This window comes from Streptomyces sp. NPDC050263 (assembly GCF_040655955.1).
Lineage (GTDB): Bacteria > Actinomycetota > Actinomycetes > Streptomycetales > Streptomycetaceae > Streptomyces.
This window is the reverse complement of sequence record NZ_JBFAKW010000039.1, coordinates 1-56,878: the sequence shown is the minus strand read 5'-3', so window position 1 is coordinate 56,878 and position 56,878 is coordinate 1. Positions and strand designations below refer to the sequence as shown.

Below are 56,878 nucleotides of genomic sequence, written 5' to 3'. Positions count from 1 at the left end.
GCACTCCGGACACGATTGTCCTCGTCCACGGCTTCTGGGTCACACCCCGCAGCTGGGAGCACTGGGTCGACCACTACAAGAAGCGCGGATACCGCGTCCTCGCGCCCGCCTACCCGGGCTTCGAGGTGGAGGTCGAGGCCCTCAACGCCGATCCCGCACCGATCGAGAAGGTCACCGTCGAGGAGATCGTCGCGAGCCTGGAGACCCTGGTCCGCGGCCTGGACGAGCCGCCCGTCCTGATCGGCCACTCCGCCGGCGGGGTGTTCGTGCAGCTCCTCCTCGACCGCGGCCTCGGCGCGGCCGGGGTGGCGATCTGCTCCGCGCCCACGGAAGGGGTCGCGGTGGTGCCGCTGACCCAGATCAAGGCGGCCTTCCCGGTGCTGAAGAACCCGGCCAACCGGCACCGGTCGGTCGGCCTGACCGCCGAGCAGTGGCACTACGCCTTCGCCAACACCTTCTCCGAGGACGAGTCGAGGGCACTGTACGAGCGGTACGCGATCCCCGCCTCGGGCGGCATCTTCTGGGACAGCGCCCTGGCCACCCTGCGCCCGGGCCACCAGAGCACCCACGTCGACTACCACAACGACGCCCGGGCCCCGCTACTGTTCGTCTCCGGGGAGAAGGACCACCTGATGCCGCCCAAGGTCCAGCAGTCCAACGCCCGGCACTACAAGGCGAACACGGTCACCGAGGTCAAGGAGTTCCCGGGCAGGCCACACCTGCTGCCCGCCGCACCGGGCTGGGAGGAGGTCGCCGACCACGCCCTCGACTGGGCCCTCTCGCACGCCCGGTAGCGCACGCGTCCGGGGCGGCCGGTGCACCGCCCGCCCCGGACATCGGAAGGGAACCGTGCATGACCGAGGTCCGCATCACCCACGTCGGCGGCCCGACCACGCTCATCGAGGCGGCCGGCTGGCGGCTGCTGACGGACCCGACGTTCGACCCGCCCGGCCGCCGCTACTCCTTCGGCTGGGGCACCTCGTCCCGCAAGACCTCGGGACCGGCCGTCATACCGGCAGAACTCCCGCCCCTGGACGCCGTGTTGCTCACCCACGACCACCATGCGGACAACCTCGACACGGCCGGGCGCGCCCTGCTGCCCACGGCCGGCGTCGTCCTGACCACGCCGTCCGGGGCACGCCGCCTCGGCGGCAACTCCCGGGGCCTCGCACCATGGACGACATGGCGTCTGGAGTCCCCCGACCGCCCCGCCATCGAGGTCACCGCCACCCCCGCACGCCACGGCCCACCGCTCTCCCGCCCACTCGTCGGCGACGTCGCCGGATTCGCCCTGCGCTGGCCCGGCCAGCGGCACGGCGCACTGTGGATCTCCGGGGACACCGTCGTGTACGAGGGCGTGCGCGAGGTGGCCCGCCGTCTGGACGTGGGCACCGCCCTGCTCCACCTGGGCGGCGTGCGCTTCCCCGTCACCGGGCCGGTCCGCTACACGATGACGGCGCCCCGGGCCGTGGAGCTGTGCCGTCTCCTGCGCCCGCACACCGTGCTGCCCGTCCACTACGAAGGCTGGTCGCACTTCCACGAGGGCCGACGAGCCGTCGAGGCGGAACTGGCGAAGGCCCCGGCGGAGGTCCGCGCCCGCTTCCGCTGGCTGCCGGTCGGCTCCGCCCTGGAGGTCACCGTCTGACCCCGACCCCGAAGCTGGTCCCGGCCCGGATCGAGGTCGGTGCGGTCGAGGTCGGGCAGGCCGAGGGAGCAGATCCGGCTGCAAGGGACTGGGACGCCCATGACATCGCCCGACGCCCGCCGCCCGACCTCGGCGGATCCGGACCCCGCAGGTCAGGCGGACGACGTGTCCGGGCGGAACGTGACCGCCCTGCCGGTGAAGCGGGCGCTGACGCCGGTCTCCGCGGTGGTGACCGACCGCAGGCCCAGTCCCTCGGGAATGTTCCGCACGGGGACCGGCTCTGCCAGGGCCTTGTCGCGCAGCGCCTGCGCGGGAGCGATCGTCGTCGCCGTGTCGCGGGCGGGGGCCAGGACCTCGTCGACGCGCTGCGGCCCCAGGTCCTGGGGCGCCAGTCGCGGCAGGGTGCGACAGCGGTCGCCGACGGGCCGCAGTGCCAGGACGAAGCGCGCCATGGCGGTCACGTCGTCCGGATCGCCTGTGATGCGTGGGCCGGTCATGTCGGACCTTGATCGAGGCGTGCAGGGCAACCCGTTATTTGCACACTGGTGAGCAATAAACTAGTCTGCTCATCGTTGGGCAAATAACTGTTCGCAGTGTCGTGGCCGTGACCGTGCCCGCACTGCTGTCACCACTCCGCGCCCCCTGCCTGCCTGCCGCCCTGTCCTGCCCTGCCCTGAGGAGCTCTGCGATGCCGCTCGTCGTGAACACACCCGCCGAGAAGACGACGGAGCCCTGTCCGCGGCGCTGGTGGGCGCTGCTGGTGCTGTGCCTGAGTCTGCTGATCGTCGTCATGGCGAACACGTCGCTCATCGTGGCCGCCCCCGACATGACCAAGGACCTGGGCCTGAGCAGCAGTGACCTGCAGTGGGTCATCGACGGCTACACGGTCCCGTACGCCGCGCTGATGCTCGTGCTGGGCGCGATCGGCGACAAGCACAGTCGGCGCGGCGCGCTGATCCTGGGGCTGCTGATCTTCGCGGGCGGCTCGGTGACGGGCGGCCTGGTCGACGGGACGAGCCTGGTCATCGCGGCCCGCGCGATCATGGGCGTCGGCGCGGCGGTGGTCATGCCGGCCACGCTGTCCCTGTTGGTCGCGATCTTCCCGAGGGCGGAGCGCGCCAAGGCCATCACCGCGTGGAGCGCCACCTCCGGCCTCGCCATAGCCGCCGGCCCGCTGGCCGCCGGCTGGCTGCTTGAGGACCACGCCTGGGGCTCCACCTTCCTGATGAACGTCCCCATCGCCGTCCTCGGCGTCGTCGGCGCACTGCTGCTGGTACCGCCGTCCAAGGCCGAGGGCATGGGCCGCATCGACTACGTCGGCGGTCTGCTGTCGATCGTCTCCGTCGGCTCGCTGGTCTACGCGACCATCGCGGGCCCGCACTTCGGCTGGGGCACGGGCCCGATCACCGCGGCCGTGGTCGCCGGCGTCGGCATGATCGCCTTCGTGGCCTGGGAGCTGCGCCACCCGCACCCCATGCTGGACGTGCGCAAGTTCAGGGAGCGTCCCTTCAGCGGCTCGATGCTCGCGGTGCTGTTCTTCTTCTTCGGCACCTTCGGCTCGATCTACTACTCCACCCAGTTCCTGCAGTTCGTCCTCGGCTACGACGCTCTCGAGACCGGCGTACGGCTGCTGCCGCTGGCCGGAGCCGTCTTCCTCGGCGCCGCGGTGACCGGGCGACTGGCCCCGAAGCCGGGCGTGAAGGCGGTGGTCGGCGCGGGCATGGTGATCGGCACGGCGGGCGTCTTCCTGCTCACGCAGATCGAGTCCGACTCGACGTACACCGACTTCCTGGCCCCACTGCTGATGCTCGGCTTCGCCATCGGCCTGAGCCTGTCCCCGGCCACCGACACCATCATGGGCTCCTTCCCCGAGTCGGAGCTGGGCGTGGGCGGCGGCGCCAACGACACCGCGCTGGAACTCGGCGCCTCGCTCGGCATCGCGGTCCTCGGCTCGTTCCTCGCCACGTCCTACAAGGACAAGCTGACCGACCTGGTCGGCGGCCACCTCCCGGCCGCCGCGCTGGACACCGCCAAGGACTCTGCGGGCGGCGGACTCGCCGTCGCCGAGCAGGTCGCGAAGAGCCCCGACGGCGGACTCCGGCAGGCCCAGGCGCTGGTCGACGCGGTCCACGAGTCCTTCGCCCACGCCATCGCCCACACCAGCCTGATCGGCGCGATCGTCATGGCCGCCGGGACGGTGATCGTCATCGCCGTCCTGCCGGGCCGCAAGGCCGCCGGCGAGCACCGCGACGAGGCGACGGCGGCAGCGGAAGCCGACCGGGACGAGGAGTACGCCGACTCCGCCCGGTGATCCCGCCCGCGACTCCGGGACGCGACACTGCCCGACCTCGCACTCGCAGAGGTCGGGCAGTGTTCGCCGCGGACGTCCCCGCTGCCGACGCCCGATTCTTTACCGACTCCCAAGTGCCCTGGGGGCCTCGAAGCGGTGGGCGGACCGGTGGGCGACCCGGCCTGGCGCAGCAGGCCGAGCTTCCGCCTGGTCGTCGCCGGCGATCAGACGATCCCGCCGGCGGCCCGGCGCAGGCCGGATGCGGAGCCTACGCCGTGACGAGGTCCGCGTCCGCCTCAGTGGCGGAATCTGCGGCCTCTGTGGGCTCTGCGGGCTCGTCCTCCACCATGCGCAGGAAGCGCCGGATCGCCTCGATGGGCATGTCGAGCTCCTCGGACGCGGCCAGCTCGCCGCCGAACACCTGCACCGCCTCCGAGACGGCGACGGCGAGTTCGGTCTCCGCCTTGTGGACCTTGACCTCGGCCTTGTCCACGGTGTCGACCACGGCCAGCTGGCGGCGCTGCTTCTCCTGGAGTCGCTGTTTGCGGGAAGGCGTCTTGTCGAAACTCTGCACAGTCATGACCAAGATCATAATCGGCGGAGCGGGGGCGCAGCCCCTGCTTCGAGCGGCTCACCCGCTCACCGGCGCTGCCCGTCTCCGGCGAACGCGGCGAGCAGGCCGTGGGGGGCGTCCTCGCCGAGCATGAGCGCTTGGAGCTCGGCGCCTTCGGTGGCGGCCGCGGCGCTGCGGGGGAACATGGCCTCCTCGTACTCGGCGAGGGCGGCCTCGGCGTCGCCTGAGTGCGCGGCGAGGGCGTTGCCCAGTTCGGCGCCGTCCAGCATGGCCAGGTTGGCGCCTTCGCCGTTCGGGGCCGCGAGGTGGGCGGCGTCGCCGACCAGGGTCACCCCCGGCACCCGGTCCCACCGGTGCCCGATCGGCAGGTCGTTGAGGACGCGCAGGACCGGCGCGGTGTCGCTGTCGGTGATCAGCGCGGTGAGTTCGGGGGCCCAGCCGTCGAACTCCTGCACTATCCGCGCGGTGGCCGCAGCGGCGTCGGTGAAATCGATGGCGGTGAACCAGTCCCGCGGCTTGGACAGCATCACGTAGGTGTGGAGGGTCCCGCCGCTCTCCCGGTGACCCACAATGGCCTGTCCCGGCGCGAGCGCGAGCAGCGACCCGCCGCCGACCGTCTTCGCGGCGGCGGGATGCCGGGCGTCACTGTCGAACAGGTAGGTCTCGACGGACGACATGCCGGTGTACTCGGGTGCGGTGGTGGAGAGCAGCGGCCGCACCCGTGACCACGCGCCGTCCGCGCCGACCAGCAGGCTCGTGACGACGGTGCTGCCGTCGGCGAACGTCACCTCGTGGCGGCCCTCGCCGAGGGCGCGGGCAGCGCTGACCTTGCGGCCCCACCGGACGGCGCCGGCCGGGAGCGAGTCGAGCAACAGCCGTCGCAGGTCCCCGCGTTGCACCTCGGGGCGTCCGCCGGTGCCGTCGTCGGGCTGCTCGAACACGACGGACCCGTTCCGGTCGAGGATCCGCATGGCCTGGCGGCCCTCCAGGACGAGGCTGCGGAACTCGTCGAGCAGGTCGGCAGCCGCCAGGGCCGGTTGGCCGTTGTAGTCGTGGATGTCGAGCATCCCGCCCTGCGCGCGTGCCGTCGGCGAGGGCTCCGCCTCGTAGACGGTGGCCGGGATTCCGTGGATGTGCAGCACGCGGGCCAGCGTGAGGCCGCCGAGCCCGGCGCCGATGATCGTGACATCAGGGGTCATGGTGATTCCTTGCGTGTCGTAGGCCCGCCGCGTGGGCACCCGGCGGGATCTCTGGAAAACTCCCAGAGCCCGCCGACAGGCCGCCGACGCCGGTCCGACAGCCCCCGACAGGCCGCCGACGCCGGACCGACAGCCCGACCGACACCGCGTACGCGAGCCCGGGCGCTCATGTCGCCCCCGGGCGGTGAAGCCAGGTTCTTGGCCGGGCTTCCACGGGATACGTGTCGAGCCTCAGGCGTACGCGTCGAAGGGGATCCCGGACGGCTTCGCGTGGTCGAGGGCCCACTGGAAGTCGCCGTCGTCGATCTTGAGGGTGGCCGAGCCGAAGTCGGCGCTCATGAGCTTGTCGCGGTATCCGGCCGGGTAGCCGTTCCAGCCGACGAGGCGCGGGTGGAACCAGCCGCCGGTGGCGTTCTCCGCCGGGTCGTCGTTGCTGCCGGCGAAGCGGAAGCAGTGCGTCGAGACGCCGTCCTTGTGGTAGACGATCTTCGGGTGCGTGCCGTCGAAGCGGATCGCCGGGCGGGCGGCCACCTGGTAGGCGTTGTGCTGGGACGCCGACACGTACTGGACGTCGTTGTTGTTGATCCAGACGATGACGTGCTCCCAGTCGTGGGTGTGCCCGATGGCTGCCGGGCCGACGGTCGCCTGGTCCTTCTCGAAGTGAGTGGCGTACATCACCGCGCACCAGCCGTTGTCGCACTTCGAGCGTGAGTAGGTGTTGGCGTTGGCCAGTTGGGCGGAGTCGTGACACTTGCCGTTGACGTCGCCGCCGAGTTCGAGGCCCGGGTTGAGGGTGCCGTCGGCGCCGATGGCGGCCGTGGCGCAGCAGCCGTCGCCGTCGTAGTCGTAGGCGGGGGAGAAGGTCTGGTCCAGGCCGTCCGCGTTCTGCGGCAGCAGGGTCAGGACGTTCGCGTGGGCACTCGCCGGGAGCGCCACGACGAGCGTCATCGCGCCGAGCGTGCCGAGGATCGGCCGGGGCCGGCCATCGCTCCGGTGTTCGGGCTGTCCGACGTGCCACGGCTCGGCTCCGCTCGCGTTGCCCAAGGACACCGGGCGTCCGAAGACGAGGGACAGTGGTCTTCGTGACTGACGAGCGATACTCCCGGCTCGCCGCCGAACACCTTCCCGGCGATCTGGCTCAGCGCTGGACAGCGCTGCTGCGCCCGTGCATACGCCTGCGCCGGGCCGTCGACGGAGAGCGGACCGTGGCGGCCCTCGGCGGGCACCCGGAGCTTCCGGCGGGGGCGGACTGGCCCGAGTGGCCCGGGCACGGGCCGCTGTCCTTCATCGCCTCGGTGCGCTGTGCGGCACTGCCACGCGAGGGACGTGCCGAGCAGTTCCCTCAGGACGGAACCCTGCTCTTCTTCTACTTCGACGGTCGGACCGCCGCGGACGCCTTCGTTTCGGCTGTCGACCCCGAGACCTGGGCCGGGGCTCAGGTGCTGTACATCCCGGCGGACACCCCCGTCTTCCCGGCGGACACACCCCCGGAGTCGGAAGCGTTCCCGCGGGTGGACCTGACCGCGGACACCGAGCAGAGCGCCCCTGACCGGTGGCTGCCCCAAAGCCGGAAAGCCCTGCTCGGCGACAGCCGGGACTGGCCGCCGCCCCGCGAGATCCCCGCCGAACTCAAGCCGTTCCTCCGGGCCTTCGAGCGTCTGCGCGGACACATGGGCCACCAGATCGGCGGCCACGCCGTACCCGTTCAGGGCCCGGCGGAGTACGAGATCGCGTACGCGGCACTCGGCGGCGTCTCCCCGTGGGGCGACCGGCCCCACGACGAGGAAGCCGAACGGTGGGTCCTGCTCGCCCAGTTCGACAGCGACAGCGACGCGAAAATGACGTGGGGCGACGCAGGCGCCCTCTACTGGCTCATCCGCCCCGAAGACCTCGCCGCCCATCGCTTCGACCAGGCCCGGCTCACCGTGCAGTGCTAGGCGGCTTCCAGTCCTGGACGAGGAGCCCGAGCAGTACCTCGTCCAGGAACTCGCCCATCACCCAGGCCGAGGAGCGCAGCACGCCCTCGCGGACGAAGCCGTTGCGCTCGGCGGAGCGCAGCATCGCGGCGTTGTCCGACAGCGTCTCGATCTGGAGGCGTTGCAGGCCGCGCACGACGAATCCGTAGTGGCACAGCGTCGCGACCACATCGGTGCCGTAGCCCTTGCCGCGGCAGGACGGCAGCAGCCCGACGCCGATGTGCGCGGACCGGTTGTGATGGTCGATGCCCCACAGCGTCGCGGTGCCGACCAGCGTGCCGCCGTCCGACTCCACCACGGAGAACGGGACGTGCGCCTGCTCCTTGTCGTCCACCACGAGCCGCGAGTCCTTCGAGCCCGGCGTGATCGGCCGCCACGGACGGCCTTCGGCCCGCGAGGCGTTGACCACGTCGTCGTAGAGCTCGGCCCGCAGGATCGGGATGTCGTCCTCGTGCCGGGCCCTCAGCCCGACCTTGTTGCCCCTGAGCATGAGAGTTTCTTATCCGACCGGGTCGGCCGACGGCAAACCGACAAGCGTCCGCGCGACCGACCGACGAGGACTTCTGTCAGCCGGTGTGGAGGATCCGAAAGCGATCGGGTTCCGCCGGATCCCGATCGACGACCTGGACCGACGCCCAGGCCCATTGCCAGACGCTGATGCCCGGCGTGCGGGAGAACCGGATCTGCCCGCGGGTGCCTTCGACCGCGATGTGCGGCCAGGACGCGGCCGTGCGCGCCCGGTCCACACCGTGCGAACGCAGCGCGTCGGCGAGGACGGCGACCGTGTCGTAGCCCTCGAAGGCGACGAACGAGGGCGCTTCGCCCAACTGCTCACGCAGGACTGTCCCGACCCGCGCGCCGAGCGGGCTGAGGCGCTCGGGCAGGTAGCGCAGAAACGGGATGGCGGCGCCGTCGTCGCCCAGCGACTTCGCCCATTCGGCGAACTCCGGCTGCCCGGCCGGAGCACCCAGCAGGATGTCGGCGAGACGCCGGTCGCGGCGGACGGCCTCGACGATCGGCACGGCCGGCTCCGGGTGGCCGACCAGGAGCAGGAGGGCTGTCGCGCCGTTGTCGACGAGTTCGTCGCACACCGCCTGGGGGGTGAGCGCGCTCATGTCGAGTTCGACGACGGTGCCGCCCCGTGGAGCCAGGCAGTCCCGCAGAATGCGGGTCCCCGTCGCCCAGTAGACGCTCGGCTGGGTCGCTACGGCGATGCGACTGTGGCCCGCGGCGAGGACGAAGTCCGCGTAGATCCGCCAGCCGTGGGACTGCGGCGGGGAGAGGCGCGCCACCCAATCCGTCGGTTGTTCGGTGAGCGCGTCGAGAACCGCCGACGAGCAGAGGAACGGCAGGCCGAGGGCGTCGGCCCGGGTCGCGGCGGCGCGGGCGACGACGCTGTGGTACTCGCCGGCCAGGGCGGCCACGCCCAGGCCGGCCAACTCCTCCACGGCCGCCGCGGCCCTCTGCGGATCAGCCGCGGTGTCTCGCACCACCAGCTCGAGCGGTCGTCCGACGATCCCGTCGGCGTCGTTGACTTCGCGAACGGCCAGCTCGAGTCCGGCGAGCAGATGCCGGCCCGCCTCGACCCAGCCGGGCCGGGTCAGCGGGACGAGAGCGCCGATCCGGACGGCTGACCCGTCATCTCGCTCCCCTCCGGACGGCGAAGGTGGCGTGTTCATGGGAGCCGAGCGTAGTTGAGCGGCCGTCTTGGTCGGTTCGGGGGTTCGGAGAAGCTCGCCCCTGGTCGCGATGCCGGTCCGCGACCTGCTTCGCCCGGTCCGCGCCGACGGTGGATCCGGGCATCCCGCCCGGACGCTCGACCTGCTCCGCGACGCGCGCGTGTTCCGGCGCCGCGTGCTCACGGCAGGCAAGGCAGGTGACCCGGTCCGGACGCGAGGCCGTCATCGCATACGGCACGCGCACCCCGCACCCGGTGCCGACGAGGCTCGGCAGATCACCGGCCGGGCCGAACGCGGATGCCGGCATGCCGCGGCCGACGGCGCTGCCGCGGACCACCCTCGACTCGACGTGCACGTGAGGATCGCTCCCGCTCATCTGCCCCTGCCCTCCCGCTCGTTCCCGCACGGTGACCTCTCAGGCCGGGTACGCGTGGGTCTGTGTCGCCTTCACCGTCGCCCAGACGCGGGCGCCCGGGTGGAGGTCCAGTTCGGCCGCGGCCACGGCCGTCAGGTCGGCGGCGAGGGGGAGTTCGCCGGTGAGGTCGGCGCGGATCTGGTCGCCGTGGGTCTCCAGACCGGCGACCTCGCAACTCCAGAGGTTGCGGGCGCTGGAGCCGGTGGGCCGGTCGCGGTAGAGCGTCACCGCGCTGGGCGGGAACGCGACGAACACGGGGCCGGTGAGAGGTTCGGTGGTGGTGAGGGCGGGCCCGGCGTCGAGTCGGACCGTGTGGCCGTCCGCCCGGCCCCGGTAGAGGTTCAGGCCGACCAGCTGGGCGATGTAGTCGGTGCGCGGGTGGCGGGCGATGTCGGCCGGGGAGCCCTCCTGGACGACCCGGCCGTCCTCGACGACGACCAGCCGGTCGGCCAGCACCATCGCGTCGAGCGGGTCGTGGGTCACGAGGACGGCGACCGCCTCGAACTCGGCGAGATGGCGGCGGAGTTGGGCGCGGATCTCCAGCCGGGTGCGGGCGTCGAGGGCGGCCAGAGGCTCGTCCAGGAGCAGCAGCCGCGGGTGGGTGGCCAGGGCGCGGGCGAGGGCGACGCGTTGGGCCTGGCCGCCGGAGAGGCGGCGCGGCTTGGCGTCTGCGTGGGCGGCCAGGCCCATGCGCTCCAGCCATTCGGCGGCCTGAACCCGGGCCTCCGCTCTGCTCGCCCCCTGGCAGCGCGGGCCGAAGGCCACGTTGTCGACCGCGGACAGGTGCGGGAAGAGCAGATAGTCCTGGAAGACGACGCCGACCGGCCGGGACTCCGGCGGCATCAGGTCCAACGAGCGGCCGTCCAGGCGTAGATGACCGCCCGTCAGCGGGACGAGACCGGCCAGTGCCCGCAGCGCGGTCGTCTTGCCGGCGCCGTTCGGGCCGAGCACGGCGACGACGTCACCGGGCGCGGCCGTCAACGCGACGTCGAGACGGAAGGCGCCGCGCTCGACCACGAGACGGGCGTCCAGCCCCTCGGCGGCCACTCCCTCGGCGGTCGGCCCCTCGGCGGTCGGCCCCCCGGCGGCCGGCCCGTCGACGGCCCTGTGCACGGCCCCGTGCGCGGGCTTCTCGGTGTGTGTCATCCGGCGGTCATCCAACGGTCGCGCAGCCCGGCCAGCACCGCGATCGACACGGTCAGCAGCACCAGGCTGAGGGCGATCGCCGCCTCCGGGTCGCTCTGCAGCGCCAGATAGACGGCGAGGGGCATGGTCTGGGTACGGCCGGGGAAGTTGCCGGCGAAGGTGATCGTCGCGCCGAACTCGCCGAGCGCCCGCGCCCAGGCCAGCACGGCGCCCGCCGCGACGCCCGGCGCGATCAGCGGCAGCGTGACCCGGCGGAACGCGGTGAAGCGGGAGGCGCCCAGCGTCGCGGCCGCCTCCTCGTAGCGGGGGTCGGCGGCCCGCAGGGTGCCCTCGACGCTGATCACCAGGAAGGGCATCGCCACGAACGCCTCGGCCACGACCACCCCGGCCGTGGTGAAGGGAAGCGTGATCCCGAACCAGTCGTCCAGCCACTGTCCGACGATCCCGTTGCGGCCGAGCGCCATCAGCAGCGCCACACCGCCCACCACCGGCGGCAGGACGAGCGGCAGGGTGACGAGGGCCCGCACGAGGCCGCGGCCGGGGAACTCGACCCGGGCCAGCAGCCAGGCCAGCGGCACGCCGACCACCAGGCTCACGGCGGTGGCGGCCGTGGCGCACACCAGCGACAGCCGGAGCGCCTGCCACACCTCCGGACCGGTCAACTGCGCCGGCAGGCTGCGCCAGGGAGTGCGCACCAGCAGGGCGACCAGCGGCAGCACCAGGAACGTCAGCCCCAGCAGCGCGGGCACGAGCAGCACAAGCGGCGCGCCTCGGCCACGGGCGAGGCCAGGCGCCCGGACACGCCGCCGCCGTGACCCACCCTTGAGGGTGTCGGCCACGGCGGCGGACTCGTCGTGCGGGGAGGTCACGGCTTCAGGAACCCGGCCTCGGTCAGGACCTGCTGGCCCTCGGCGGACCGCACCAGGGCGATGAACGCCTTGGCGGCCTCCGCGTTGGGCGCGTCCTTGAGGAGGGCGATCGGGTAGTCGTTGACGGCGTCGGCCGACTCGGGGAAGTCCACACCCTCCACCTTGTCACCGGCCGCGTGCACATCGGTCTTGTACACGACCGCCGCGTCGGCCTCCTTCAGCTCGACCTTCGTCAGGGCGGCCTTGACGTCCTGCTCGTAGGAGACCGGCGTCAGCTTCAGCTTGCCGGCGTCCAGGGCCTTCTGCGCGGCGGCGCCGCACGGCACGGTCTTGTCGCACAGGACGACCTTCAGACCGGACTTGGTCAGGTCCTTCAGGGAGGCGATCTTGTCGGGGTTGCCCGGCAGGGTCGCGATCTCCAGCTGATTGCGGACGAAGGTGGCCGGCTCGCCGGCGTTGTCCTTCGCGTCCGTCACGATCGCCATGGTCTTGGGGCTGGCGGAGGCGAACACGTCGGCCGGGGCGCCGCCCGTGATGCTCGCGGCGAGGGTGTCGCTGCCGCCGAAGTTGAACGTGACCTTCGTGCCGGGGTTCGCCGTCTCGAACGCCTTGCCGAGCGTCGTGAAGCTCTCCTTCAGCGAGGCCGCCGCGAACACGGTCACCGTTCCGGACAGCTTCGACGAGGCGGACGCGGACGCCGAGGGGTCCGGCTTGGTGGAGGCCGAGTCGTCGGACGACGAGCAGGCGCTCAGGGCGAGCAGCGCGGCGGCTCCCGCGGCGGCCACCTGCAAGGTCCGGCGGGTCCGGCGGGTCCGGCGGGTCCAGCGGGTGGAACGGGTCATCACGGATCTACTCCCTCTACCTGCGGCCGACCGTGCGGATACGTTGATCATAGTGCCGCAAATGCGAGGTGTAAGTCGCCTGTAGCATCGCATGAGCTGGATCACGGATTCATTTGCTTGGCATGTGCGTTTGTACGGTACGCCCGCTCGGGTCCCGTCATCCGGGAGGCGGCACCCCGTGAGTCAGTCCCTCGCAGCCCCCGGCCCGCCGGTATGCGTTTGCCCGGGAAGGATCCGGAACCGTACGTTCGCCACCATGTCTGATGATGAACCCACGCGCGCGGCACGGCTGCTGGACGCCCAGTCGAAGGCCGTCCGGCTCTTCGCGGAGATCGAGGAGCGCGGGTTGGTCGCCCCGGGCGAGGGAGAGCGGGCGGTCAGCGACCGCGTCCGGGACCTCGCGAACGAACTGTTCGGGACCACCCGGCACTGGCACAAGCGCATCGTGCGCTCCGGCCCGAACACGCTCAAGCCCTACCGGGAGAACCCACCGGACCGTCTGATCGGCGCGGACGACATCGTGTTCGCCGACTTCGGGCCGATCTTCGAGGAGTACGAGGCCGACTTCGGGCGCACCTTCGTCCTGGGCGACGACCCGGTGAAGCACCGGCTGCGCGACGACCTGCCCGAGGTGTTCGCGGCCGGACGGCGCTTCTTCGAGGCCGATCCGGGGATCACCGGCGCAGGGCTGTACGCCGAGGTGGAGCGGCTGGCCGAGGAAGCCGGGTGGGAGCTGGGCGGCTGGCACGCCGGGCACCTCGTCGGCGAGTTCCCGCACGAGTGGATCGACGGCGCGGACACGGAGTCGTACATCACCCCCGCCAACGACACCCCGCTGCGCCGCACCGACAAGGCCGGGCGCCGCTGCCACTGGATCCTCGAGATCCACCTCGTCGACGCCGACCGCGGCTTCGGCGGCTTCCACGAGGAGCTGCTCACCCTCGGCTGACCATCACCGGTGCGGCACCGGTGAAAGCGGTCGGCCACAAGGACACCGCGAGATCCGCTGTGACGACCCCGCCGACGGACACCCGACCACGCACGTCCGCGACCTGGAGAAGGCGGGCCACACCCTGGTCGTCACCTCCGACAAGGACGGCGACGGCTCGTTCTTCGACCGTGAGTCGGCGGACGCCGACGTGGCCGTCCCGCAGCCGTTCCGGCCGGCGTACCGCCGACGGCGCCGCTTCCGTCCCGGACCCCGCCCGACGAACTGGGCGTGCCGGTCCGTGCGGCTGACTGAAGTGCGCCGTCCCGGGTAGATTCGCGGCCTCGGGGTCGCAGGGGTCCGAAGGGTCCGATACGGGGGGCGCAATGAGTGACAGGTTCCGTGCTGCCTCCTCGGCCGACCGCGTCGTCCTGGTCAGCGGCGAGGAACAGGGCACCGGGGTGCTGATCGGCCCCCGGCACGTCCTGACCGCGGCCCATGTCCTGACCGGGCCGCCCAGAGCGCGGGTACGGCATCCCGAGAAGCTCAAGGACCTCCGGGCCAGGCCGCCCAAGCTCGTCCTCCTCCCCGCCCGGGTGCCGCGCACCGCCGAGATCATCCACCCGCGCGGTTCCGACTGGGTGACCTGTGACGTGCAGTGGATCGACACCGATCGAGACCTCGCGCTGCTGCGGACGAGCAAAGAGGTGGGAGGGCAGGGCTTCCTCCAGCCGCTGGGCCGGGCGCGGCTCGGGCGGATCGCCACGGCGCAGCCCGTCCCCGACTGCCAGATCATCGGCTTCCCGGCCGTACAGCGCGACCCGGTCAGCGCCGAGATCGAGTGCGACCAGTACGAGGTCACCGTGCTGCCCATGGCGAGCCGACTGCGGCCCGACGTCATGGTCTGCGAGTTCCTGCGTCAGCCGGCGGCCGAGACGGACGGCCGCGCCTCTCCGCTCGCCGGGCTCTCGGGCGCTCCGGTCTTCGCCGGCGGGGTGCTGCTGGGGATCGTGACGAAGGTTCCCCGCGGGCGCGACCACATGCGGATCGAGGCGGCCCCCGTCGAAGCGGAGCAGCTGACCGAGCAACTGCGCACGTCGGCCGGGGCCGAGACCGGGCTGCTCCTGCCGCGACTGGAGGACGTCGCCGGGACGCACCGCCGCGACGAGGAGTTCGAGCGGGAGTACCGGAGGGCCGTCAAGAACCGCTATCGCAAGATCGACATCATCGGCCTCGACGAGCTCACCGCCCATGAGTCCCGCTGGGACCTGGACACCGCCTACCTCCATCTGGAGGCGGAGAGCACTCAGCCGGCCCATCCGTCGTCGGCGTCCCCGGGCGCTCCGTCCCGCCCCGGGCGCGTCGACGACCTGCTGGCGCAGGCGGGACCGTACGTGCTGCTGCGCGGCGAGGCCGGGGCGGGCAAGACCACGCTGGTGTGGTGGCTCGCCTCGCACGCCGCCTCGGGCACGCTCGGCGGCAGTCTCGCACCGCTGAACGGAGTCGTGCCGTTCGTCGTCCCCATGCGCAACCTCCGGGCCAGGGGAGACGGTCTGCCCCGGCCGGGCGAACTCGACCGGGCCGCCCGGCTGATGACGGACGACGCCCCGCCCGGCTGGGCCCGCCGGGTGCTGGCCGCCGGACGCGGGCTCCTGCTGGTCGACGGCCTCGACGAGGTACCCCGCGGCGACCGGACGGACGCCCGCCAGTGGCTCGGCGACCTGCTGTCCGAGCACCCCGGCCTGCACTGCCTCGTCACGGTGCGCCCGCTCGCCGTGGGCATGAACTGGCTCGGCCACGAGGGCTTCCGGGAACTACGCCTGCTGCCGATGCGGGACGCCGACATCCAGACCTTCGTGCACGCCTGGCACGACACCGCGCGCCTGGACCGGTCGGTGACGGCGGAGGAGAACGGCCAGCTCGCCGAACTGGAAGCCGCGCTCAAGGGAAAGTTCACGAGCAATCCGGCACTGCGCAACCTGGCCCGCACCCCCCTGCTGTGCGCGGTCATCTGCGCCCTGCACCGGCGCAACGCCGGTGACCTCCCGGTCAGCCGCCCGGAGTTGTACATGGCGGCGCTGAAGATGCTGCTGGGGAAACGGGACGCGCACCGCAAGATCCCCGACACGGAGGGCGTCACCCTCGCCTGGGACGAGCACCAGCTCCTGCTCCAGCGCATCGCCGTCTGGCTGGTGCGCAACGGTCAGGCGCAGCTGTCCCATGAACAGGCCGAGCGACAGCTGACTCCGGTGCTGCAGGGCATGCACGCGGTGCGGCATCCCGTCGACGCCGTCCTGCGGCACATGCTCAACCGCAGCGGGGTGCTCGAGGAACGCACCCAGGACAGCATCCAGTTCATCCACCGCACCTTCCAGGACTACCTCGCCGCACGGGAGTTCCAGGACAGCGACTGTCTACAGGAACTGCTGGGCCATGCCGGCCAGGAGGAGTGGCAGGACGTCGTCCTGCTCGCCGTCGGCCACTGCCGGACGTCCGAGATCGAGAAGGTCGTCGACCAGCTCGTGGCCGAGGGGGACGCCCAGGACGGGCACCAGCGCTGGAACCTGCACCTCCTCGCCGCGAGCTGCGCGGCCGAGGCGGTCTTCCTCCCGTACGACAAGCGCGAGGCCGTGGCGGAGCGCCTCAGGGCCTTCATGCCGCCCAAGGACGTGCTCCAGGCGACCGAAGTGGCCAAACTGGGCGCCTATGTCCTGCCCGTGCTCCCGGGCCCGGAAGGTCTGCCGGAGGGCGTGCAACTCCTCGTGGCCACGACGTTGACCAAGATCGGCACGACCGGCTGCCTCCCGCTGGTGCGTGAGTACGCGGCGCAGCCGAGCCGGCCGCTGCGCCAGTTCCTGGCCTCGGCGTGGGGGGACTTCCCCGCCGAGCCCTACGCGCGTGAGGTCCTCGCCGCCATGCGGCTGGACGATCTGGAGATCCTGGTCGACCGCGACCACATGCTCCAGCCCCTGCACCACCTCGGGGCGCTCACGCGTCTCGTCGTCGACGGAGCGTTCCCCGCCGCCCAGCTGCACCGGCAGCTGCCCCACACCCCGCTCGACCGGCTGGCCCTGACCGGCAACCCGACCCTGACCGACCTGTCGTTCCTGCGCGGGCGTCCGGGGATCAAGCACCTTTTCGTCGACTCCGCCGCCCGGCTCACGGACGTCTGCGACCTCGCGGGCTCCGGCCTCACCACCCTCGCCCTGGACGCCTCGCTGCTGCTGCCCGAGGACCTCGAGGTCGTCGCCACGATGGACGGACTGCGCGAACTGCACCTGCAGGGGCTGCCGATCGGACTGTACGCGCAGCTTCCACCGCCGAACCCGTCGGTGGCCCGACTCTCGGTGTCGAGCCCGGACCTTCAACTGGACACCCTGCACCGGTGGACGGGCCTGCAAGGCCTCGCCGTCCGGCAGCCGACCCCGCTGAACGAACTCTTCGCCCAACTGGCGGCCCTGCCGAAGCTGCGTGTCCTGCAACTCCCCGTCGCCGACCCCGCGGAAGAACTGCGCGGTCTCCCGGCGCTGCCCCGGATCCACGCCCTGACCCTGCCCTCCCTGGTGAACGAGCCCGACCTCGACGGACTGACGACGACATTCCCCGCGCTGCGCAGACTCGCCCTCGACCTCCGGCTCGTCGCCGCCCCCGCGGTCGACCTGACCCCTCTGCACGCACTCCCCGACCTCTGCGTGACGATCCTCGCCGACACGGAACCGACGGTGCGTGAGCCGGGGCCGCTGGCTCCCCGGCTCCGCGTCACGCCGGGCTGACGTTGCTACCACCCTGCTACCTTGGAGGTATGTCCACTTCGAAGAAGCAGACGCAGGTCCGGCTGGAGCCCGACGTACTCGCCGCCGGCAAGGCTGCCGCCGCCGCCCGCGGCCTGGACTTCAACCGTTATGTGGAGCGCCTCATCGTCGAGGACACCACCGGCGCCCGCGCCGCCGGGATGGCCGCCGCCCAGCGCTTCATCGACCGGCACGGCGACTTCCTCGACGACCTCGAGGACCGGCTCGAGGCACCGCTCGACGCCCCGCACGCCCAGCGGCGGCCGGGCGCCGCCGCGTGATCGTGCACATCGACGAGTCCTGGATCCTTGAGGTCGCCGAACGCGCCGGCCGACGCGGTCCGGCAGTCGACGACCACGGCGTGCCGGTCGCCGCCGTCGCCCGGCACCGCGCCGAACTCCTCGGCCATCCGGTCTACGACGGCCCCTACACCCGGGCCGCCGCCCTCGTGCACAGCCTGGGCCGCTGCCGCTGGCTGGAGCGCTCCCACCTCACCGTCGCCTGCGCGGTCGCGGTCATGTACCTCCAAGCCGGCGACATCCCCGTCGACCCGACCCGCGAGCAGCTCACCGCGCTCGCCCACGCGCTGGACGACCCCCGCTGCACCACCGAACAGATCGCCGCCCTCCTGCGAACCTGGAAACCCTGAACGCCCTGCCCAGGCCCAGGTGCGCCGGCTGCGCGAGATCGGCCGACGGATCCTCGCGGCGACAGAGCGCGCCGACGACTCCGGGACCTCGTCCCGACCTCCGAGAGGGAACCGATGACCGCGAGCACGCCCGACCCGCCCGACGTCTTCTCCATCGGAGGCGAATACCGGGTGACCCGGATCGGGTGGGGAGCGATGCGTCTGCCGACCGGACCGGGCCCCGACCGGGCCGCCGCCGTCGCAGTGGCCCGGCGCGCCGTCGAGCTGGGTGTCACCCTGATCGACACCGCCCACCTCTACGGATGGGGCGCCAACGAGGAACTCCTCGCCGAAGCCCTCCATCCGTACCCGGACGACCTGCTGATCACCACCAAGGTGGGCGTCACCCGGACCACAGGCGCCGACGGCTCCGAGGGCTGGGCTTACGACGCACGGCCCGACAGCCTGCGCGCCCAGGTCGAGCAGGGCCTGCGCCGCCTGAGGACCGAGCGCCTCGGCCTGCTCCAGCTGCACCGGATCGATCCGAAGGTTCCGCCGGCCGAACAGATCGGCGCGCTCGACGAACTCCGGCAGGAAGGGAAGATCGGCCACATCGGGCTGTCGGAGGTCACCACCGCACAACTGGCCGCGGCCCGGCGGACCGCCGAGATCGCCAGCGTCCAGAACCGCTACAACCTCTTCGAGCGGGAGGACGAGCCGGTGGTGGAGGCCTGCGAGGCCGCCGGCATCGCCTTTCTCCCTTGGCGCCCCGTCGCCGCGGCGACACCCGGGTCGGCCTCCGTGCTCGACGCCGTCGCCACCGAACTCGGCGCCACCGCCCCTCAGGTCCTGCTCGCCTGGCTGCTCGCCCGTTCCCCGGTTCTGCTGCCGATCCCCGGCACGGCTTCGCCCGCTCGCCTGGAGGAGAACCTCGCCGCGGCAGACCTCCGGTTGACCGAGTCCCAGCGCCGCCGCCTCGACCGCGGGGCCCTCCCCGCCTGACGCGCGCCGACCGTTCAGAGCTGCTCGGGCCGGTCCGGCTGCCCGGGGTGCGCCGTCAGCCACCGGCGGTACGCCGATACCGCGGTCGGCAGCGTCGGGAAGATGTGGTCTGCGCCCACGGAGTCCGCGAGGCCGTACGTCTTCAGGTCGCCCAGGAGGTCCTGCTTCACGCGGGCGAGTGCGAACACGATGCGGCGTCGGGTCAGTTCGCGGCGCAGTTCGTCGACCGCGTCGAGGGCGGTGATGTCCACCTCGACGTTGGCCTCGGTGTTGAGGACGAACCAGCGGACGGGGTCGGTCTGTTCGTCGACGGCGGCCAGGGCGCGGCGCCGGAAGTCCTCCGCGTTGGCGAAGAACAGCGGCGAGTCGTAGCGGTAGACGAGCAGACCGGGGATCGTGCGGGCCTGCGGGTAGTCGTCGACGTCGTGCATGCCGGCCACACCGGGGACCACGCCCTCGACCGCGTCGTGCGGACGGGCCACCCGGGTCAGCAGCTCGGCCACCGACAGACCGACCGCCACGATCACCCCGTACAGGATGTCGAGGGCGAGCACCCCGGCGAGGCAGCCGAGGGCCAGCAGCAGTTCCCGGCGGCGGAACCCCGCCAGCCGGCGGAAGCCCGCGAGGTCGATCATGCGGACCGCGGCGTAGACGACGAGCGCGCCGAGCACCGCGGAGGGGGTGCGTGCGAGCAGCGGGCTGAGGAAGAGCAGCACGCCCAGCACCACCGTCCCCGCCACCAGCGAGTACCCCTGGCTGCGGGCGCCCGCGGAGGCGGCGAGCGCGGTGCGGCTGGCGCTGCTGCTCACCGGGAAGCCGTGCAGCGCCCCGGCGCCGAGGTTGGCCGCGCCCAGGGCGAGGAACTCCTGGTCGGCGTCGAGGCCGGTGCCGTCGTCGTCGGGGGCGGTGAACGCCCGCGCGGTGAGGATGAAGTCGGTGTAGGCGACCAGCAGCACACCGAGCGCGGGCAGGACGAGCCGCGGCAGCTCGCTCAGATCCGGGACGGCGAGCCCCGGCAGGCCGGAGGGGACGTCGCCGATCACCTTGAGCCCGTACCGGCTGTCGAGGTCGAAGGCCACGACGGCGGCGGTGGCGAGGACGACCGTCACCAGCGGGCCGGGCACCACGCGCACGTGACGGGCGACGAGGAAGAGGAAGACGAGGGCGGTCGCGGAGAACACGACGGTGGCCGGATGCGCGTCCGGCAGGTGAGTGACGAAGGACCACAGTTCGGGGAAGAACTCCGAGCCGGACTTCTCCACGCCGGTGAGTTTGGGCAGTTGGTCCATCACCATGATGAACGCCACGCCCGCGAGATAGCCGATCAGGACGGGTCGGGAGAGCAGGTCCGCGAGGAAGCCCAGCCGTACCGCCCGGGCGACCAGGCACAGCAGCCCGACCGTGACGGCGAGGGCCGCCGCCAGCGACGCGTAACGCCCGGGATCGCCTGCGGCGAGCGGCGCGACCACGGTGGCCGTCATGAGGGCGGTCGTGGACTCGGGGCCGACCGACAGCAGCCGCGAGGAACCGAACAGCGCGTACAGCGCCAGCGCCGGGAGGATCGCCCACAGTCCGGCGACCGGCGGCAGCCCGGCCACCCCGGCGTAGGCCATGACCTGCGGTACGAGATACGCGGCCACGGTCAGGCCGGCCAGCAGGTCGCCCGTGAGCCACGAACGCCGGTAGCCCAGGAGCGCGTCGAGCCCGGGCGCCACCCGGCGCCACCCCGAGACCTGTCTGCCCGAGTGCTGGGACATGTGCGGCCCTCCGTCGTCCGGCCTCATGATCCACAGGAAACCATGACCTGACCACGGCCGAGCACCAGCCCCCTCGTGCTTCGGCTGCTCAGAGGCTCGCCGCGTGGTCGGGGACGTAGGTCTGCAGATCGCGCGGCGGACGTTCGTAGCCGGTCGACGCCGGACGCTTCGGCAGTTCGAGAACGGGCGGGGGAACGTCGAGGTACGGCAGCGAGCCCAGCAGGTGGGCGATCGTGTTCAACCGCGCCCGGCGCTTGTCGTCGCTCTCGACCACGTACCAGGGCGCCTCGGAGACATCGGTGTGGACCAGCATCTCGTCCTTCGCCCGGGAGTAGGCCTCCCAGCGGGTGATCGACTCCAGGTCCATCGGCGACAGCTTCCAGCGCCGCAGCGGGTCCTCCAGCCTGCGGCGGAAGCGTTCCTGCTGCTCGGTGTCGCTCACCGAGAACCAGTACTTGCGCAACAGGATCCCGTCCTCCACCAGCATCCGCTCGAAGATCGGGCACTGCCGCAGGAACAGCTGGTGCTCCTCCTTCGTGCAGAAGCCCATCACATGCTCGACCCCGGCCCGGTTGTACCAGGACCGGTCGAACAGCACGATCTCCCCGGCCGCCGGCAACTGCTCGACGTACCGCTGGAAGTACCACTGCGTACGTTCCCGCTCGGTCGGCTTCGGCAGTGCCGCGATCCGTGCCACGCGCGGGTTGAGATGCTCGGAGACCCGCTTGATGGTGCCGCCCTTGCCCGCCGCGTCCCGCCCCTCGAAGACCACCACCAGCCGGGCGCCCGTCGCCCGGACCCACTCCTGCAGCTTCACCAACTCCGTCTGGAGGCGCAGCAGTTCGCTCTCGTACACCTTGCGCGGCAGCTTCGCCGCGTCCTTGCCGGCCATGCCGCCTCCAACGGTCCAAGGTCGAACACCTGGACGCCACCGTACTTTCCGGCGTCGGCCTGCGCACCCGCGACGCGCCTCGGCCGCTGTACCGAGGAGTACGAGACGGGCCGGCTCGCCACCCGGCTCAGGCCGACCGGTCCGTGTCCGAGAGCTTCCGGAAGGCGGCGACGGCGGCCTCCACGGTGGGGAAGAAATGGCTTGGGTCGATGGTGCGGGTGAGTTCGTACCGTTCGATCTTGCGGCGCACGGGGTCCTTCAGTTCGGCGAACACGAGGTGGACGTGTGCGGCGTTGAGTTCCAGGTCGAGTTCCTCCAGAACGTCCGCCGCGGTCGTGTCGACGTCGGTCATCGGCTCCGCCGCGATCACGATCCAGCGCGGCCTCGGCTCCGTGCGCGCCAGCCGTCTGATCCCGTCGCGGAACGCCTTGGCGTTGGCGAAGAAGAGCGGGCCGTCGAACCGGTGGATCACCAGGCCCGGCAGTTGCTCGGCGTGCGGGTAGGAACGGATGTCGTGGTAGCCCTCCAGGCCCTTCACCCGTCCCAGCACGGTGTTGTACGGCCACCAGGCGCGCCGGAACACGTTGAGGACGGACAGGGCCACGGCGATGGCGATCCCCTCCAGGACGCCGAGCAGGGCCACGCCCAGGAACGCGGCGACCGACAGCAGGAACTCCGCCCGGCGCTGCCGCCACAGCCGAACCGTCCCCGGCAGGTCGGCCAGGGACAGCGAGGCGGTGATGACGACGGCGGCGAGAGCGGGCTGGGGGAGGTTGCGGAACATGCCCGGCGCCAGCACCAGCATGACGATGACGAGCGCGGCCCCGACGACTCCGGTGAGTTGGCTCCTGGCCCCCGCCCGCTCCGCCACCGCCGTGCGGGATCCGCTGGCGCTGACCGGGAAGCCCTGGAACAGGCCGGCCGCGAGGTTCGCCACGCCGACCGCGGTCATCTCCTGGTTGCCGCGCACCTCCCGCCCGCTGCGGGCGGCGAACGCCGACGCGTTGGAGATCGTGTCGGCCAGTGACACCAGCGCGATGCCCAGCGCACCGCCGAACAGCGGCGCGAGATCGGCGAGGCGGACGTCGGGGATCGTGAACGGCGGGAAGCCCTCGGGCAGTTCGCCGACCAGGTCGACGCCGTGCTCGCCCAGATCGAAGACCGCGGTCGCGGCGATCGCCAGGACCACCATGACGAGCACCGCGGGGACCTTGGGCAGCCACCGCTGGAGTACCAGGACCAGGAGGATCCCGCAGCCGCCGACCGTGGCGGCGGCCGGCACCGTGGCCCCGTCGGCGAGCTTCTGCACGAGGCCGACGCACTCCCCGATCAGGTTGTCCGCGTCGACCTTGAATCCGAGGAGTTTGGGCAACTGGCCGATGAGGATGGTGAGGGCCAGGCCGTTCATGTAGCCGATCATCGTCGGTTTGGAGATCAGGTCGGCGATGAAGCCGAGCTTCGCCACCGAGGCCAGGATCATGATCGCCGCCACCATGACCGCGAGCACCGAGGCCAGGGCGATCGCCCGGTCGGGATCCCCGTCCGCCGCCACCAGGGGAAGCACGGTGGCGGCGATCATCGGCCCCAGCGAGGAGTCGGGGCCCAGCACCAGGATGCGCGACGGCCCGCACACGGCGTAGCCGAGCAGACAGAGGATCGTCGTGTACAGGCCGGTGATGGCCGGCAGACCCGCCAACTCGGCGTACGCCATGCCCTGGGGCACCAGCAGCGTGGTCAGGACGACCCCCGCGACCAGGTCCTTGACCAGCCACTCGCGCCGGTACGACGAGAGGGCACGGATCCCGGGGACCGCCCGGAGCAGGGACAGCGCCGCGTGCTCGCCCCCCGACTCATCCGGCACTCATGCTCACCCGGCCTCCCCTGACCACTCCGCCGCCGCCGACCGGCCGGCCGCCCCCGACCGTACGGCCTGCCGCGACCGCCTGGCCAGCGACTTGCCCCGTTCCCCTACGCACAGGAGTACGACGGCGGTCAGCAGCGCCCGGCCGAACCGCCTCGCGTCGATCTCGGTCGTCCCGAGGACGAGGCGGAAGCCGTTCAGCCAGGTCACCGCCACCCCGAGGACGAGTCGGGCCAGGGCACCCCGGTTCAGTCGCCTGCTGTCGAACGTGGCGGTGAACGCGGAATCGCCCTGCCTCCGATCCTGCCCGGTCAGGTCCCTTCAGAGGTGCCTAGTGCCGCGGCAGGCAACGTTTGCCCGTCAAGGAGCGGCGTCCGGTGCGTGCTCTCGGTGTGCCGGCCGGAAGTCCTCGTACTGGACGTACTTGGGCTTTCGGCCGGTGCGGCGAGAGTGCGTGCCGGGCGTCGCGACGGGGCGAACGTTGCCTGCCGCGGCACTAGCGGCGCTTCTTCCCGGCCACCGACGGATGCCGGGCCGCGTACGGGTCGGCCGGGAGACCCTCGGGCGCCTCCCGCGAACCTTCTTCACCTGGCGCCCTCGCCGCCGAGGGAGTCGGGGCGAGCCACGCACAGTGCCCAGATGACGAACCCGGAGAAGGCGATCATCACGACCGACCACAGCGGGTAGTACGGCAGGGAGAGGAAGTTGGCGATGATGATGAGCGCGGCTATCGCCACGCCGGAGACGCGAGCCCACAGCGCGGACTGGAACAGCCCCAGGCTGACGATCACCGCGACCGCGCCCAGGGCCAGATGGAGCCAGCCCCAGCCGGTGAGGTCGAACTGGAAGACGTAACTGGGCGTCGTGACGAAGACGTCGTCCTCGGCGATCCCCATGATCCCGCGGAAGATGTCCAGCACCCCGGCGATCATGAGCGTGACGGCCGCGAAGACCGTCAGGCCCTCGGCCCAGTGCCGCTTGGCGGCGTGCGAGTCGGTGTGTGCGTGAGGGGTGGGCGATACAGTCATGGCCTTGCCTCGATTCGCTGTCCTCGGTGTCGTGGGACGGCCTGCTCAGTGGCGTACCGAGGGGCCGTAGTCGCTCAGGACCAGCTCCTTGGCCCGCTGGAACTCCTCCTCCGTGATGTCGCCGTGGGCCTTGATCTCGGACAGCCTGGCGAGCTCGTCCACACTGCTGGACGGACCGCCGGACCCCTTCGCGGTCTCCCGGACGTAGTCGTCGAACTGCTTCTGCTGCGCCTGTGCCTGCGCGATCTCGCGGTGGCCCATGTTCTTCCCCCGGGCGATCACATAGACGAACACGCCCAGGAACGGCAGGCAGATGCAGAACACCAGCCAGCCGGCCTTGGCCCAGCCGCTGAGGTCGTCGTCGCGGAAGACGTCGACGATGACCCGGAACAGCAGCACGAACCACATGATCCACAGGAAGAACACCAGCATCGTCCAGAAGGCGCCCAGCAGTGGAAAGTCGTACGCGAGATACGTCTGCCCGCTCAGCTCTCCGGTCATCTCAGTCCTCCGTTCCGGGCCTGCGCCCGAAAGTCCGTCCCGGGCGAGCGCCCGTTCCGTGCCGTCTTCAGCGTGCACACGGCAATCGGCGGGTGCCTCACCCGCCGAGGGTGAGGTCGGGCGGTTCGCCGCCCTGCCGCCGGCCGCGACCGTACGGCGCGGTGGCGACCGCTCGGTACCAGCCGGTCGCGGCGATCGCCGGTCCGAGTGCGCGGAACTACGACAGGCTGCGCTCCACGGCTGTGGACGTCACCGTCTGGACGGTCCGGCTCAGCGTGACCGTGCGGTCGCCGTCCGGGATCGCGACGGCCTTCTCGAAGCCCTGGTCCACGCGGCGCTGCCGCACCTGTTCGACGACCGTCCCGAGGCCCGGCTCGACCGAGCCGCCGGAGGCCCGGAGCGCGCCCGCCCGCTCCCCGGTGAGCATGATCACGACGGCCGACTGCCCCCGGCGCTTGACGCCCTCCCAGGCCTGGGGGCCCGAAGCCATGTCGCCTCGCGGGTGTCTCAGGCGTGTGAGCCGGCGTCGCCTCCACCGTGCGGACCGGCGACCCCCGCCCGGCGCAGCGCGGCCCGCCAGGCGAGGGCGACCGCCGCCTCGCCCAGACCGAGCAGCACGAGCCACAGACCGAGCAGCCGCGTCAGCGCCCGCGCCGACTCGGTCGGCAGGGCCAGCACGACGATCCCCGCGACGATGCCCAGCACCGCGACGGCGAGGACGAACCCGCGGTGGGGCAGATCCCTGGCGGCGATGGCCGTGTAGAGCGTGAGGATGCCGGACACCAGCCACAGCACGCCGACGATCAGCGAGAGCGCGGCGATCGTCTGGAGCGGGTTGCGCAGGCACAGCACCCCGGCGAGGACGTACAGCACGGCCAGGAGGAGCCCGGTCACCCGTCCACCGTGGTCCTCGCGGGCGAACAGGGCGAAGAGGGAGACGAACCGGAACAGCCCGGTCACCAGCAGATACAGGCCGATGAGGACCGCCAGGACGTGCAGCGTCTCCTCCGGCCAGACCAGCACCAGGATGCCGGGGACGAGCGTGACGACGGCGGAACCGAGGATCCACGTCCACGAACGCCCCAGGGCGGCCAGGACGTCGGCTGCGTCCCCCGCCGCTCCCGGGGCCGCCCCGCCGGGTTCCCGCTCCGGCCCGGAACGCGGTGCCGGACCATGCGAAACGGTCATGGCTCCTCCTCGCACGGTCCGGCGGGCCGGGTCCGTACCGCCGACGGGGCGGTGTGCGGTGACCTGACCGGACCAGTGTGCCGCCCGCCGCCCACCACCGCGTCACCCGCCGGGGGTGAACGGCCCCGCCGCTCGGACCGCTCACTCCGGCAGCCGACGCATCTCCATGAGCCGCAGGCCCAGGTTCTGGCAGCGGTCCAGAAGTTCGTACAGGTGCGCCTCGTCGACGACGGAACCGAACAGCACGGTCTGACCGGACATCACCACCTGCTCCAGCTCCGGGAACGCGCGTTTCAGCGTCTCCGACAGCTGTCCGTCGACGCGGATCTCGTAGTGCATGGGCTGCTCTCCCCGGCGTGGCCTGGGACGGGCCGACTGCGCCCGCTCCCCGCGATGCTCCGCCCGACCCCGCCCCAGGACCTCACCCGGCACAGGTGATACACCGCCGCCGTCGCGAGGACACGACAAGAAAGCAGCCGGAGGATCAAGGGCCCAGGTGCACGACCGTCGCCAAGGCGAGTCCTTGGTCGGAGGAATCCGCGATCGCCGCCCGCACGGCGCGATGCAGTGCGTGAGCCGAACGCTCCGGGCGAACCAGTCCGTCGGGGGCCAGAAGCAGGGTGTACACGATCTCCGCGAGATCCGCGGCGGCCGCGTCCGCCCCCCATCCCGGCAGCCCGATCACGTGGTTGAAGCCGGCGGCCTGGAAGCTGCCGGCCACGGTCCAGCCATCGCTTTCGAAGTCCCGATCACCGCCGTCCGTCTCGCGGATCGAGAGATAGGCCAATGCTCCGGCGGTGCCGGAACGCAGCGCAAGACGCTGCTCCCCGAGGCCGTCATCGGCACTGAACCGCAGCTGGGGGACGCCGTCTTGGAGACGAGTGCGGCCGACGAAGTGGAAGAAGGGATGGTCGGCGAGACGCGCGGTGACGTTCGCGCCCGTGGCCTGCGCGCCCCGCAGGATGCTGGCCTGCGGGACAAGCCGGTGGATTCCGGCGATCTCCCTCGTTCCGTTCGGCAGGTCGTCTGCGAGGACCATGAGGATGCGCTGGTCGTCCTTTCGGCCCGGGTGTCTCTCGCGATGTCGTGCGGTCGTCAGCGCCTGAAGGCTGGAGGTGTAGGAGTGAACCGCGTAGTCCATGGCGATGTTCCGTGGCTGTCCCGCCAGGTGGAGGGGCAGCCTCGTGAACGGGCCGGTGGGACACCACCACACGCGTGGCAGTACGTCGGACGGGTCTCTGTCGGGCCCCACATTCCCTGTGGCGGGGGTCGGAACGTCCCGGTCGGTGCGGTGGGTCAGCCCGAGATGGGAGAGGACCGGCCCCACCGTGCTTTCGCGCAGCCAGTCGAGTACGGACCAGACCACCTGGCCGTCCAGCGGCACGGGGCCGCTGCCCATCGCGTCCCGGTATCTGCCGGCCTGGTCCGTCAGGTCGGCCAGGCCGACCTCGCGCAGCGGGAGCGCCGACACCCCCTGGCGGGTCACGAGCAGCGCGTCGCAGCGGCGGGCGGCGGCGCTGAGCACGACGACGGGACCTTCGCTCGCAGCGACCGCCAACCGGTCGGCGGGTTCGGGGGCGAGGAAGCTCTCGAACCCGGGAATGGCGCGCATCGCTTCGACGAGCTCGTCCAGCCGGGCTTGAACCGGGTCTTGTCGCCGGTGCATCCGCGATGCGATCGGCTTGGGAGTGAGATGGAGGAACGCCCACAGCCGGCGCAGTTCCGCGTCGAGACCGGGCGCGGCTGCCCTGAGCCTGTCCACCTCCGCGCGGGAGCCCTGATGCCAGGCCGACAGCAGGACACTGCGCTGTTCGATGAATTCGAGCGCGCGTTCCGGTGCCCCCACCTCGATCGCGTAGGCGGCGGCCTCCCTGCTCCGCTCCTCCCATGCCCCCATGATGTCCGCCTGCTCACGGCCGGAGGTCAGCAGCACCAGTGGAACATGGCGGGTGACGGCCGCGTGGCTCTGCACGACGTCCTCCCACCGGCCGAGGCGCATCGCCAGGCTTCCCCAGAGGAGTCCTGCTCGGAGACGCTGGAGCGGCAGGGCAACCCGGCTGAAGACGACGTCTCGGGCTCTGCCGGCCGCTTGATGCAGGGACGTGGCCGAGGAACGCGGCGGGCGAGAGAGGAACGCGGCGCGGGCCAGGACGACGGACACCGCCTCCGAATCGGCGTCTTGACGGTCGAGGTCGTCGTGCGGCAGCAGTGAGTGCAACTCCTCCAGGGCACTGCTGAGATCCGTCTGCGTGGGTGACGAGTCGAGCGCGTGCAGTTCGAGCAGGGCGGAGGCGTAGACGGCGGTCCGGGCGGCCTGGTTCGCCGGGCTGAGGGCGAAGGGATCCGCCTTGGTCGCCCTGAAGTTCTGGATGGCCTGCCGCAGCGACTGGCTGTCCCCGGTCTCCCGGTATCTCAGGACGAGGCATTCGCCTTGCTGGACGAGCGCGGTGTACTGGTAGGGCAGCTCCGGGGCATGCCGCGAGCGGGAGACGACGTCCCGGGTGGCTTCGACGGCGCTGTCGAGTGCGGACACAGCCCCGGTCCGGCGGAAACTGTCGAGCAGGCATCGGCTCAGGCCGGTGAGCGCCGCCATCCTCCAGACGGACCTCACGGGAAGGGACTGGGCCGCCTGTTCGGCGAGGGCGATCGCCTCGTCGAGATCCGCCGCCTCCGACAGTACGGCGGACCGTACCCGCAGGACGTCGCTCAGCGCGTGCCGCAGCCGGGCACGGAGCAGCTTGTCGGAGTCAGGGCTGAGCTTGACGGCCGAACGGGACTGCCTCAGCGCCGCGTGGAGAGCGCCCTCAGAGCCGTCCCACCAGAAGCGGGCCATGTGCACCGAGGCGAGCACGCCGGCCCACTCGGCCTGTACGGATCGAGGCTCCTGGGCCGTCGCGGCGAGCTCCGCCAAGCGCTCGGCCCGGTCGAGATCGGCCGGGTCTCCTGTCGTCTCGTAGCGGGCGAGGAGGAGCCGGGCGCGCGGCAGCGCGAAGCCCTGCTGGTCGACGGAGGTTGCGACCACCGAATCCGTGAGTTCCAGAGCCCGACCCAGATCGTTGGCACGCGGCTGGTTCTCATGGGCGACGACATAGGTGCGCAGAAGTTCCGAGATGAGCCGCCCGCCTGCGGCCGGGCCGCCCAGCGGTCGGTCCGACTTGGACACGAGAATGCCCAGCGCCCTGTGCAGCTGGGAGATGTCCCCTGTGTGGCAGAAGAGTTCGCGCTGGGCGGCGCCGAGAACGGCGCCGGCCCGCGTGCTCAGCTCCGAAAACGGGACATCGGTCATGCGCTCGGCGACGCGGACGGCTCGTTCGAGCGACTCCGTCGAGCCGAGGCGAAGTCCGTGGAGACAGAGCGTTTCCGCGGCCTCGCAGCCGAGGCCGGGGAAGTCCCGCGGGTCGTATCCGGCGTCGAGCACCCGCTCGGTGAGTGCGAGGGCCTTGCGGAGGGCTTCGGGGTCGTCCGCACGGCGGGACTCGTCGAGCAGTTCCCGGATCGCCTGGGCCAGCCGCGCCACGAGCTCCGGCTCCACCCCGGGCCCGACCAGCTCGATCAGCGTCTCGTACGGAGTCACCGCCGACGGTGGCGTGGCCGGGGCCGGTGCGTCGATGACGTACACGTGACCCGCACCGGTGCGCAGCTCGACCGGCCCGGTTCCCACATCGAGGCGGACTACCTCGGCCGCGTCGACCCGTGCGGTGCGCACCGTGGCGCCCGAGGTGACCTCGACCACCCGCGGAGAGGTGTCGGGGACGAGGACGGCCGCTGCGTCCCTGCCCCGGACCTTCCCCAGCAGCAGCGCCCTCCCTTCGCGCAGGACGCCGAGCGGGGCTTGCCCGACGACCGCGGCGATGGACGACACTGTGGTGAGGGTGAGTTCGGGAACAGCACCGGGGCCGAGGGACGGAACGTGCGGGCGGGCCGCGTTGGCGAGGCTCCACGCGGTGGCGGTGGACAGGGCCTCGGAGGGCAGCCGCCGCGCCGCTTCGGCGAACCAGCCCGCCAGACCGGACCGGTTCTCCCGGACCAGGGAGTGCAGGGCACGGTTGAGGTTCCGGGTCGCGCCTTCGACATCACCGCTGAGGCTGTCCCACGTGACCTGCTCCTCCAGAAGCAGTGCGGGCGACAGTCCGCGGTGGAGCTCGGTGACGATGTCCATGACCTCGCCGAGCCGCGGTTCGCTCTCCAGCCGGTCCACGAGACCCGCACGCAGAAAGGGCAGGCAGTCCGGGAGCAGCGCGATCGCCTCCGGTGTGCGGGCGCCCACCCAGTCGCAGAACCAGAGATCGGCTTCGGCGCCGACGTCCAGATGAGGCAGCAGCCGCAGCCTGACCGCGCGGATCAGCTCGGGCTCGATGCGGGTGGCGATGCTCAGCACCGTGGCCAGTTCCATCGCACCGGGCGGTGGCGCCTGCGGCAGCTCTCGCGACGGTTCTCGTGGCAGTCCGGTCACGGCAGCCTCACCGAGGCCCGGCCCGCGGTGGTCGTGCGGTCCCAGCTGAACAGCGGCAGCAAGCCCGTCATCCATCGAGGCCACCGCCCCGGCGGGTAGGGGCACAGCGCGACGACACCGCATCCTGCCCGGGTGACAAGACCGACGAAGTGCTCCCAGTCCTCCCGTGTGCCGCGCGCGGGGTCGTCCGGCGGTCCGCCCAGACCGAGGTCCGACAGCAGCAGGACGGGCCTGCCCGACTCGGGGGGAGTGTAGGCGGTGCGCGTCCACCGGGCGCCGGGCCCGGTACCGCGCTGGGGGACACCCGAGAAGTAGCCCACCTCGACCAGATGCGGGCCGACCACGGCGCATACACGTTCGAGGAGTTGATTCTGGTCGCGCCGGAAGGGCTGCATCCCGGCACCTCGGTCGACCAGAACCTGGACTCCGTACCGCATCGTGGGCACGGGCATGCGGGGTAGCCGCCCGACCGGGCGGCCATGGGCGAGCGTGTCGATGAGCGACGGGATGTCCACGGTGCCCTCGGGCACCCGCCGGGAGATCAGGGACCTGACGATAGCGCTGGTCCAGGCGGGAACGAGCAGCGGCAGATGCGGGAGCGGGGCCCGCTCGGACGCCGGCCTCGCGAGTGGTTCCACCGTCTCACCCGGCGTGGGCACGGCCTCGACCCGGACCGGACGGAGCAACGGCAGTTCGTCGGCCGCGTCGACGCCCGGTTCCCGGTCTTCGGCAGGGAGTCTCGGCGGGAGGTCGTGCTCGGGTTCCGGATCCTGCTGCCGGTGCGGGGCTTCGGCCGAAGCCTGCGGACCGACGGGGCCGGGGAACGGGGCGCCACGATCGGCGGGCAGCACGACGCCGGGGGCGAACCCCAGCATCTCCAGCACCTGTGCCTGCTCGCTCTCGGTCCGCGCGAGCGCCAGGGCGCGGACGGCGTCGCCGACCCATACTTGCGAACGCATCGCCTCACCCCTCCTGCTGGGGGGACTTGGCCAGGGTCAGGCTGCGGACGAGGGGCCACTGCGGGTGTCCTGGACGGACGGTCAGCGCGAGGCAGGCGCGCAGGGCGTCCAGGTACTCGGCGGTACTGGGCAGCCGCTCCCGTCCGAGATTCCCGCTCTCCCTCACCTCGATGAGCTCATCGGCGAGGGCGGCGACGAGATCGAGCGTCTCGTCGTCCAGGGGCACGACCTCGTGTCCCAGATGCAGCCTTGCGATCCGCAGCAGGCTCTCGCGAGTGGGGCCGGGCAGGGTGAACGTGACACAGCGTCGCAGGAACGCCTGCGGCAGCTGCCGCTCCCCGTTGGTGGTGATGACGATCAGTGGGGCGTCGACACCTGACTCGCGCCGGACGGGCGTTCCGGTCTCGGCGATGGTGAACTCCTGCGAGCCCAGCGGTACGAGCAGACTGTTCGGGACGTCCGGGTCGGCCTTGTCGATCTCGTCGATGAGGACGACCGCACGCGTCGTCCAGCGTTCCTGATGGAACCGGTCCAGCGGATCACGCCGGTGCACGTCCGGGAGCAGGCCCCCACGGGTGCGGGCGGACTCGGGGGCGAGTGACCACCACAGGACACCGGGGTTGACGTAGGCGCCGTCGTTCAGCCGGCCGCGGTGCACCTGGGCGTCCCCCAGCCTGCGCACACTGTCGAACGTCCACAGCAGGTCCGTGGCCTGGGTCCGGGAGGTGACGACGTGCTCGTAGTACCGCAGGTGGTTTTCGCGTGCGTAGAACGGTGCCAAGGAGGACTTGCCCGATCCCGGCTCTCCGCTCAGCAGCAGCGGCCGGTCGGTGGCCAGCGCGACGTCGATCGCGAGCTGGAGTTCCCGCGACAGGTCGTAGATCGTGCCGTCGCGCGGATCTGGCCCGGGGGAGACGAATCGGGTCACGAGAGCTCCTAGTACGTGCCGGCGAGGCGGTCGGGCAGTTCTCTGAGGCGTCTGCTGCGGAGCTTCGCCGTCTTCTCGACCTCCGCGGTGAGCGGGGGCTCCAGCAGAACCGCGTTGCTGAAGGCGTTCTGGACCTGCTCGTCGGGTGTCGTGCTGCCGGTGGTCACCAGGACGATCAGCCAGGAGAAGGCGCGGTGGAGCAGGTTGACGGCTTCGGCGAATTCGGCGTCGGGCGGGCGGAATTCGTTGATGACGAGGTAGTGGGTCCGGGTGGAGAGGTCGTTCGGGAACATCCTCTCCTCCATGGTGTCGGCGTCGAAGAACTCCTTCCACACCGCGTCCTCCCAGGTGCGGAACCGCTCTCCGACCCGGTCCTCGCCTGTGGGCAGGCTGCCGATCGACTTCGTCTCGAAGCCATGGGTGGCACTGCACGTGGCGCGGCGTATGTACTGCTCGGCTGTGCCGTGCGCAAAGGCGTTGAGCAGGAGGGTCATCGCCTGCGGCGGCTTCTCGGGGGCCGGGAGCACACCGCAGGCGGCTTCCTCGTCGACCCATGTGGCGGTCAGCGCCCCCGTCAGCCGACGGATGGTCTGGTCCTGAAGGGACGGGGCAAGGATGTGCAGGGCCTTCTCCATCCGTTCGGGAGGGGCCACGAGGAACTGGTGGGCGAGGAAGAGACAGCCGCCCTGTGGGGCGGTGACCTGCGGGAGGGAGCCCTGCTCGACGTTGAGTTCGCGCGCGGCGTCGATGAGCAGACTCGGCTGCTTGCGGGCCTCGGACAGATAGAGGGCCAGCTGCCCGAGCCAGAGACTCATCGGGTCGTTTCCGGTGGCCGCCCCGGGCAGCTCGGCGAAACGTCCCAGGACCTGGTCGGCGAGGTTCTTCGCATCCGGCTCGGCGCCTTGTGCGGTACGCGCGAACTGGATCGGCCGGAGTTCCTCCAGGCCCGCCTTCTTCACGGCTCCGGTCGTGAGGCCGTCCAGCAGGACGGGGACGACGAGCAGGGGCGCGCCGAGCGCTTTGCGCCAGATGAGGATGTTGACCTCGCGCCGCACCCAGTCGGAGCGCAGGGCCGCCGTGTTGATCAGGACGACTGCGGCGTCGCAGCGGGCGAGCCAGTCGATGAGCTCGGGCCGCCACTCGTCGCCCGGTTCGATGCCCGACTGGTCCACGAGCGGGGTGTGGCCCCTTCCCCGGAGACCCTCCTCGATCTTCTCGAGAACGGCCACGGCGAACGCGTCGCCCCGGGCGCTGTGACTGATGAACACGTCCCCCACAGAGCAGATTGTGATCCATCGTCAGCGACAGTGCGGGCAAGTCTCACAAACCCGCCTCGAATTCGGTCTTGGCGACGATGATGCGCCAGCGGCGGAGTTCTTCGGTGAGGGTCGACTCGACCCGGACGACCAGCGAACGGAACGAGGCGGCGGATTCCGCGCCGGCCGGTTCGGCGAGCAGACGGCGCAGCGTGTTCTCGTGCCCGAGCAGCTCCTGGCGGGCCTCCCGGTACGACGCGGCCAGTCGCTGCGAAGCGAACAGGTTCTGTACCGCCAGGGCCATGTTGCACAGGGGCGGGAGACTCGCGGCGAGCAGGGCGATGACGGCCGAGGTCCCCGACGGCCCGTCCTCGCCCCGGCCCGCGTGGAGGAGAACGGCGTAGGCGACGGCGACGGCGACCGCCGCCAGGACCGCGCCCTTGGCCGTCCTGCCGAGCCCGTCCTCGGTACGTTCGCAGGTACCGGCGGCCAGTTCGAAGAACAGACTCTGCCGCCTGACGCGGTGGTCGAGATAGGTGCGCATCCGCTCCGCGGTCTCGGCGTCGGCGGGGGGCACGCCCTCTTCCCGGTACTGCCAGACCGCGTCCTGCCAGTGCCGCTCCGTGCCGTCCGAAGCCCGGTCGCACAGGCGGGCGAACGTGCCCAGTTCGGCGGGGCCCGCGGCGGTGAGCAGGCTCAGCCGGGCATCGCGGACCTGCCCGGCTTCCTCTTCGGTCCGCCCGAGATAGGGGCCGACCGACGCGAGGAGGAGGAACATCTCACGGCGGAAGAGTTCTGCCCTGACCCGGCTGGTGACCCATGGCTGGGACGGCTCCTGACTGGTCCACACCGTCCAGACCATGGAGACCAGAAGCAGGCACTCGGCAAGGACGAAGCCGAGGCCCAGGTCCCCGCCCTGCTCCAGGAACACGGTTTGGACGGTCAGACACATCACCGCGAGCGCGGGCAGAGCGGCGAGACGGATCCCGGTCGCCCGGAACCGCCCCTGCCGGTCCACCGGGGTGTCGCCCGGCGGGCGGGGGAGGACGTTCGGGTAGTCGATCGGACGGCGTGTCTCCGGAGCGGGGGTCCATGCCTCACGCCGTGGCTGTCCGACCCGGCGCCGGCGACGGTGTGCCCACTGCCGACCGATCAGATATCCGCTGTCGAGGAGGAGCAGCAGCCAGAGCGCCGCCACCGACGGCAGGACGACGACCAGAACCGATGCCCTGCTCAGCAAGGCCGCCGCGGTCCAGGCCGCCAGGACGAGGCTCCCGCCCGCGACCACCCATATCCGCACCGCAGTCCGCATGCGCACTCCCCCTTCCACCCCCCTGTGTGGAGCGGAGGGCGACCGTACCGAAGATGCCCGGGGCGGGCCCCCGGAACACCGCAACTACTCGGCCGTGGGCCGTCACGCTCAGCGAACTCATGCGTTGAGCAGTCGTGCACACGATCTACTCGCCCGTCGAACGCCTGCTCGTAGCTGACCCGGCTTTCAGCCTTCGACCCCTGCAAGTCGCCCAGCTCACCCGTGGTTGGGCCGTGGATGTCACCGCGGCCGACCTCGACGCACTCGCTGCCTCCGTCGATGCGCCGCGCCGACTCTCGGCCAAACGCGGCTATCTCGGAGAGACCGAGGCCAACGTGGAACTGGCCCGGATGCTCGAGGAACGGCCCGAGGACTTCGGCGCCGTGGGGCAGATCGTGCTGGGCGCGGCGGCAGTTGAGGTCCGGCCCGGTCCGCGGCCGTTCGCCGACACCCTCTTCGTCGTCGGACTCGAGTGCATCGACGGCCTCCAGCGGCTCAGGGTCATCGCCGATCTGAGGGACCGCCTGCCGCTCGAGCACTTGCGGCGGGCCGTCGTCCGTCTGGAGATCCGTTGCGGCGATGAGCGGGCCCGAGCCCGTCGCACCCAGGACTTCGCGGATCGCTGCGTCAACGCGTCGACGGCTCAGGATCGCTTGATCCGGTGTGCGAACATCGTCCGCCTGATGGATGCCGACTGGGAGAAGGGCGACTTCGATCCCCGCCGGGGCGTGACCGCGGGACCTCACGGAATGCGTTTCTCCATGGCCGATGTGACATCCGCCCTGGCTTGTGTGTCGGACGATCCGCACCCGGTCGCGGCGCACCTGGCCGCCACCCCGGCAGGGCAGGAATCTCTGTGGAGTGACCGTAACTCCGGGGTGTACCGGAGCCTTTTCCACGGGCGGATGAGCCCCGTGGGCGTGATGCGCGCTGTCGAGGCATGGCGAACGGCCCGCTCGGCGCTGGACAAGGTGCCGAAGAAGTCCCGGCAGGGCCACGGCCACCTGATCGAGTACGCGCCGGAACTCATCTGCTGGAAGGCCTGCCGCTCGCTGCCCCTGTCGGCGCTGCACGCAGAGTCGTCCTACCCCTGGGATCGGGCCATCGAGGGCGACCTGCCCCGCCGCACGCTTGAGGCAGCGGGATCGCTGGTGACGCAGTACAGGGCGCTGCATCCCGAGCACGGCCGCTCGGGCAACTCCTACAAGGCGGAGGCGCCCAAACTCGAGCTGTGGAGGGAACTCGTGGAGTGCACGGTGTAGCCCTGCGAGGGAGGCGGCAACTGATGCTCGCGACCTCACGGCGGCGCTCGACCGGCGGGTCGTGCCCTCGACGCAGGCCCCGCGCCTGATCACCTCCCGGGCGCCGAGGACACCGACTGTTGGTGATGTGGGTGGTGCCGATGTTCTTGCCCGCGGGCAGCAGGTTCCGGACCCGCCGCGGCACCAGCGCCCCGAGGGGGATCTCGAAGGGCACCGAGCCGATGTCGACGTAGTTGTCGCCGCCGGTCGAGGGATGCAGATCGATGCGGTAGCTGCCGACGCCCACCGAGTCGCGGTGGCGCGTGCCGCCGTACGGGCCGACCAGGTCGATCGCCACATCGTGCTCGGTGACCGTGGTGACGGCCTTGACGCGGCGGGACTCGCGGACGTACGCCGCCTTGGCCAGACCGTCCGCCGTGCCGGTCACGTCCGGGCGGATTCGCAGGCCGGGGAAGCCGGTGCCGCCGTCCGGGCGCGGCGCCTCGGTCTGCAGCCAGTACAGCAGCGACAGCGACAACTGCCGTGCCTCGCGCAGCGCTTCGGCCTCCTGGCCGACGTACGGCTTGAGCCAGTAGTCGTTGAGCGGCCAGTTGACGAGGGTGATGTCGGAGTCGAAGGCGCCCGGCACGTGCAGCTTGCGGGCGAGGACACGGCGGAAGCCCCACAGCTCCTTGTCGCCGGCATCGGCGCTCTGGTCGGCGCAGACGCCGAGCGGGTCGAGATCGGGATTCGGTACGAAGGTCCGTGCCACCGGCTCCAGCGTGCGCGGGTCGGGCGCCTCGAAGCCGAGCAGCGGGCCGGGCCAGAACGCGGGCTGGTAGGCGCGCCAGAAGTCGAAGTCCTCCGGGCGGTCGATCGTGTGGTCCTCGCCTTGGTGGTGGGAGAGCGCGAAGCAGACCGTGATGCCCTGCTGGTTGTGGGGCTGGGCCTCGTCCGGGGCGTGCGGCTCGTCGAACTCGGCGCGGGCCTCGGCCCCGTTCGCATGCTCGACCCCCGCGAGATGCAGGAGCTCGCCCGTCTCCGTGGCGTCCAGGACGTAACGCGCCGAGAGAGTGCGAAGGGTCCCGTCGCGCAGATCCTTCAGGGTCACCGCCCGTACGACATCGTTGTCGGACTGGGCGGAGATCGGCCGGTGCTCGGTGAGCACCGTCAGCCGGCCGGCCGACCGGTGGGGTGCGAGCATGCTCTCCAGGACGGCGAGAGCGACCCTCGGTTCATGGCAGAGCTTGCTGACGCGGCCCGCTCCCGGGTTGAGATCGGTGAGCGCCAGGGCCTCGGCCCGCAGTGGGTACCAGTGGCGGTAGTGACGCCTGATCTCCTCGCGGAGCCGCCGATAGGAGGCGGTCGTGCCGAACCGCTCCACCCACGGGTGCTCGTCGGGCGGTACGGCCTGGCTGGTGAGCTGGCCGCCGACCCAGTCCGTCTCCTCGGTGAGCACGACGCTGCGTCCCGCCCGGCAGGCGGCGAGCGCGGCTGCCACGCCACCGAGGCCGCCGCCCACGACGAGGATGTCTGCTTCGGCTATCACGCTTCTCCTTGCGGCCGGACATGCGGCCGGACATGCGGCCGGACATGCGGCCGGACATGCGGGCGGATCAGGTGCGAAGGGGGTGCGGGCCGGTCGTCGGGCCCGGGCGGAAGACACAGCCGACGAGCGGCTCCCGTGCCTCCTCGCCCGCGACGAGCGCGGCCAGCAGACGTACCGCCGCTGCGCCCAACTGAGGCCTGGGGATGTCGAATCCGGTCGGTGCGGGCTCGCTCGCCAGATCGGAGGGCGGGCTGCCCAGCAGGGCGAGGGACACCTCTGCGGGGCAGTCGAGGCCTGCCCCGCGCACGGCGGCGAGCAGGCCTCGCCAGGCAGCCCCGGTGTCGGTCTCCTCCGCGACGAAGGCCGTCACCCCTTCGTCGGCCCAGGCGCGCAGCCGTTCGGGAGTGAGGTCCCGCGGCGGATCGGCGGACCGGAAGACAGTCGCGGGTCCTGAGGGCAGACCTGCCGCCTCCAGACCCTCCAGGAAGCCACGCTGACGGTCCGCCGAGGCGGGCGCGTCGTCGTCCTCCCGGACGAGGACGATCCGCCGATGTCCCAACCCGGCCAGATGACCCACGACGTCACGGGTGGCCTCGACATAGTCCGCGCCCACCCATGCGACGCCCTCCAACTCGTCGCGGCGGCCCAGGTGCACGACCGGGAAGCCGTCCTCGACCAGCCGCTTGAGCTCCGCGCGGGGTGTGTGCCGGCCGATGAACAGACAGCCGTCGGCGAGCCGGACCCGGCTCAGGGCGTCGGGACCCGCGGCCCCCGCGCCGCCGGTGCTCGACCCGGTGAACAGCACCAGGTCGTAGCCGAGCGCCGCCGCCTCGCGCTCCACGCCGACCAGGAAGGGGTAGTACGAGTGCTGCACATCGGTGGGGAACGTGGCGGTGAAGCTGAAAACGCCGAGGAGGTTGTTGCGGGCGGCGGCCAGCCGCCGGGCGGCCGGGTCGGGCACGTAGCCCAGGCTGCGGGCCGCCTCCAGGACCCGCTGCCGGGTCTCCTCGGAGATGCTGTGCCCCTTGCCGTCGGGCTTCGGGGAGAGCACCAGGGACACGGTCGCCTGGGACACCCCCGCGAGCCGGGCCACCTCGGCCTGCCGCGGCCGTGCCGTTCGTCCGGCCGGCGCGGGCGTCCGGCCGGGCCGCTTCCTGGGTTCCACAGTGACTTCTCTCCCGCCGACGCGTGTCGTTAATGCGTATTAGTTAATGCGCATTACGGGAGACTGCGCCGCCTCGCCCAGCGGGTCAAGGCTTGGGACGGAAGCAGCGCGGAACAGATCGACACTGATCACCGCGCACACCGACGGGCCCGGCTCGACCGACGTCACATGTGCCGTCGACCGACCTGTCGGTACGGCTGGGGGCGCAGGAAGGCGAGGGTGTTCGCCGTTCCCCGGTCGAGGACATCGTCGGCGAACTCTCGGTCGAGGAGGTTGCGCGACAGTCGCAGCGTGCCGACCGGCACGGTGAAGAGCCCGATGGCCCCGCCGCGAGCGGACTGCGGATCCTCGGGGGGCGGACGGGCGACGATCCCGTCCGGCTTGAAGCGCCGGCCGGCCCGCTCGATGGTCCGCTGCCGAGTCGCCTGCTTGTGCTCCTCGGCATGGCGCACCACGGGATCTTTCCCTTCACCCGTGGGACCGATACCCGAGCCCCCGCCCACCCCGGTCCGTGGCCTGGCGTCCGTGATGTCATGCTCCCGGCCTGCGGCCGGTCCCCGGTCCCGGTCGGGCCGTGACCTCCCGGGGGGTGAGGGCGGAGTGCTCGGCCGAGCACTCCACGACGACGCGGACCGGGGCGTCGCAGTCGGTGTGCCGGATGTCCAGCACGGGGCCCTCGGGGTCGAGGGCGTACGTCTCGCCCCACTGGGTCAGGGCCATCAGGACCGGCCACAGGTCCCAGCCCTTACGGGTCAGGCGGTACTCGTTACGGACGCGGCTGCCGGGTTCCTGGTAGGGCGCGGTCTTGAGGATGCCGGCCGAGGTCAGCTTTCGGAGACGGTCGCTGAGGACGGCCTCCGACAGGCCGATGTGGCGGCGGAAGTCGTCGAAGCGGCGGACTCCGTTGACGGCGTCGCGCAGGATCAGCAACGTCCATTTCTCTCCGACCACGTCGAGTGTGCGCTGGACGGGGCAGTTCTCCGTGCTCGCCTCAAGCCACTCCATCCCGTCATCGTAAGGGCCTGGCTTCGTCATTGACAGTCAGATGCGTCGGAGGCTAGCTTCGCTCGAAAAAGTCAGAGGAAAGGTGCTGGGCCGTGGGCCGGACACGCACGTATCAATGGGAGGATCCCGAGATCCTCGCGGAGGCCGCCGGGAGCATGGCCGGCCTCGACTTCCTGCGCGCGATGCAGCAGGGGAGGCTGCCGGGGCCGCCCATCAGCGCCACCGTCGACATGACCGTGGACGAGGTGGAGCCCGGCAGAGTCGTCTTCTCCCTGACGCCGGGGGAGGAGCACTACAACCCGATCGGCAGTGTGCACGGCGGTATCTTCGCGACCCTGCTCGACTCGGCGGCGGGCTGCGCCGTCCAGTCCACCCTCCCGCAGGGCATGGCGTACACCTCGCTCGACCTGACCGTGAAGTTCCTGCGGCGGATCACCGTGGACACGGGCACGGTGCGGGCCGTCGGCACGGTTGTCAGCGGGAGCCGTCGAACCGCCCTCGCCCAGGCCCAGTTGTTCGATGCGACGGACCGCCTGCTCGCCCACGCCACCAGCAGTTGCATGATCTTCCCGGTGCCCGCCCCGCAAGCGTGACCGGGCCGGACTCTCCCCGCCGGCGGGACGCCCGAGGGAGGTGACTCCCTCGGGCGCGGACGTCATCCGCCTCCGCCGTCCCGAGCGAGGCCGTTGAACGCGGTGGGGCCCAGGGCCGTACCCCGTGCCGGGCGGCCCGGGCGCCCTCGGTGGCACCGTCGACGGGGCCGACAAAGGACAGGAGCATCCGTCATGGCTGAGAAGATCTTCACCGTGTCAGGCATGAGCTGCGGCCACTGTGCCGCGGGTGTCACCGAAGAGATCGTGGAGGTACCCGGCGTCTTTGAGGTCGATGTCGACGTCCGGGCGGGGCTCGTGATCGTCCGCGGGGAATCGGTCGACGACGGCGCCGTACGCGCGGCGATCGTCGAGGCGGGCTACGAGGTCGCGGAGGTCGTACGGCAGGCGGCGGCCTGAGCCCGGTCGGCCCCGGCCGACCCCGTGCGTGGCCGCCTGGCCGAAGTGTCCCGCCGTGCGCTTGAATTCAGCTTGAATCCAGCCCTGATCGGTTCTTGAGCCGCCGGCACGAGGAGTTCGCAGTGCACCGCCCGACCTTGGCACCCACCGTGCGCCGTCTCGGCGTCCTCACCGCCGTCGCGTTGGCGGTCGCCGTCGCCACCGCGGGACCCGCCGCGGCCCATGCCGAGGTCGAGGCGGAGGGCGCGCGGGCCCTCGACCAGAACGTCGAGCTGACCTTCTCCGCCGAGTCGGAGTCCGCTTCCGCCGGCATCACCAAGGTGGAGGTGATCCTGCCCGAGGGCCTCACCCCCGCCGACATCACCTACGCGAAGGGCCCCGACAACTGGAAGTTCGCCCCCACCAGCCGGGGCTACACCGTCTCCGGCGCGAAGCTCCCGGTGGGGGAGGACGTCGAATACGTCGTCACCGTACGGCAGTTGCCGGATGCGAAGTCGCTGGTCTTCAAGACGCTTCAGTCCTACAGCGACGGCAAGGTGGACCGCTGGATCGAGCTCGAGGACGAGGAGAGCGGCGACGGCCACGGCCATGGTCACCCCGCGCCCCGTCTCGACCTGAAGGCCGCCGCTCCCGGCGCGACGCTCGTGAGCGCCACCCCCAGCCCTCCGGCGACGCCCACGACGGCCGCCCCCTCGGCCGAGCCGACTGCCGCGACGCCGTCGGCCGAACCCGTCGCCGACAGCACGGACGGCGACGACGGCCTGCCCCTCGCGGTGCCGCTCGGCATCGGCGCGGGAATGCTCGCGGTCGGCGGCGGAGTGTGGTGGTTCAGGAGCCGCCGAGGCGAGACGACCTGAGGCTGCCGGGGCCGACCGGTGATCGGCCGGTGATCCGGGTCACCCGGTGAGGGAGAGCCATATCTCGCCAGGTGGCCCGGTATTGGCCATGCACGCGACAGACGGTACCGTCGCGCTGATATCGACGACGGCATCACGGAAGCCGGTGGGAACCCGGCACGGTCGCGCCACTGTGGACGGTGCACCCCTGAAAGGGGCGTATCGCGAGTCAGACCCGGGAACGTCGTCCTGTGCACCACCGAGTTGGGACGCGAACTCCCAGAGGAGGCTCCTGCCATGGCGCAGCATGTCGCTCAGCCGACCGCCAGCACCCCCGCCGTACCCGCCAAGCTGCCGCTGAGGGACATCGCCCCGTGGGCGGTCTTCTTCGGCATCCTGATGCTGGTCCTGCTGTACTTCGTCGGCGCCGAGCAGGGCGCCACCTCCGTCGTCTCCGGCGAGGAAGTCCACGAGTGGGTGCACGACGCCCGCCACCTTCTCGGCTTCCCCTGCCACTGACGTCACGAGGGACACAGCACACCCATGAACTCCGCAACGGTGAGAAACCTTCTCGTGCGGGGCATGCTCGCCGGCCTCGGCGCCGGCGTGCTCGCCCTGATCGTCGCCTACTTCCTCGGTGAACCCGACGTCGACAGCGCCATCGCCTTCGAGGAGTCGCACGCCCCCGCCCACGAGCACGAGGTCGAACTCGTCTCCCGCGGCCTGCAGTCCACCGCAGGCCTGGCCACCGGCGTCCTGATCTACGGCGTCGCCTTCGGCGGCATCGCCGCCCTCGTTTTCTGCTTCGCCCTCGGCCGCGTCGGCCGCTTCACCCCGCGCGCCACGGCCCTGCTGCTCTCCGGAGCGGCCCTGCTCGCCGTGTACGTCGTGCCGTTCCTGAAGTACCCGGCGAACCCGCCCGCGGTGGGTGACCACGACACCATCGCCAAGCGGACCACCCTGTACTTCCTCATGATGCTCCTCAGCGTGCTCCTCGCCCTCGCCGCGGTGATCGTGGGCAAGCGGCTCGCACCGGGTCTCGGCAACTGGTATGCCACCGTCGTCGCCGTGCTCGGCTTCGTCGCCGTGATCGGGTCGGCGTACGCGTTCCTGCCCACCGTCAACGAGGTGCCGAGCGACTTCCCGGCCACCCTGCTGTGGCGGTTCAGGCTCTCCTCCCTCGCCATGCAGATCACCCTGTGGACAGGCTTCGGTCTCGCCTTCGGCGAGCTGGCCGAGCGACTGCTGCACCCGAGGCCCGCCACGGTCTCCGCGGGCACGGCGGTGGCTGCCCCGCAGTGACAGCGGTGGCGACAGCGACATGAGCGAAGCGACGAGCGGGCCTGCGGAACCATCCGCAGGCCCGCTCGCGTTCCTCGGACGTCGACGACCCGGACTGCGGACATGACCCGGAGAGCGAGGGAGCCGAGCCGCGCCGGAACACGCGAACGATGCCGAGCAACTTGCCCTCTACATTGGAGCGTTGCCGAATCGACCTCGGGGGAGACAAGTGATGGAGAGTCGCGAGGAACTGCTGGCTTCGCTTGCGGCGCGCGTTCAAGCGGCGGCCTTGGGGGACGCGTCCGTACTCGAGGGCCCCCATGCGCCGGCCGAGGCGCGCAGCCTGGGCGTGCTGCCGTTGAGGCGCAGTGTCCGCAGCCGCGGCAGCCGTGCCAGGTCCGGCAGGCGGGGCAGCACGGCGGAGAGCGAGCCGCGCAGGTCCAGTTCCTCCAGGGCGGTCAGGGCGAGCAGGTCGTCGGGGAGGGTCTCCAGGAACACGTGCGCGAGGTGGAGCCGACGCAGGGCCGACAGCCGGGTCACCGGGAGCGGAAACGGGACGGTGGAGTCGTACTCGCCCGGTTGGTGGTGCGACAGGTCCAGCTCGCGCAGGGTGCTCAGCCGGGCGACTGCGTCGGGCACCGGGCAGGTCAGCCGGGCGGCCCGCAGCACCTCCAGCCGGGGAAGGTCGCCGATCTGCTCGGGCAGCGCCTCGAGTTCGTTGCCGGAGACGTCCAGGACCCGCAGCCCGCTCAGTCGGCCGATGCTCTCCGGCAGGGCGGTGAGCCGCATTCCGGCGAGGTTCAGCTCTTCGAGGGCGGTGAGCTCACCGATGCGTTCGTCGAGGCTGCCGATGGCGTCGTTGCCGGCGAGGGAGAGGACCCGCAGGTTGACGAAGGCGTGGAGCTGCTCCGGGAGTCGGCGGAGCTTGCGGTCGGACAGGTCGAGCTCGGTGATCTCCTCGGCCCGGGGGAGCAGGGCGTCGAGTTCGTCCAGCGCGGCCAGAGGGCTGGGCCGGACGCCGGGCCGCAGGACCTGCCGTCCGTCGCGGAGGGCGGCCCCGATCCGGTGGGCGTCGGCGGAGCCGTCCTCGTCGAGGAGTTCGGGCGGGACCAGCTCGTCCAGTTCCTCGTCGGTGAAGTCGACCGGGCAGTTGGTGTGGTGGGCGCCGGTGATGAGCAGCGCTTCCGGCTGTTCGGCGAAGTGGGTGATGAAGTAGAGGGTGCTGATGACGCTGTGGGCGTGGGTGCGGCCGCCGACGGTCAGGCAGCCGCCGTCGTCGCCGTAACTGCCCTGGACGGTGCCGGACGCGGTCAGGTTCCCCCGGACGACCACGCACGGGCAGCCGGACAGCAGCACATTGCGGGCCCGTAGATCGCCGGTGACGAGCAGGAAGTTGCCGCTCGCCGAGTCCCACCACTCCAGGTCGCCGCCGACGGTCAGATCACCGTCCACGATCGTGTTGTACGGCACCCAGTCGCCGTCGGGCTCCGCGTCGAGGCCGCCCGTGACGTGCAGACCGCCCTCGTAGAGGCGTATCTCCTGCTCGTCGGCGAAGTCCTGGTACGGATGACTGACGTCGACGGAGACGCCGAACCGCTCCTCCGCCTCGGCCGCGGAGATGACGCGGTAGCCCGTCGGCGAAGTCCGTGCACTCATGATCGGGATGCTACCGGCCGCGCTGGGACGGCTCAGCGACGAATGCCGTTCTTCGCGGCCTGGCTCTCCAGAGCCGCTGACAGAGTCGGATTCTGTCCCAGAGCCAGGAAGGCAAGGGGCGGTGCCTGGTCCCGGGTGATCTCGAACCTGCGGAAGGTCATCCAGAGCGACACAGTGGCCGTCTCGTTCACCACGGTCACCTCGCTCCACGCCACCGCGTCCCGCACCCCGCCGAGCAGACCGGTGACGACGAGGCCGCCCGTGTGGAGGTGGCACCTGTTGATCCCGAACCGGGCGGTGGCGCGGGCCCATGCCAGCTTGAGACCGTAGAGGGTGAGCAGCACGGCCCCGGTGACGGCGCCCTTGACGAACGCCGTCGGCGGTCTGTTGACGACCAGCGTGACGAGCAGGACGGCGGCCAGTGTCAGGACCAGTCGCCGGAACATCTGAAGGAGGGCGCCGCCCAATCCCGCTATGGGATGACTCCCGCGCCGCTCCCCGAGACCGAGCACGGACCCGTTCCACCTGTTCGACCTGTTCACCTTGTTCACGTCCTGTCGGTGTTGCGTCGGATGAGTTCAGCGAGCAGCCGTGTGCGGGGGACCATCCGCGCGACCTCGACGTACTCCGTGTCCGCGTGGGCGCCGCCGCCCACGGCGCCCAGGCCGTCCAGCGTCGGGCAGCCCACAGCCGCCGTGTGGTTGCCGTCCGACGCGCCGCCGACGGCGAGTCCCCGCAGCGGCTCCTGACCGAGCTCCGTGGCGATCCGGGAGGCGAGGGCGAACAGTTCGGCGGAGGACTCCGGTTCCATGGGCGGCCGTTGGCCACCGCCCAGCACCTCCAGCCGGGCACCCGGCGTCCGGGCGGTGAGTCCGCGTACGAGTGCGTCGATACGGTCCTGTGCCGCCGGGGTCGGCACCCGCACGTCCAGTGACACCCGGGCCAGCGCGGGCACCGTGTTGCGGGAGCTGCCCGCCGACACAAGAGTGGGCGTGACCGTCGCGGCGCCCAGGAGGGAGTGGGCCTCGCCGACGCCTCCCGTCGAGCCTCCGAGACCGGCGATGGCCAGCACCTGGTGCGCTGCCTCCACGGCGGCGTTGATCCCTTTGTGCGGTTCCTGACCCGCGTGAGCGGCCCTGCCGTGCACGACGATCTCGTACCGTGAGGTGCCCTTGCGGGCGATCTTGAGCGCGCCGGCGTCGTCCGCGGCCGCCTCCAGGACGAAGGCGGCCGTGGCCTCCCGCGCGCTCTCCTCGATCAGCTGCCGGGAGGTGGGCGAGCCGACTTCCTCGTCCCCGTTGACCAGCACGCACACCCCGTCCGGGGAGGGCAGCGAGGCCAACGCGTGGAACATCTGCACCAGGCCCGCCTTCATGTCCAGGACGCCGGGCCCGCGGGCGATCCCGTCGGCCAGTGACCAGGGGTGGTCCTGGAGCGAGCCCACGGGCCACACCGTGTCGTGGTGTCCCACCAACAGCACGCTCGGGGCGCCGAACCGCCATCGCAGATGGGTCACTCCGTCGATCACGATCGTCTCCGGCTCGGCCCCCAGCAGCCGCGTGCCGAGCGCGGCGACCGCCTCGGCACTGCGGGCCACCGCCGCGTGGTCGGCCGAGAACGACTCGCAGAGCACCAGTTCCCGCAGATCGTCCAGCATCGTCGACAACAGCACATTTCCCCCTTGAATCCGTGAGCTTCGACGTTAGAAGTGAGCAAGGCATTCCACCAGCGACTAGATTGCATGGGATCAATGCGTCCGAGGAATGTGTCTCGGCGACCAGGTGTCTCGACAACCAGGCGGGGGAACCGTGTTCGAGGTCGATGCGCTGCGACTGCTGGTGGCCGTGGCCGAGACGGGGTCGTTCACGCAGGCGGCGGTCCGGCTCAGCTACACGCAGTCCGCGGTGTCCCGGCGGATCGCCACGCTGGAACAGCAGGCGGGCGGCCCGCTGTTCGAACGGCTCCCGCGGGGCGTACGGCTCAACCCCGCCGGGCGCGCGCTGCACCGGCACGCCCTGGACGTGCTCGACCGGCTGGCGCGGGCGGAGCGGGAACTGGCCGTGCTGCACGCGGGACACGGCGGGCTGCTGCACGTCGGCGCGTTCGCCACCGCCAACATCTCGCTGGTGCCCGCGGCCCTGCGAGCGCTCCAGGAGGCCAGACCGGACGTCGAGGTCGTCGCCGTCGAGGGCCCGACCGACACCCTGCTGCGAGGCCTGTCGGACGGGTCGCTGGACCTCGCCGTCGTGAGCGACTACCCCTCCGGACTGCCCTCGGCCGACGGCGTCACGACGACCGAACTGTGCGACGACGAACTGCTCGTCGCCCTCCCGCGCGGACACCGCCTGGCCGAAGCCGGGACCGTCGACCTGGCTGAACTGCGCGAGGAGGCCTGGCTCCAGGGCGCGTACGGCGACCGCCCCACGATGCTCGCCGACGCGTGCGCCCGCGCCGGCTTCACGCCCAGGAAGGTCATCCGCATCGCGGAATGGACCGGGAAGTTCGGCTATGTCGCGGCCGGGCTCGGAGTGGCGCTGGTCCCCTCGCTGGCCGCCTGGGCGGTGCCCGACGAACTCGTCCTGCGTCCCCTCACCGACCGGGCCCTGCACCGGACCGTCCATGTCGCCCTGCCCGCCACTGCGCTGCCGGCGGCACTGACACTGCGGGATCTGCTGCGCGCCGCACGCGCGGCCGCATGACGGCCATCGGCAAGGCCGACCGGTGCGCGAGGTGCGGCAGCGGGAGGGGCTTCATGGCTGGGCGGGCGGCTGGTCCGTCTCGCACAGGGTGAACGCCGCCTCCGTCGTGCGGCACAGCGCCTGCACCGCATGACGCAGCGAGCGCCACGAGGCCAGGCCGAGAAGGACGCCGATCGGGGCCGCGGGCCACCACCAGGCGCCGAGAACCGTGAACGCCGTGCTCCAGACGAGGGCTTCGCAGGCCGCGTCGTAGGCGTCGCGGGTCTCCGCCAGCGCCGCGCGGGGCGGGTCGGCCGCGCCCAACAGCAGCGCGGTCCAGCCGCTCACGACGTCGCCGCCCGTCTCCCTGCGGACGTTCGCCTCGGTGCGGCGGAACCGGTCGCCCGACCAGGTCGGTGACTCGGGCCGCCCGACGGCCCTGGCGCGGGCCGCTCGCGCGTCGAGCCGGTCGGCGCGCAGCGGACGGCCGTCGGCCCGCGCCCGTACGGACTGCCTGGCCAGCGTGTCCGGGTCCACCCAGCGCCGGGTCCGCCATGCCCTCACCCTCCGGCCCACCGGCATCAGCCACCACGGCCAGGCCCCGGACGCCAGCGCCCCGATCGCGGCGGCGGCGTAGGGCACCGCGAACGCGGCCCCCACCACCGGCACCGCGAAGAGCACGAGTGAGGCGACGGCGTCCGCGGACAGACCGCCGCCCGTCCGCAGCGCGGCGGCGATCCGTTCGCGGGCCAGGCCGACGTCGTTCCAGTGCGTGTGGCCCAGTTCCCCGCCGCCGACGACCGCGACCACGACGAACAGCGCGGCGGGCAGCAGTCGCCGTAGGAACCAGCCGTCGGGTACGCGCTTCTGCAACTCGATGAGGAGCCCCATCGCCGTCAGCCGTCGACCAGCCGCATCGGGCCTCCGCCCAGCGCACAGGTCGGCGTCGCGGCAGCGGCTCCGTCCCGCAGCTCGACCCGGGCGCAGCGGCTCGTGGGACAGACCCAGCCGACCGACTGGGCTGTGGGGGCGCCCGGCCAGTCGCCCACGCCCATGGTGGCGGGCAGCCCGAGCCCGTTCGGGATCCCCGCCGACTCGACCGCGACGTGCAGCGCGCGCACGGCGGCCCGCCACTCGGCGCCGGTCGGATCCGCGTCCCGGACGACCGGGAAGGCCGACCCCCAGAGGGCGGGGCCGATCAGGGGGCGCAACTCCTCCACATTGCGGCACAGGTATTCCACGGCGTCCTCGTACACCCTGCGCGCCTTCGCCCCGTCCCCCACGGCGGCCTCCCTGAAAGTCCCGAGAGCCACTGCTCCCTGACAGTTGATCAGACTAATATAAGGAACGATGTCCGAGCTTCGGGAACGAGTGGTCGCACGTCTCGTCACGGCTCAGAACGCCCGCGATCCCGGACCTCTGCGCGACGGGGACGCGGTGGCCGACGCGCTGGCCCTGCTGCGGGAGTCCGCGCCCGCGCCCGAGGGCTCGATCGACCTCGAATCGCTGGCCGCCGTCTTCTGGACCTTCTGGTTCCGCCACCAGGGCGCCGAGGACCCCGACGCGGCGCAGAACCTGACCGTCGTGTTCGGCGCCTTCGGCTTTCTGTGCCCGCGTCTCCCCGACGGCGCCGGGCTCCCCGAAGCCCTGAAGGAAGGCTTCGACCCCGCGGATCCGTCCCACGAGGCCGGGTTCGCGCACCTGGTGAGCATGGCGTACTCCGACGCCGTGGTGAACGGGCCGCCGCAGGAGCAGGCCGACGCTCTTGAGCGGGCGCTCGCCTGGTCGGACACGGCGTTCGAATACGTACAGGCCGAAGACCACGCCGGATTCGTGGAGTTGGCCGTCGACGCCCTCGAACTGAACGTGACGCGCTTTCGGCTCGCGGCCGACCCCGACGCGCTGGCCGTCGCCGCCCGGTACGGGCACGCGGTGTGCACGCGGCTCACCGCCGTCGGCCCCGGACTCGACCCCGACCATGCCCGCGCGGCCGCCACGCCCGCCCTGCGCACGCTGGTGGACGCCGCACGGCTGCTCGGCACGCCCCGGCTCGCCCAGGTCGAGCGGCTGGTCGCGGCCGCACCCGAGGGCGCGCTCACCCCGGAGTCCGCCGAGGGCCTGCGCTTCCTGCGCATGCTGGACGCCCAGCCCGTCGCCTGGCCCGGCGAACGGGACCTGATCGTGGGCGCGGCCATCGCCGACGCGGGCCTCGCCGAGCACGACGCGGGCCGCATCGCCTGCGCCGTACGACGACTGCGCACGGCCCTCGCCGACACCCCCGCCGGGCACCCGGCGCGCCCCGAGGTGACCGCCGCGCTCGGCAAGGCGCTCGCCGCCTTCGCGGGGGAGCGTGAGGACGGGACGGCGGCCATGGAGGCCATGGAACTGCTCGACTCCGTCGGGGCCTTGAGCGACGAGTACCGGCAGATGTTCGCCGACTGCCGCGAGTTGGCCGAGCTAGGCCGGAGCGAGGACCCGGGCGACCTGGAGCGTGCCATGCCCCTGCTCGGCCGCTTCACCGAGCGCGCCCGAGAGCACGCCGCACGCTCGGGCGGCCCGGTCGACATCGATCTCGAAATCGTCGACCTGGCCGCCGGATTCGAGCCCGACGACGCCTCCGACGAACGGATCGCCCGCTACCGCACCGCTCTCGCGGCCCTCCCCGCCGACCGGCCGCACCGCCACGCCTACGTCGCCGTGCTGGCCGCGCTCACCGGGCTGCGGGCCGAGGCACTGCGCGCCGGCGCCCCGGACCGGGCCGCACCGCTCGCCGCGGAGTCCCGGGAACTGACCGAGGCGGCGGCGGCCGACGCCCCGGCGGGGTTCCTCGCCTCGGACCTGCTGCGACGGGGCATGTTCGCGGTGGCGCTGCCCTGCGCCCTCATGTCGGTCGCCACGGGCGGCGAGGAGGGCGCGGGCGGGCCGCAGGACGAAATGCGCGCGCTGGTGGAGCAGCTGATCCGCTTCGACGATGTCTGCCTGGACAGCTCCGAGAACCTCGACGCCGACATCGAGATCATCCGGGAGCTCCTCGCGGGCACGGGCGAGGACGACGACACCCTGCGCCCCTACCTCTCCGCCGCGCTCGGCGGCGCCCTGTCCGCCCGGTCCGCCGAGCGCGCCGACCCCGCCGTCCTCGAAGAGGTCGTCCGGCTGCTGCGCGACGCCCGCGCGAACGCCCCCGACCTCCCGGGCGAGTTCGACCGCATGCTCGCGGACGCGCTCACCACCTTGTCGATCGGCCGCTTCGACCCGGAGGGCGCACGCGAGGCGGCGGCCCTGCTCGCCTCCGCGCCCGGCGCATCCGCCATGCCGACGGTCGACGGGGAGCCCGCGCCCGGCGATCCCGTGGTGTCCGAGACCGACAGGGAGCTGATGACGGCCCGCACCGAGCTGCACAACGCCCTCCAGAACTATCTGTTCGGCCATGAACCGGCCCAGCTGGAACGAGCCCGGCAGATCGCCCGACGCATGCAGGACGTCATCCGGGCCGCGGCCGAGGGGGAGGGCCCGCCCTGGTACGACCTGATGGGCGACGCCTACGCCGACCTCGTCGAGACCGTGGGTCCGGGCGGCGGCCCACGCCCGGACCTCAGTGACGCCGTGATCGACCAATGCCGGGCGACCTTCGCCAAGTGCCCCTCCGGACACTCCATGCGGCCGATGATCGCGACGACGCTCGCCCGGGCGCTCGCGCAGCGCGCCGTCGTGCTCCGGGCCGGCGAACCGGGGCGGGCGGAGGCGCTGCTGGCCGAGGCGGACGAGCTGAGCCGCGTCATGTCGGGGGAGACGCCCGAGGGGTCGTCGTTCGACGTGGGCGCCACGATGCGCGTGTTCCTCGACCTCATCGGCCGGGGTCGCCTCCCGGAGGGGGCAGACCTGGCCACCATGCCCCGTCCCCCGGGGGAACCCCACTCCCAGACAGACGTCCTCGCTGCCATTCTGGCACCCCTGAAGGCCCGTCTCGCCGGCACCGCGGACCCCGAGGCATGGCGTGACCCCGTGATCCCGGTGTGGATGCGGGCCCAGGGCGAGATCGCCTCCGCGGCCGGTGCGCTGGGCCGGGCGCAACCCCGGGTCGACCTGGCCCTGGAACATCTCGAAGCGGGCGTCGAGGCCATGGCCGGCATCACCGACCGGGGCAGCGACCAGGCCTCCGCCGAGCACGGTCTGTCGACGTTCGAGGGCGACATCAGGACGATCGTCGAGCTGATCCTCACCCACCTCGTCGGTCGTGAGCTCGCCGCCCGTCTGCCCGGCCGGCTGCATGCCCTGGAGGAGGCCGTGCGCGCGGCCGAGGAGGGGCGGGTCCCGCCCGAACTCGGCGCCTTGGAGTGCACGGCCGAAGGCCCTGAGGTCGACCGCGCCGTGGAACTGCTGGAGCGCGGCCGCGGTCTGCTGCTGGCCCGGCGGATCGAGGCCCGCGCCGACATCGGCGACCTGCGCTCCGCGCACCCCGACCTGGCCGCCGAGTTCGAGCGGCTGACCGAGCAGCTCGACGCGGAGCCGGAGACGGCCGCCGCCGGTGACGCCGAGTGGGCCCGGCTGGCCGGCCTGCGCGCCTCCCGCGAACTCGACGACCTCGTACGTCGCATCCGCACCGAACCGGGCTTCGAGGGCTTTCTACGTCCGCTGACCGCGCAGGCGCTGCGGGCGCTGGCCGCCGACGGCCCCGTCGTCGTCCTCAACCACGGCAGGCGCTTCTGCCACGCCCTCGTCGTCACCGACCGGTCGATCCGCGCCCTGCTCCTGGAACCCAGGGCCGACGAGATCTCCGACACGGCGCGGCGGCTGCGCGACGCCGTGGACGCCATCAACGCGCAGGGCACGTCCCGTCCGTCCCCGCTCCGGCTCGTCGCCGCCGGGCACACGGTCCGCGACACGCTGGCGTGGACCTGGCACAGGATCGTGCGACCGGTGCTGGAACTCGTCGGGTCGGCGCACCCTGTTCCCCGCCACGGCGAGTGGCCGCGCGTCTGGTGGGCCCCGACCGGCCCCTTCAGCGCCCTGCCGCTGCACGCGGCCCAGTGCACAGCGCGCGACTGCGCGCTCGACGGCTGCGGTGCGGCCCTCGACGCCGTGGTGTCGTCGTACGTACCGGGCCTCCAGACCCTGGCCTACGCGCGTGCGCGCGCCCGCCGGCGAGACACGGCCGACCACGGCAGCGCCCTGCTGGTCGCCGCACCCGAGGACGACCTTCCCGGAGTCGCGGCGGCCGCCGGCCACGCCGCCGAACTCCTCGGCGCGCAGCAGCCGTTGATCGGCCCGACGGCCACCCGTGCGGCCGTGCTCGCCGCGCTGCACGACGCCTCGTGGGCCCACTTCGGCTGCCATGCCGCCACCGACCCCGGGGAGCCCTCGGGCGCCCTGCTGCACCTGCCGAGCGGCGAGCCCGTCTCGGTCCTGGAGATCTGCCGGGCCCGTCCGCGCTCGGCGCAGCTCGCGTTCCTGGCGGCCTGCGGCACCGCCCGCGCCGCCGAACGCCTCACGGACGAGGCCATCCACATCACGAGTTCCTTCCTGCTGGCCGGCTTCCCCGCCGCCGTCGGCACCCTGTGGACGATCGACAGCACCCACGCGGACCACATGACCCGCGACTTCTACCGCCGGACGACCGCCGCCGACGCCGCCGGCGCAGCCCACGCCCTGCACGACACGGTCCGCCAACTGCGCCGCCGCATCCCCGACCGCCCGCACATCTGGGCGGCGTACGTCCACGCGGGGACGTAGCGGCACGCGTCCCTGGCGGAGTCCACATCGGGATCAACTGCGTCAACCGTGCGTTCACGTTCAGTACTCATTGCGTTCAGATGCATCCTTCATCGCTCTTTCATTTCTTACCGGTTCCTTACGGGGAGGAGGTTGATCGCCAACTACCCGAAGGGAAGTCATGGCTGGCTGGCTGAAGCGCCGTCGTCCGGGTGACGGTGGCATGGGAGGCGACAAGGCGCCCACGACGGCGGGAGGATCACCGCCGTCGGTCGCGGACGCAGAGGTTCTTCGGGTGGCCGGCAGACTCCACGCCTTCAACCGGTACGAGCTGAAGTACCTGGTGCCGGTGGAGCAGGCGGCGCAGATCCGCGACGAACTGGGCGAGCGGATGGACCGTGACCTGCACAGCCCGGTCGGCGGCTACGGCGTGTGGAGCCTGTACTACGACACACCTCAACTCCGCTTCTACTGGGAGAAGATCGAGGGCCTGAAGTTCCGCCGCAAGCTCCGCATCCGCCACTACGGCGACCTGGACGGCGTCACCGACGACTCCTCGGTCTGCGTGGAGATCAAGCAGCGGGTCAACCGGGTCACCCAGAAACGCCGCATCACCCTGCCGTACGCCACGGCCCGGCAACTGTGCGACGAGCGGCGGCTGATCGAGCACTCCGCGAAGGAGCGGGCCTTCGTCAACGAGGTCCTGGAGCTGGTGGTCAGGCTCAACCTCCAGCCCACCGCCATCACCGGCTACCAGCGTGAGGCGCTGGTCGGCCGTGACCAGGACCTGGGGCTGCGCGTCACCTTCGACCGCCGCATCCGCGGCCGCGACCGGGACTTCCACTTCGGCACGGCGAACCCCGAGAACCGGTTCATCGTCCCGCCGCGCATGACGGTGATGGAGGTGAAGGTGAACGAGCGCACCCCGTACTGGATCACCGACCTGGCGGCCAAGCGCAACCTGAGCCTGATCCGGGTCTCCAAGTACGTCCAGAGCATCGAGGCGTTCGGCCTGGCCCCCCGGTCCGTCTTCCACGTCCGGGACGAAGACCTTCTCCCGGCATCCGTCGGCACGCCCGCCCCCACGCCCCCCACCACCCCCACGTCCCCCACGACGCATCGCACCACGGAGGCACTCCACTCGTGAATCTCGACCTGCAGGACCTGAGCGGCACGTTCAGCGTCACCGACATCGTGCTCGCCATGACCCTGTCCTTCGTGCTGTCCACGATGATCGGCTACGTCTACCGGGCCACGCACAAGAACGTCTCCTACAGCCAGTCGTACGTCCAGACGCTGGTCATCGTCGGCATGATCGTCGCGCTGATCATGCTGGTCGTAGGCTCCAACCTGGCCCGCGCCTTCTCCCTGGTCGGCGCCCTGTCCGTGGTCCGCTTCCGCAACGCGGTCAAGGAGACCCGGGACGTCGGCTTCGTCTTCCTGGCGATGGCCATCGGCATGGCCTGCGGCGCCCGCTTCTACACCCTGGCCGCGGTCGGCGGTGTCGTGATCACCCTGGTCATCCTGGCGATGAGCAAGTTCAACTGGTTCGCCCTCAACGTCCAGCGTCAGGTCGTCAAGGTCCAGGTTCCCGCGGGCGAGGACCACACCCACGCGATCCAGGACGTACTCCTGCGCCACACCGACGAGTTCGAACTCGTCTCCACCGAGTCCATCCGCGGCGGAGCCCTGACCGAGGTCTTCTACACCGTCCGGATCAAGAAGGGGCATGAGCCCGGGGAACTGGTCGCCGCCCTTCAGGAACGCACCATGGGGCAGCGCGTGACCGTGCTGACCGGTTACGACCAGACGGACCTCTGATGGCGGCCCCCCGCAAGCGGCTGGCGCACCGCGTTCCGCTGCGGCTGCGCCACCACTGGAAGCCGGCCGGTCTGCTGGCCGCGGGGATGGCCGTCCTGCTGATCTTCTTCGGGGACGTGCGCGTCACGCCGTTCGTGACCAGTGCCTCCACGGCGGACGCGGACGAGATCACCGAGAACATCGCAGGGGCCGTCGATCTGTTCGATGCGTCGCGGGCGCACTCGATCCGACTCGAGTACGACGAGACCGACTTCGACGACATGATGGAGAAGTACCAGGACGAGGGCGAGAAGGAGTACATCGAGGCGGACCTGACCGTCGACGGCGTGTACTTGAACGACGTCGGCATCCGTCTCAAGGGCAACTCGACGCTCCAGAGCCTGCGCAGCGGCGGCCAGGGCGGCGGCCGTGCAGGCGGTGGCCTCCCGGGACAGGCGGGCCGGCAGCAGGACGGTGCCCAGCAGGACGGCGCCCAGCAGGAGGGTGAGCAGCAGGGGCAGGGCGGCGGCATGATGGGCGGCGGCGGTGGGGGCGGCGGTATGACGCAGTTCGACCTCTCCGCCTCCAAGCCCGAGGAACTGCCCTGGCTCATCAGCATCGACGAGTACGTCGAAGGCCGCGCCTACCAGGGCCACCGCGAGCTGTCGCTGCGCCCCGGCGTCGACGAGGCCCTGCCGCTGAACGAGGCCCTGTCGCTGTCCCTCATGGAGAAGTACGGCCAGACGGCGGAGGAGTTCACCTTCACCGCCATGCAGGTCAACGACCGCCCGGCCGTGACCCGGCTCATGGTCGAGAACCCGAGCAAGGACTTCGTCGACTCGGAGATCGCGACCGAGGGAGTGGCGTACAAGGCCCGCGCCGGCGGGAGCTTCGACTACGTGGGGGACGACCCCACCGAGTACGAGAAGTCCTTCAAGCAGCTCAACATGAAGGGCAGCCAGGACCTCTCGCCGGTGATGAAGCTCCTGAAGTGGGTCGACCAGGCGTCGGACGAGGAGTTCGCCGAGGATCTCGACAGGTACGTCGACGTGGACTCCTTCGCACAGTACGCGGCGACGCAGAACCTGATCCTCAACTTCGACGACATGGCCGGGCCGGGCAGCAACTACGTGCTCTGGTACGACCTCGGCACCAAGAAGTTCTCCGTCCTGGGCTGGGACTTCAACCTGACCTTCAGCGGCACCGTCACCACCGGGCCCGACGACAGCACGAGCATGGGTGGCGGCGGAGGCGGAGGCGGAGGGGCGGTACCCGATGCCACCCTGCCCTCCGGAATGCCCTCCGGAATGCCTTCCGGGATGCCTTCCGGTATGGCGGAGTTTCCCGGCAACGGCAACGGCAACGGCAACGGTGAGGGTGAGGGTGAGGGCGGCGTGGGGCAGGGCGCCGGACCGGGCGGTGCGGGCGGCGGAGGCGGCGGCATGGGCGGCAACATCCTCAAGGAGCGCTTCCTGGCGACGGACGCCTTCGACGCTCCGTACCACGCCGCGTACAAGGAGCTGTACCAGCAGTTCTTCGGCTCGGGATACGCGCTCGAGGCGCTCGACACCCTCGCCGCGCAGGCGAAGAAGGCCGGCGCCGACGAGGCGGGAGTCTCCAGTACGGCGAAATCCTTGAGCGGCACGGTCACCTCACGGACGAAGAGCCTCGCGACCCACAAGGTGATCACGGGCTGACCAGGCGCAGCGTGACGTGGACACGACGGCGGCCGACCCCCTAGGGGGCTTCTGATGGATCTCCGCGGCGTCGCGACGCCCGGCACGCACTCTCGCCGCACCGGGCGAAAGCCCTAGTAGCTCCGCTACGAG

Annotated in this window: 51 protein-coding genes, 2 pseudogenes and 1 riboswitch (1 of these 54 cut by a window edge); of the genes and pseudogenes, 21 read left to right on the top strand and 32 right to left on the bottom strand. The window is 71.7% G+C overall.

Annotation, left to right across the window (positions count from 1 at the left end):
• Both AB0J04_RS19620 and AB0J04_RS19615 read left to right on the top strand, forming a co-directional pair.
• A protein-coding gene (locus tag AB0J04_RS19620) for an alpha/beta hydrolase (RefSeq protein WP_363169751.1) crosses the window boundary here: on the top strand, positions 1-794 show its 3' portion. It extends 4 nt beyond the left edge of the window; 794 of the gene's 798 nt are visible here — the last part of the coding sequence; the start codon falls outside the window, past its left edge; it ends in the stop codon at positions 792-794.
• 59 nt (positions 795-853) lie between these two features.
• The gene (locus tag AB0J04_RS19615; protein ID WP_363169750.1) at positions 854-1,645 is read left to right on the top strand and encodes an MBL fold metallo-hydrolase; all 792 of its coding nucleotides are present in this window, start codon (positions 854-856) and stop codon (positions 1,643-1,645) included.
• Positions 1,646-1,797: 152 nt separating this feature from the next.
• Here AB0J04_RS19615 and AB0J04_RS19610 read toward each other — a convergent pair whose 3' ends face one another.
• A complete protein-coding gene (locus AB0J04_RS19610) occupies positions 1,798-2,142 on the bottom strand; it encodes a hypothetical protein (RefSeq protein ID WP_363169749.1) in 345 nt (114 codons plus the stop codon).
• Between the two features lie 191 nt (positions 2,143-2,333).
• Between AB0J04_RS19610 and AB0J04_RS19605 the strand changes: the two genes are divergently transcribed.
• A complete protein-coding gene (locus AB0J04_RS19605) occupies positions 2,334-3,956 on the top strand; it encodes an MFS transporter (RefSeq protein ID WP_363169747.1) in 1,623 nt (540 codons plus the stop codon).
• Positions 3,957-4,203: 247 nt separating this feature from the next.
• Here AB0J04_RS19605 and AB0J04_RS19600 read toward each other — a convergent pair whose 3' ends face one another.
• The 3 genes from AB0J04_RS19600 to AB0J04_RS19590 form a co-directional block, all read right to left on the bottom strand.
• Positions 4,204-4,515, bottom strand: coding sequence for a hypothetical protein (locus tag AB0J04_RS19600; protein WP_363169746.1), 312 nt, complete (start codon positions 4,513-4,515; stop codon positions 4,204-4,206).
• A 59-nt stretch (positions 4,516-4,574) separates the two neighbouring features.
• Positions 4,575-5,708, bottom strand: coding sequence for an NAD(P)/FAD-dependent oxidoreductase (locus AB0J04_RS19595; protein ID WP_363169745.1), 1,134 nt, complete (start codon positions 5,706-5,708; stop codon positions 4,575-4,577).
• Between the two features lie 231 nt (positions 5,709-5,939).
• Complete coding sequence (locus tag AB0J04_RS19590) at positions 5,940-6,656, bottom strand: NPP1 family protein (protein ID WP_363169743.1); 717 nt, start codon at positions 6,654-6,656, stop codon at positions 5,940-5,942.
• A gap of 134 nt (positions 6,657-6,790) precedes the next feature.
• On the opposite strand from AB0J04_RS19590, the gene AB0J04_RS19585 reads away from it, so the two are divergent.
• Positions 6,791-7,645, top strand: a complete 855-nt coding sequence (locus AB0J04_RS19585) for a YwqG family protein (protein WP_363169741.1) — start codon at positions 6,791-6,793, stop codon at positions 7,643-7,645.
• On the opposite strand, the gene AB0J04_RS19580 is transcribed toward AB0J04_RS19585, so the two are convergent.
• From AB0J04_RS19580 to modA, 5 genes are all read right to left on the bottom strand, one after another.
• Positions 7,629-8,174 (bottom strand): GNAT family protein, encoded by a 546-nt coding sequence (locus tag AB0J04_RS19580; protein WP_363169740.1) that lies wholly within the window; start codon positions 8,172-8,174, stop codon positions 7,629-7,631. The two genes, AB0J04_RS19585 and AB0J04_RS19580, sit on opposite strands and share 17 nt — an antisense overlap.
• Before the next feature lie 76 nt (positions 8,175-8,250).
• Positions 8,251-9,363, bottom strand: coding sequence for an ABC transporter substrate-binding protein (locus tag AB0J04_RS19575; RefSeq protein ID WP_363169739.1), 1,113 nt, complete (start codon positions 9,361-9,363; stop codon positions 8,251-8,253).
• A 415-nt stretch (positions 9,364-9,778) separates the two neighbouring features.
• Positions 9,779-10,924 carry an ABC transporter ATP-binding protein gene (locus AB0J04_RS19570; RefSeq protein WP_363169738.1) on the bottom strand — a complete coding sequence of 382 codons (1,146 nt, stop codon included), beginning with the start codon at positions 10,922-10,924 and terminating at the stop codon, positions 9,779-9,781.
• Complete coding sequence (locus tag AB0J04_RS19565) at positions 10,921-11,793, bottom strand: ABC transporter permease (RefSeq protein ID WP_363169737.1); 873 nt, start codon at positions 11,791-11,793, stop codon at positions 10,921-10,923. The genes AB0J04_RS19570 and AB0J04_RS19565 overlap by 4 nt, the downstream gene beginning before the upstream one ends.
• The gene (gene modA, locus AB0J04_RS19560; RefSeq protein ID WP_363169736.1) at positions 11,790-12,635 is read right to left on the bottom strand and encodes a molybdate ABC transporter substrate-binding protein; all 846 of its coding nucleotides are present in this window, start codon (positions 12,633-12,635) and stop codon (positions 11,790-11,792) included. The genes AB0J04_RS19565 and modA overlap by 4 nt, the downstream gene beginning before the upstream one ends.
• Positions 12,636-12,891: 256 nt before the next feature.
• On the opposite strand from modA, the gene AB0J04_RS19555 reads away from it, so the two are divergent.
• From AB0J04_RS19555 to AB0J04_RS19530, 6 genes and pseudogenes are all read left to right on the top strand, one after another.
• Complete coding sequence (locus AB0J04_RS19555) at positions 12,892-13,584, top strand: M24 family metallopeptidase (protein WP_363169735.1); 693 nt, start codon at positions 12,892-12,894, stop codon at positions 13,582-13,584.
• Between the two features lie 52 nt (positions 13,585-13,636).
• A pseudogene (locus AB0J04_RS19550) lies at positions 13,637-13,807 on the top strand (NAD-dependent formate dehydrogenase); the annotation flags it as partial.
• A 142-nt stretch (positions 13,808-13,949) separates the two neighbouring features.
• Entirely contained in the window at positions 13,950-17,336 is a 3,387-nt protein-coding gene (locus tag AB0J04_RS19545) for an NACHT domain-containing protein (RefSeq protein WP_363169734.1), read from the top strand.
• 29 nt (positions 17,337-17,365) lie between these two features.
• Complete coding sequence (locus tag AB0J04_RS19540) at positions 17,366-17,635, top strand: hypothetical protein (RefSeq protein WP_363169733.1); 270 nt, start codon at positions 17,366-17,368, stop codon at positions 17,633-17,635.
• Positions 17,632-18,003, top strand: a complete 372-nt coding sequence (locus AB0J04_RS19535) for a fic family toxin-antitoxin system, toxin component (RefSeq protein WP_363169732.1) — start codon at positions 17,632-17,634, stop codon at positions 18,001-18,003. The genes AB0J04_RS19540 and AB0J04_RS19535 overlap by 4 nt, the downstream gene beginning before the upstream one ends.
• A 114-nt stretch (positions 18,004-18,117) precedes the next feature.
• On the top strand, positions 18,118-18,984 hold the full coding sequence (locus AB0J04_RS19530; protein ID WP_363169731.1) for an aldo/keto reductase: 867 nt from the start codon (positions 18,118-18,120) through the stop codon (positions 18,982-18,984).
• A 14-nt stretch (positions 18,985-18,998) separates the two neighbouring features.
• Here AB0J04_RS19530 and AB0J04_RS19525 read toward each other — a convergent pair whose 3' ends face one another.
• From AB0J04_RS19525 to AB0J04_RS19460, 14 genes are all read right to left on the bottom strand, one after another.
• Positions 18,999-20,741, bottom strand: coding sequence for a SulP family inorganic anion transporter (locus AB0J04_RS19525; RefSeq protein ID WP_363169730.1), 1,743 nt, complete (start codon positions 20,739-20,741; stop codon positions 18,999-19,001).
• Positions 20,742-20,829: 88 nt separating this feature from the next.
• A complete protein-coding gene (ppk2, locus tag AB0J04_RS19520; RefSeq protein ID WP_363169729.1) occupies positions 20,830-21,633 on the bottom strand; it encodes a polyphosphate kinase 2 in 804 nt (267 codons plus the stop codon).
• Positions 21,634-21,760: 127 nt separating this feature from the next.
• On the bottom strand, positions 21,761-23,494 hold the full coding sequence (gene sulP / locus AB0J04_RS19515) for a sulfate permease (protein WP_363169727.1): 1,734 nt from the start codon (positions 23,492-23,494) through the stop codon (positions 21,761-21,763).
• 6 nt (positions 23,495-23,500) lie between these two features.
• On the bottom strand, positions 23,501-23,704 hold the full coding sequence (locus AB0J04_RS19510) for a hypothetical protein (protein WP_363169726.1): 204 nt from the start codon (positions 23,702-23,704) through the stop codon (positions 23,501-23,503).
• A 374-nt stretch (positions 23,705-24,078) separates the two neighbouring features.
• A complete protein-coding gene (locus tag AB0J04_RS19505) occupies positions 24,079-24,522 on the bottom strand; it encodes a hypothetical protein (protein WP_363169725.1) in 444 nt (147 codons plus the stop codon).
• A 45-nt stretch (positions 24,523-24,567) separates the two neighbouring features.
• Complete coding sequence (locus AB0J04_RS19500; protein WP_363169768.1) at positions 24,568-25,011, bottom strand: SHOCT domain-containing protein; 444 nt, start codon at positions 25,009-25,011, stop codon at positions 24,568-24,570.
• A 229-nt stretch (positions 25,012-25,240) separates the two neighbouring features.
• On the bottom strand, positions 25,241-25,513 hold the full coding sequence (locus AB0J04_RS19495) for a hypothetical protein (protein ID WP_363169724.1): 273 nt from the start codon (positions 25,511-25,513) through the stop codon (positions 25,241-25,243).
• A 17-nt stretch (positions 25,514-25,530) separates the two neighbouring features.
• Positions 25,531-26,211, bottom strand: a complete 681-nt coding sequence (locus tag AB0J04_RS19490; protein ID WP_363169722.1) for a DUF308 domain-containing protein — start codon at positions 26,209-26,211, stop codon at positions 25,531-25,533.
• 141 nt (positions 26,212-26,352) lie between these two features.
• Positions 26,353-26,550: a hypothetical protein gene (locus AB0J04_RS19485; protein WP_363169721.1), complete on the bottom strand. Its 198-nt coding sequence runs from the start codon at positions 26,548-26,550 to the stop codon at positions 26,353-26,355.
• A gap of 145 nt (positions 26,551-26,695) precedes the next feature.
• Positions 26,696-30,604: a hypothetical protein gene (locus AB0J04_RS19480; protein WP_363169720.1), complete on the bottom strand. Its 3,909-nt coding sequence runs from the start codon at positions 30,602-30,604 to the stop codon at positions 26,696-26,698.
• Positions 30,605-30,660: 56 nt separating this feature from the next.
• Positions 30,661-31,623, bottom strand: a complete 963-nt coding sequence (locus tag AB0J04_RS19475) for a hypothetical protein (RefSeq protein ID WP_363169718.1) — start codon at positions 31,621-31,623, stop codon at positions 30,661-30,663.
• Between the two features lie 4 nt (positions 31,624-31,627).
• Positions 31,628-32,551 (bottom strand): MoxR family ATPase, encoded by a 924-nt coding sequence (locus tag AB0J04_RS19470; RefSeq protein WP_363169717.1) that lies wholly within the window; start codon positions 32,549-32,551, stop codon positions 31,628-31,630.
• A gap of 8 nt (positions 32,552-32,559) precedes the next feature.
• A complete protein-coding gene (locus tag AB0J04_RS19465) occupies positions 32,560-33,828 on the bottom strand; it encodes a toll/interleukin-1 receptor domain-containing protein (RefSeq protein ID WP_363169716.1) in 1,269 nt (422 codons plus the stop codon).
• 43 nt (positions 33,829-33,871) lie between these two features.
• Complete coding sequence (locus tag AB0J04_RS19460; RefSeq protein WP_363169715.1) at positions 33,872-35,119, bottom strand: hypothetical protein; 1,248 nt, start codon at positions 35,117-35,119, stop codon at positions 33,872-33,874.
• 134 nt (positions 35,120-35,253) lie between these two features.
• On the opposite strand from AB0J04_RS19460, the gene AB0J04_RS19455 reads away from it, so the two are divergent.
• Positions 35,254-36,381 (top strand): hypothetical protein, encoded by a 1,128-nt coding sequence (locus tag AB0J04_RS19455; RefSeq protein ID WP_363169714.1) that lies wholly within the window; start codon positions 35,254-35,256, stop codon positions 36,379-36,381.
• 118 nt (positions 36,382-36,499) lie between these two features.
• On the opposite strand, the pseudogene AB0J04_RS19450 reads toward AB0J04_RS19455, so the two are convergent.
• The 4 genes and pseudogenes from AB0J04_RS19450 to AB0J04_RS19435 all read right to left on the bottom strand — a co-directional run.
• A pseudogene (locus AB0J04_RS19450) lies at positions 36,500-37,909 on the bottom strand (FAD-dependent oxidoreductase); the annotation flags it as partial.
• Positions 37,910-37,976: 67 nt separating this feature from the next.
• Complete coding sequence (locus tag AB0J04_RS19445; RefSeq protein WP_363169713.1) at positions 37,977-39,074, bottom strand: LacI family DNA-binding transcriptional regulator; 1,098 nt, start codon at positions 39,072-39,074, stop codon at positions 37,977-37,979.
• Positions 39,075-39,238: 164 nt separating this feature from the next.
• Positions 39,239-39,529 (bottom strand): hypothetical protein, encoded by a 291-nt coding sequence (locus AB0J04_RS19440; protein WP_363169712.1) that lies wholly within the window; start codon positions 39,527-39,529, stop codon positions 39,239-39,241.
• Between the two features lie 76 nt (positions 39,530-39,605).
• Positions 39,606-40,079: a helix-turn-helix domain-containing protein gene (locus AB0J04_RS19435; RefSeq protein ID WP_363169711.1), complete on the bottom strand. Its 474-nt coding sequence runs from the start codon at positions 40,077-40,079 to the stop codon at positions 39,606-39,608.
• Between the two features lie 92 nt (positions 40,080-40,171).
• Between AB0J04_RS19435 and AB0J04_RS19430 the strand changes: the two genes are divergently transcribed.
• From AB0J04_RS19430 to AB0J04_RS19410, 5 genes are all read left to right on the top strand, one after another.
• Positions 40,172-40,672 carry a PaaI family thioesterase gene (locus AB0J04_RS19430; protein WP_363169710.1) on the top strand — a complete coding sequence of 167 codons (501 nt, stop codon included), beginning with the start codon at positions 40,172-40,174 and terminating at the stop codon, positions 40,670-40,672.
• A gap of 192 nt (positions 40,673-40,864) precedes the next feature.
• A complete protein-coding gene (locus AB0J04_RS19425; protein ID WP_363169709.1) occupies positions 40,865-41,089 on the top strand; it encodes a heavy-metal-associated domain-containing protein in 225 nt (74 codons plus the stop codon).
• Between the two features lie 122 nt (positions 41,090-41,211).
• Positions 41,212-41,946, top strand: a complete 735-nt coding sequence (locus AB0J04_RS19420; RefSeq protein ID WP_363169708.1) for a DUF1775 domain-containing protein — start codon at positions 41,212-41,214, stop codon at positions 41,944-41,946.
• Positions 41,947-42,083: 137 nt separating this feature from the next.
• A riboswitch (cobalamin riboswitch) is annotated at positions 42,084-42,160 on the top strand.
• A gap of 62 nt (positions 42,161-42,222) precedes the next feature.
• Complete coding sequence (locus AB0J04_RS19415) at positions 42,223-42,444, top strand: CbtB-domain containing protein (RefSeq protein WP_363169706.1); 222 nt, start codon at positions 42,223-42,225, stop codon at positions 42,442-42,444.
• A gap of 24 nt (positions 42,445-42,468) precedes the next feature.
• The gene (locus AB0J04_RS19410) at positions 42,469-43,227 is read left to right on the top strand and encodes a CbtA family protein (protein WP_363169705.1); all 759 of its coding nucleotides are present in this window, start codon (positions 42,469-42,471) and stop codon (positions 43,225-43,227) included.
• A gap of 255 nt (positions 43,228-43,482) precedes the next feature.
• Here the strand turns inward: AB0J04_RS19410 and AB0J04_RS19405 are convergent, their stop codons facing one another.
• From AB0J04_RS19405 to AB0J04_RS19395, 3 genes are all read right to left on the bottom strand, one after another.
• On the bottom strand, positions 43,483-44,862 hold the full coding sequence (locus AB0J04_RS19405; RefSeq protein ID WP_363169704.1) for a hypothetical protein: 1,380 nt from the start codon (positions 44,860-44,862) through the stop codon (positions 43,483-43,485).
• Between the two features lie 32 nt (positions 44,863-44,894).
• Positions 44,895-45,308, bottom strand: coding sequence for a hypothetical protein (locus AB0J04_RS19400; RefSeq protein WP_363169703.1), 414 nt, complete (start codon positions 45,306-45,308; stop codon positions 44,895-44,897).
• A 101-nt stretch (positions 45,309-45,409) separates the two neighbouring features.
• Positions 45,410-46,519, bottom strand: coding sequence for a M20 family metallopeptidase (locus AB0J04_RS19395; protein ID WP_363169767.1), 1,110 nt, complete (start codon positions 46,517-46,519; stop codon positions 45,410-45,412).
• Positions 46,520-46,670: 151 nt separating this feature from the next.
• On the opposite strand from AB0J04_RS19395, the gene AB0J04_RS19390 reads away from it, so the two are divergent.
• A complete protein-coding gene (locus tag AB0J04_RS19390) occupies positions 46,671-47,561 on the top strand; it encodes a LysR family transcriptional regulator (protein WP_363169702.1) in 891 nt (296 codons plus the stop codon).
• A 51-nt stretch (positions 47,562-47,612) separates the two neighbouring features.
• On the opposite strand, the gene AB0J04_RS19385 is transcribed toward AB0J04_RS19390, so the two are convergent.
• Together AB0J04_RS19385 and AB0J04_RS19380 are read right to left on the bottom strand one after the other, a co-directional pair.
• Positions 47,613-48,431 carry a hypothetical protein gene (locus tag AB0J04_RS19385; RefSeq protein ID WP_363169701.1) on the bottom strand — a complete coding sequence of 273 codons (819 nt, stop codon included), beginning with the start codon at positions 48,429-48,431 and terminating at the stop codon, positions 47,613-47,615.
• A 5-nt stretch (positions 48,432-48,436) separates the two neighbouring features.
• Complete coding sequence (locus AB0J04_RS19380) at positions 48,437-48,823, bottom strand: hypothetical protein (RefSeq protein WP_363169700.1); 387 nt, start codon at positions 48,821-48,823, stop codon at positions 48,437-48,439.
• Positions 48,824-48,890: 67 nt separating this feature from the next.
• On the opposite strand from AB0J04_RS19380, the gene AB0J04_RS19375 reads away from it, so the two are divergent.
• The 4 genes from AB0J04_RS19375 (at position 48,891) to AB0J04_RS19360 (ending at position 56,746) form a co-directional block, all read left to right on the top strand.
• Complete coding sequence (locus AB0J04_RS19375; protein ID WP_363169699.1) at positions 48,891-53,270, top strand: CHAT domain-containing protein; 4,380 nt, start codon at positions 48,891-48,893, stop codon at positions 53,268-53,270.
• 274 nt (positions 53,271-53,544) lie between these two features.
• Positions 53,545-54,396 carry a polyphosphate polymerase domain-containing protein gene (locus AB0J04_RS19370; protein WP_363169698.1) on the top strand — a complete coding sequence of 284 codons (852 nt, stop codon included), beginning with the start codon at positions 53,545-53,547 and terminating at the stop codon, positions 54,394-54,396.
• Entirely contained in the window at positions 54,393-55,070 is a 678-nt protein-coding gene (locus AB0J04_RS19365) for a DUF4956 domain-containing protein (protein WP_363169697.1), read from the top strand. Before AB0J04_RS19370 ends, AB0J04_RS19365 begins: the two co-directional genes overlap by 4 nt.
• Positions 55,070-56,746 (top strand): CotH kinase family protein, encoded by a 1,677-nt coding sequence (locus AB0J04_RS19360; RefSeq protein WP_363169696.1) that lies wholly within the window; start codon positions 55,070-55,072, stop codon positions 56,744-56,746. The genes AB0J04_RS19365 and AB0J04_RS19360 overlap by 1 nt, the downstream gene beginning before the upstream one ends.
• The last annotated feature ends 132 nt before the right edge of the window (positions 56,747-56,878 follow it).

Coding starts and splice junctions, on each gene's coding strand:
- AB0J04_RS19605 (WP_363169747.1), top strand. CDS start 2,334: ATGCCGCTCGTCGTGAACACACCCGCCGAGAAGACGACGGAGCCCTGT.
- AB0J04_RS19590 (WP_363169743.1), bottom strand. CDS start 6,656: ATGACGCTCGTCGTGGCGCTCCCGGCGAGTGCCCACGCGAACGTCCTG.
- AB0J04_RS19425 (WP_363169709.1), top strand. CDS start 40,865: ATGGCTGAGAAGATCTTCACCGTGTCAGGCATGAGCTGCGGCCACTGT.
- AB0J04_RS19595 (WP_363169745.1), bottom strand. CDS start 5,708: ATGACCCCTGATGTCACGATCATCGGCGCCGGGCTCGGCGGCCTCACG.
- AB0J04_RS19530 (WP_363169731.1), top strand. CDS start 18,118: ATGACCGCGAGCACGCCCGACCCGCCCGACGTCTTCTCCATCGGAGGC.
- AB0J04_RS19405 (WP_363169704.1), bottom strand. CDS start 44,862: ATGAGTGCACGGACTTCGCCGACGGGCTACCGCGTCATCTCCGCGGCC.
- AB0J04_RS19580 (WP_363169740.1), bottom strand. CDS start 8,174: ATGCTCAGGGGCAACAAGGTCGGGCTGAGGGCCCGGCACGAGGACGAC.
- AB0J04_RS19495 (WP_363169724.1), bottom strand. CDS start 25,513: ATGGCTTCGGGCCCCCAGGCCTGGGAGGGCGTCAAGCGCCGGGGGCAG.
- AB0J04_RS19480 (WP_363169720.1), bottom strand. CDS start 30,604: ATGGAACTGGCCACGGTGCTGAGCATCGCCACCCGCATCGAGCCCGAG.
- AB0J04_RS19375 (WP_363169699.1), top strand. CDS start 48,891: ATGTCCGAGCTTCGGGAACGAGTGGTCGCACGTCTCGTCACGGCTCAG.
- AB0J04_RS19410 (WP_363169705.1), top strand. CDS start 42,469: ATGAACTCCGCAACGGTGAGAAACCTTCTCGTGCGGGGCATGCTCGCC.
- AB0J04_RS19615 (WP_363169750.1), top strand. CDS start 854: ATGACCGAGGTCCGCATCACCCACGTCGGCGGCCCGACCACGCTCATC.
- AB0J04_RS19525 (WP_363169730.1), bottom strand. CDS start 20,741: ATGTCCCAGCACTCGGGCAGACAGGTCTCGGGGTGGCGCCGGGTGGCG.
- AB0J04_RS19385 (WP_363169701.1), bottom strand. CDS start 48,431: ATGGGGCTCCTCATCGAGTTGCAGAAGCGCGTACCCGACGGCTGGTTC.
- ppk2 (WP_363169729.1), bottom strand. CDS start 21,633: ATGGCCGGCAAGGACGCGGCGAAGCTGCCGCGCAAGGTGTACGAGAGC.
- AB0J04_RS19485 (WP_363169721.1), bottom strand. CDS start 26,550: ATGCACTACGAGATCCGCGTCGACGGACAGCTGTCGGAGACGCTGAAA.
- AB0J04_RS19475 (WP_363169718.1), bottom strand. CDS start 31,623: ATGCGTTCGCAAGTATGGGTCGGCGACGCCGTCCGCGCCCTGGCGCTC.
- AB0J04_RS19545 (WP_363169734.1), top strand. CDS start 13,950: ATGAGTGACAGGTTCCGTGCTGCCTCCTCGGCCGACCGCGTCGTCCTG.
- AB0J04_RS19435 (WP_363169711.1), bottom strand. CDS start 40,079: ATGGAGTGGCTTGAGGCGAGCACGGAGAACTGCCCCGTCCAGCGCACA.
- AB0J04_RS19415 (WP_363169706.1), top strand. CDS start 42,223: ATGGCGCAGCATGTCGCTCAGCCGACCGCCAGCACCCCCGCCGTACCC.
- modA (WP_363169736.1), bottom strand. CDS start 12,635: ATGACCCGTTCCACCCGCTGGACCCGCCGGACCCGCCGGACCCGCCGG.
- AB0J04_RS19555 (WP_363169735.1), top strand. CDS start 12,892: ATGTCTGATGATGAACCCACGCGCGCGGCACGGCTGCTGGACGCCCAG.
- AB0J04_RS19400 (WP_363169703.1), bottom strand. CDS start 45,308: ATGTTCCGGCGACTGGTCCTGACACTGGCCGCCGTCCTGCTCGTCACG.
- AB0J04_RS19540 (WP_363169733.1), top strand. CDS start 17,366: ATGTCCACTTCGAAGAAGCAGACGCAGGTCCGGCTGGAGCCCGACGTA.
- AB0J04_RS19600 (WP_363169746.1), bottom strand. CDS start 4,515: ATGACTGTGCAGAGTTTCGACAAGACGCCTTCCCGCAAACAGCGACTC.
- AB0J04_RS19575 (WP_363169739.1), bottom strand. CDS start 9,363: ATGAACACGCCACCTTCGCCGTCCGGAGGGGAGCGAGATGACGGGTCA.
- AB0J04_RS19360 (WP_363169696.1), top strand. CDS start 55,070: ATGGCGGCCCCCCGCAAGCGGCTGGCGCACCGCGTTCCGCTGCGGCTG.
- AB0J04_RS19505 (WP_363169725.1), bottom strand. CDS start 24,522: ATGACTGTATCGCCCACCCCTCACGCACACACCGACTCGCACGCCGCC.
- AB0J04_RS19490 (WP_363169722.1), bottom strand. CDS start 26,211: ATGACCGTTTCGCATGGTCCGGCACCGCGTTCCGGGCCGGAGCGGGAA.
- AB0J04_RS19570 (WP_363169738.1), bottom strand. CDS start 10,924: ATGACACACACCGAGAAGCCCGCGCACGGGGCCGTGCACAGGGCCGTC.
- AB0J04_RS19395 (WP_363169767.1), bottom strand. CDS start 46,519: ATGCTGGACGATCTGCGGGAACTGGTGCTCTGCGAGTCGTTCTCGGCC.
- AB0J04_RS19460 (WP_363169715.1), bottom strand. CDS start 35,119: ATGCGGACTGCGGTGCGGATATGGGTGGTCGCGGGCGGGAGCCTCGTC.
- AB0J04_RS19610 (WP_363169749.1), bottom strand. CDS start 2,142: ATGACCGGCCCACGCATCACAGGCGATCCGGACGACGTGACCGCCATG.